Below are 55777 nucleotides of genomic sequence, written 5' to 3' on the forward strand. Positions count from 1 at the left end.
GTCCCCATCCTCTCTGTCCCCGTGGCGACGGCGCAGCCTGGCGACCGCCCGGTCACACGGTGAGCAGGTCGCGGGTGTAGGCGTCGGCGGGGGCGGTGACGACCTCGCCGACGGGCCCGGCCTCGACGACGCGCCCCCGGCGCAGGACCATCACCTGGTCGGCGAGCTCCGTGACGACTCCGAGGTCGTGGGTGACGAGGAAGTACGTGAGGTCGAGCTCGCTGCGGAGGTCGGCGAGCAGGGTGACCACCTGGGACTGCACGGTGGCGTCGAGCGCGGACACCGGTTCGTCGAGGACGAGGAGCCGGGGGCGCAGGGCGAGCGCGCGGGCGATCGCCACCCGCTGACGCTGACCGCCGGAGAGCTCGGCGGGCCGACGGTCGGCGTACGCGGCGGGCAGCGCGACGAGCTCGAGCAGCTCGTCGACCTGGCGTCGACGCGACGACCGGTCTCCCACGCGGTGGGCCTCGAGCGGCTCCGCGACGATCTGCGCGAGGGTGAGCCTCGGGTTCAGCGACTCGTACGGGCTCTGGTAGACCACCTGCATGTGCCGTCGCAGCTCGCGCCGGCCGCGCCGCGACAACGACGGGACGTCGCGACCGAACACCCGGACGGCGCCCTCGCTCGGCTGCTCGAGGCCGAGGATGATCCGCCCCGTCGTCGTCTTCCCCGACCCGGACTCGCCGACCACCGCGAGCGTCTGCCCGACGGGAAGGGTGAGGGAGACGTCATCGACGGCGAGGCTGTCGCCGAACCACTTCGACACCCCGTCGAGGCGCACAGCGGGCTCGGCGCCCGGGACGACCGGCGGCCGGGCCCTCGGGGGCTGCTGAGCGTAGGCGTCGGCGATGCTCACCACCTCGCCGCCGCGGATGCGGACCGAGGAGCCCAGGAGGGTCCGGGTGTACTCCTGCGTCGGCGCGGCGAACACCTCCGCCACGGGGCCGCTCTCCACCACCGTCCCCCGGTGGAGGACGTGGACGTGCTGGGCGTACCGGCGGGCGACCGCGAGGTCGTGGGTGATGAGCAGGACCGTGGTGCCGTGGTGCTCGCGGATCCGCTCCGTGCTGCGCAGGACCGCCCGCCCGACGAGCGCGTCGAGGGCGGAGGTGGGCTCGTCGGCGATGACGAGGTCGGGCCGCTGCGAGAACGCGATCGCGACGAGGATCCTCTGCCGCATCCCTCCGGACAGCTCGTGCGGGTACCGCTCGAGGACGTCCTCGGGGACCGCGAACCCGAGCTCGCGCAGGTCCTCGCGGATGAGCGCCTCCGCGGCGTCGTCGACCCGGCGCCCGGCGAGGCCGTAGGTCTCGCGCAGCTGGGCGCCGACGGTCCTCGTGGGGTTGAGGGAGGCGATCGGGTCCTGCGGGACGAACCCGATCCGCCGGCCGCGCAGCGGGCGGAACTCCTGCTCGCTGCGCCGGCGGACGTCCTCGCCGCCCAGCAGGACGCCGCCCGTGACGTCGGCACCGCGCGGGAGGAGGCGCACGATCGCGTGCGCGAGCGTCGACTTGCCGGACCCGGACTCGCCGACGACGGCCGTGACCCGGCCACGCGGGACGTCCAGGGAGACGGAGTCGAGGGCGAGCGTCGAGTCCCGGCCCCTCCCGTAGCGCACGGTGAGGTTCTCGATGCGGACGGCGTCGGTCATGCGTCCTCCTGGAGGAGATGGGAGATCCGGCTGAGCAGGACCGCGGTGGCGGCGAGCGCCAGCCCGGGCAGGAGGGCCACCCACCAGGAGTGCACGAGCAGGCGCTGCCCCTCCGAGATGAGGACGCCCCACTCCGGCGACGGCGGGGCCTCGCCGAACCCGAGGTAGCTGAGCGAGCCGATGGCGAGCAGCGCGAGCGCCACGTTGAGGGCGGTGTAGGCGGCGAGCGGCGGCGCGATCCGCGGGACGATGTGCCGGGTGATCACGCGCAGCGGTCCGGTACCGAGCCCGACGGCGGCCTCGACGTACGTGAGCGTGCGCGCCTGGATGACGAGGCCGCGGATCAGGCGGGCGAAGCCGGGCGCCTCCGCGATCCCGACCGCGACGCCGGCGACGAGCGCGCCGCGTCCGAAGGCGGTGATGACGGCGAGCGAGAGCAGGATGGCCGGGACGGCGAGGACGGACTCGCTGACGACGCCGAGGACGCGGTCGAGGATCCCACCGGGCCGCAGGCCCGAGAGCACGCCGACGACGAGCCCGGCCCCCAGAGCGACCCCGATGGCGACCGCGCCGGCGAGCAGCGAGATCTGCAGGCCGTGGATGATCCGCGACAGCAGGTCGCGGCCCACCTCGTCCGTCCCGAGCAGGTGGGTCGCGTCCGGCGGGGAGAGCGACGGTCCGGCCAGCTCGAGCGGGTCGTAGGGCGCGAACGCCGCGGGGAACACGGCGACGACGACGAGGAGCACGAGCACTGCGAGCAGGACGACGAGCTCGCGGGAGCGGCGCGGCGGGCGCCGTCGTCGGCCTCCCGGGCGCGTCGACGACGTGCCGGGCGCGGCGTCGGGGGTGGTCTGCGCGGTCATCGCTCCTCCTCGGTGGCGGATGTGGCAGGTGCGCCTCGACCGGCCGCGGCGCCGTCGCGCCTGCGCAGCCGGGGGTCGACGAGCGGGAAGGCGGCGTCGACGAGAGCGTTGACGACGACGTAGACGACCGCCAGCAGCACGACGACCCCGAGCACGACCGTGAGGTCGACCGAGTTGACCGAGTCGACGACGAGCCGGCCCAGGCCGTTGCGGGAGAAGACCTGCTCGACGACGACGGTCCCGCCGAGCAGCGACGCCACCCGCAGGCCGAGGACCGTGAGGAACGGCAGCAGGGCGTTGCGCAGGCAGTGCCGGAGCACGGTGTACCAGCGCGAGGCGCCCTTCGCGGGTGCGGTGACGGCGGCGTAGGTGGTGGCGACCTCGGTCCGCAGCGAGCTGATGAGGACCTGCGCGAGCTGGGCCGCCCCGAGCAGGCCGATGACGGTGGCGGGCAGCACGAGGGAGACGAACCCGTCGCTCCCCGACGAGGGGAACCAGCCGAGCCGGATCGCGAACACGTAGATGAGCAGGATGCCGACCCAGAACACGGGCAGGCTCGCCCAGGCGGCAGGAACGAGCCCGACGACGCCACGCACGACCCGGCTGCGGGGCGCCACCGCGGCGACCGCGAGGAGGACGCCCAGCACGATCGAGACGACCAGGGAGGCGCCGGCGAGGAGCGCGGTGCTCGGCAGGGCCTGCCCGATGAGGCGGGTGACCGGCTCACCGGTGACGAGGGAGTCGCCGAGGTCCCCCCGCGCGAGGCCCGCGAGGCCGCTCGCGTACTGCTCGAGCAGGGACGCCTCGAGTCCGAGCTCCTCGCGCAGCGGGGCGACGTCGACGCTCGACAGCTCGCTCGTGCCGACGGCGTCCGCGGCCCCGATCCGGGCGAGCACGGCGTCGCCCGGCAGGACGAAGAGTAGGACGAACGCCAGCGTGTAGGCCAGGAGGACGACCGCCAGGGAACGTGCCACCGTCGCCACGACGCCCCGCACCCGGCGCGTGCGCCCGACACGGGCCGCCGCGGGGACGGCCCGCGCGGTGGTCTCCTCCTCGACCTGCGGGAGCACCTCGGTGGCACTCACGGGATCACTCCTCGATCCATGCGTTGACGAGGAGCGGCTGGTGGCTCGCCTCGAACACCGGGAGCGCCAGCTCGTTGCGGTACGCGAGCGGCTGGACGAAGTCGTAGAGCGGGATGAAGTAGTCCTGCTCGAGCACGTGCCGCGCCGCCTCGGTCACGAGCGGTGCGCGCTCGTCGGCGTCGGGGGTGGCCCGGATCTGTGCGAACAGGGAGTCGAGCTCGTCGTCGTAGCCGGCGAAGTTCGAGCGCAGCGCCTCGGGGTCCGGGCGCGTGCCCGAGGCCCAGACGAACGCGTAGTCGCTGGAGGCGAGGCGCTGGTTGAGGTCCGGGACCGTGAGGCTGCCGAAGGTCAGCTCGACCCCGATGTCCGCCCACTGCGACTGGAGCACGGCGAGGTTGGGTTCGTGCGAGACTGTGGACCCGCTGTAGACGAGGTCGAAGCTGAGCCGCACCCCGTCCCGCTCCCGGACACCGTCCTCGCCGGGCACCCACCCGGCCTCGTCGAGCAGCGCCTCCGCCCGCGCGGTGTCCGTGACGATGAGGTCGGAGGCGTCCTCCCAGTACGGGTTGCTCGCGCTGAGCACGCTCGTCGCCGCGACGTCGATGGCCGAGGCGCGCTCGAGGATCGCCTCGCGGTCGGTGGCCAGGTCGAGCGCCTCGCGCACGGCGGGGTCGTCGAGACCAGGCACGTCGGTATTGGCGATGAGCCCGAGGGCACTACCTGGCAGCGGCTCGCGGCGGATCGTGACGTCCGGGTTGGCGGACAGCTCGGTCTTGTCGGCCGGCTCCGTGTTGTGGAGCAGGGTGAGGCCGCCGCTGCGCAGCTCGGACGCGGCGAGGGCGTTGTCCGTGATGTGGTGGACCTCGATCGCGTCGAGGTGGGCGGCCCCCTGGTTGGGGAACGACTCCGGGGACCAGGCGTAGTCGTCGCGGCGCTCGAGGACGTACCCCTCGTTCGGGGTGACGTCCGTGGGGACGAACGGTCCGGAGCCCACGATGCTCAGCCCCTCCTGGCGCTCCTCGTAGGTCAGCGCCGAGGTCTCGGGGGCGACGATGCCGAGCACGCTCGTCGAGGCCGCCTGGAGGAAGGACGAGTTCGGGGTCTCGAAGCGGAACTCCACCTCGTCATCACCCTCGGTGCTGATCTCCGCGAGGTCGCCGAGCCAGGAGCCGGCTGCCGCGTAGCCGGCGCCGCCGTCGACGATCGCCCGGTAGCTGGCGGCCACCGCCTCGGCGTCCAGCGGCTCGCCGTTGCTGAAGGTGACGTCGTCGCGGATCGTGAACGAGTAGACGGTGGCGTCCTCGTTGACGGTCCAGTCCGTGGCCAACCAGGGCTCGAACTCGCCCTCGGCGTCGTGGAACACGAGCGAGTCGACGATCTGCCGCAGCGGCACCGCCAGCCCGTAGCCGGTGGCGGCGGCGGGGTCGATCGAGCTCGTGCCGCCGGCGCCCGGGGCCGCCCGGTAGTGGAGCGTGCCGCCGGCGACGGGTGCGCCGTCGATGTCGGCCGGGCCGTCGCCCGACCCGCCCGCCGCGGAGGCGCAGCCCGCGAGCAGGAGGGTGGCGGCGACGGCAGCGAGCGTGCGCCGCGGGTAGCCGGTGCGCCTGTGCCGGGTGCTGCGTGCCATGGAGTGGTCCTCTCGGTGGGCGCCCGGCACCGGAGCGAGGTGCGGGCCGACTGCTGACGTGACGCGAGGAGACGTTAGAGAGGCGCATGGATCTTCTATATGAATCTTCGCCTGTCTTTCACATATTGAGATTTCAATAAGTAGCGGATAGCGATGATGACGGCTGTCCTAACGTCCTCAGCGAGCGTCCATATAGAGCGCCGCACCGACGAGCATTGGGGATCACTGATGAGCACGATCAAGATCGAGACGCACGCCGCCGTCTTCTACCTGCCGTACTTCGTCGCCCGCGACAAGGGCTACTTCACGGACGAGGGCCTCGACGTCGAGCTGGTGCCGAAGCCGGCCCCGCCCGAGGACGGTCTCGAGCTCATCGAGGACCCCGGCGCCCAGGACTCCTTCCACACCTTCACGCTCTTCGAGGCGGGCACGACCCAGCTCTACAACGCGTGCGAGTGGGGGCAGCTGCGCCGGTCGCAGGACAGCGCGCGCGGCGGACGTGTGGTCGCCCGGCGCGCGGCGGTCGCGAGCCAGGCGATCGTCGTCCGCGGCGACTCGCCCCACAACGTCCCGAGCGACCTCGCGGGCGTGCCCGTCGGCGTCAACTTCCACCACGGGTCGCACTACCTGGTCCTGCAGACCCTCGAGGGCTTCCTCCCCCGAGCCGACATCAGGCTGCTCGGGGTCAAGGGCAAGAGCCGGCTGGACGCCCTCGCCGACGGCGACCTCGAGGCCGTCGCCCTCATGGAGCCGTGGATCACGGTCGCCGAGAAGCGCGGCTACAAGGTGCTCGCCGAGGCCCACTACTTCGGTGCGGAGGTCGCGGACGACGACATCAGCCCCGAGGACTTCGACCGGATCAACCGCGCGGTGAGCCGGGCCGTCGACGACATCCGGGCCGACGTGCGGCCCTACCTGCACTACTTCGTCGAGCAGGCCGCCGGGGTGGAGGAGCTGGTGCCGGAGGACTTCCAGCTCGGCCGCCTCCGGTACATCCACCCCGGTCCGTACCCGCAGGCGGAGTACCAGCGGATCCTCGACTGGATCGCGAGCTGGGGCCTCATCGACGCGGACGCCGAGTACGAGGCGCTCGTCGACACCTCCAAGTTCGTCGACTTCCGGTGAGCGTCCGGTCGGCGGCGCCGCGCCCGTCGGCGCCGTCGACCGCGCCCGCCACCGGGCGGGACCGCGCTCTCACGCTCTTCTGCGGGTTCGCGGCCGGCATGCTGCTGCTCGACCTGCACAAGGTCTCGATCGCGGTCCCGTCCATCGACGCCGCCCTCGACCCGGGTCCGGTGCGGATCCAGCTCGTCGCTGCCGCCTACGTCGTCTGCTTCGCCGTCACGCTCGTCCCGGCCGGCCGGCTCGGGGACCACGGCCACTGCCGGACGCTCGCCCTCGTCGGCCTCCACGGCTACCTGGTCGCGAGCCTCGTGTGCACCCTCGCCCCGGACGCCGACGTCGTCATCGCCGGCCGCGCACTGCTCGGCGTCTCGGCCGGCCTGCTCATGCCGCAGCTCATGGGCATCGTCCAGCAGCGGTTCACGGGGGCGGCGCGGGCCCGCGCCTTCGGCGTCTACGGGGTCTGTGTCGCCTGCGCGACCGCGCTCGGGCCGAGCGTGGGCGGCCTGTTCCTGCTCCCCGGCCTGTTCGGCTGGCGCGGGGTCTTCGCGATGAACCTCCCGGTGGGCGCGGTTCTCGTCGTCGCGGCGCACCTCCTGCTCCGCTCCCCCGGGCGGCGACGCGCCGCGCGGGGTCGGCCCGAGCTCGACGTCGGCGGCGTCGCCCTCCTCTCGGTGGCTCTCGTCTGCCTCCTCCTGCCGGTCGTCCTCACCACCGGGCGCCCCGGAGACGAGCCCGCTCGTTGGCTCCTGCTGCTGCCCGCGGCCGCCGGCGTGACGCTTCTCGTGCGGCGCTCCCACGCCCGCGCGGCGGCCGGACGTGCGCCGCTCGTCAACCCGGCGCTGCTCGCCCTGCCCTCGTTCCGCAACGGCGTGCTCATCTCGACGACCTGGTTCGCCGCCGTCCCGGGCTTCTCCCTCGCGCTGACGGTGTACCTCCAGCAGGTCGAGGAGATCAGCCCCTTCCTCGCCGGGCTCGTCATGCTGCCTGCGGCGCTGCTCTCGGCCGTCGGTGCCGCCATCGGCGGGCGGGTCGTCCTGCGGTGGGGGCGCCGGCTGACCGCGCTCGGCATGTCGCTCGCCCTGGTGTCCATGCTCGCAACCGTCGTCCTCCTGCACGCGCCCCTCCCGTCCACCGCGCTCCTCGCCGCCGTCGGGGTCCTGCAGGCCCTCTCCGGGCTCGGCACGGGCATGGTCGTCTCACCGAACCACGCCCAGATGCTGGCCGACGTCCCGCCCGAGGAGGGCAGCGCGGCCGGCGCCGTCGGTCAGCTCGGCCAGCGGATCGCCAACAGCCTCGGCGTGGCCGCGGCCTCGGTCGCCTACTTCACCGTGATCTACGGCAGGGGCTGGAGCCTCTCGGACGCGCCGGCGGCCGACCACCGCACGGCGACCGTCCGGGCCACCGCCGTCGCGGTCTGCTTCCTCCTCGCCGCGTTCGCGGTCGCGCTGGTCGACCTGCGGCGGCAGCGCGCCGCCGACCGGCGGCGCACCGCCGACCGGCGGCGCACCGCCGACCGGTAGCGTCAGGCCGCCATCGTGGCGGCGGGAACTGCGCGGATGTCGACGTCGAGCAGGGACTCCACCGCGGGCAGGATGCGGCACCCCGCGCGGTAACGCTCGACCAGCGCCGCGGTGTCGATCTCGTCGAACCCGTCGACGACGACCTCGACGACGAGCCGCCCCGCCTTGACCCGGCCGCGGTCGTACCGCGTCGTGCGGGACCGCACCCGGACCGCGAGGTCGTCGTCGGGATCGGTACCGGGACTAGCCCCGGCACGCAGGGTGTTGATGAGGTTGACGGTGAGCGCGGAGACGAGGAGGTCGAGCGGCCCGGGCGCACGCCCGGGCCCGCCGGTCGCGACGGAGCCGTCGGCCAGGAGCTCGAAGCCCGGGCCGCGGACGGTGAAGCGGCCGCGCACGTCGGTCGTACACGCGACGACGGAGCTGGAGTAGTCGGTGTCGGACATCGGTGCTCCTCACGTTCGCGTCGGGTCGTGGGAGCAGTGTGCGCCGACGGCCGGGCGACCGGACCCGCACCACCCCCGTCGGTCCGGATGGCGGGCGGGTCGCGGGTCAGCGCCTCGCGATCTCGGCGGCGAAGATCGCCGACGCCCGCTTGAGGACCTCGACCTCCTCGCGGGCGTGCGCGAGCTGGTCCTCCAGCTCGGCGATGCGCGCGAGCAGCTGCTCCTTCGGGGCCGAGCGCAGGCTCGCGGCCGGCGTGGCGTCAAACATGCCGTCGTCGAGCCGCTTCGCCCACAGGCGCAGCGACTGCTCCCCCACCTCGAACTCCTCCGCCACCTCGCGGAAGATCGAGCGGTTGCCGGGCTCGGCCTCACGCCGCTCGACGACGCGCCGCACGGCGGCGTCACGCAGCTCGTCGCTGTACTTCTTCTCGAACGGCATGGGGACCCTTCACGCGTGCAGACCGGTGGCCACCCATTGTGGCGGACGGCGGGCGGAGGTCCGCCCGTCCGCCGACGGTCAGCCGATGCGGTCGACGAGCATCGTCGCGAGCTCGGACAGGCCGTCCTTCACCTCGCCGGCGGGGAGCACGGCGAGCTCGGCCACCGCGTCGTCGGCCCAGCGCCGCGCGACCTCCCGGGACTCCTCGAGCACCTCGTGGTCGCGCAGGGCCGACACGGCCGCGGCCAGCTCGGCGTCCCCGGACAGGTCGCCCTCGAGGAGGGTGAGCGCCCGCTCCCCCGCCTCGTCGAGCGTGCCGGCTGCGCGGCGGGCCCGCAGCAGGAGCACGGGCATCGTGGCCACGCCCTCGCGCAGGTCGGTGCCGGGCACCTTGCCGGACTCCTCGGGGTCGGAGGCGACGTCGATGACGTCGTCGGCGAGCTGGAACGCCACCCCGACCTTCTCCCCGAAGGCGGCGACGGCGTCGGCCTGGGCCTGGTCCGCGCCGGAGAACCGGGCGCCGTAGTAGGCGGCCGAGGAGATGAGCGAGCCCGTCTTGTCGGCGAGGACCCGCAGGTAGTGCTCGATCGCGTCGTCGCCCTCGACCGGTCCCACCGTCTCGTGGAGCTGGCCCAGGCACAGGCGCTCGAAGGTGGCCGCATGGAGCTGGACGGCCTCGGCGCCGAGGGACGCCACGAGCGAGGAGGCCCGGGCGAACAGGAGGTCGCCGGTGAGGATGGCGACGTTGTTGCCCCACACGACGTGCGCGGCCGGCACCCCGCGGCGCACCTCGGCCGAGTCCATGATGTCGTCGTGGTACAGCGTGGCCAGGTGGGTGAGCTCGACGGCCACGGCGGCGCGGACGACCTCGTCGCCGGCCCCGGACCCGAGCTGGGACGTCACCACGGTGAGCAGGGGACGCAGGCGCTTGCCGCCGGCGTCCGACAGGTGCGCGGCGGGCTCCTCCGTCAGCCGGTCGGCGCCGCGCACGGCCGCCGCCAGGCGTTCCTCCACCTCGGCGAGAGCGGGGTCGACCTGCTCCAGCCGGGCGGAGATGAGCTCGAGCCTGCTCACAGGACGAAGACCGCGGCGTCGGTGAGGAGCTCGAGCACGGGACCAGGGTAGACGCCCAGGGCGACGGTCGCGACGGCGCAGACCACGACGGCGACGATCGTCAGGCCCTCGGAGGACACGACGGTCACGCCCTCGTCCTTCGGCTCCTCGAAGAACATGAGCACGACGAGGCGGAAGTAGAAGAACGCGGTCGCGGCGGAGGCGAGGACGGCGAGCACGACGAGGACCGCGTCGCCCCCCGCGATGCCGGCGCTGAACACGGCGAACTTGCCGACGAACCCGGCGGTGAGCGGGATGCCCGCGAAGGACAGCAGGAAGACGAGCATCGACACCGCGATCGCCGGGCGGCGCCGACCGATGCCGGCCCACTGGTCGATGCGCGTGGCCTCGCCGGTGACCGAGCCCGCGGCGTCCGTCTCGCGCACCAGGGTGACGAGGCCGAACGCGCCGACCGTGGCCACGCCGTAGGCCAGCAGGTAGAAGATGACCGACCCGATGCCCGCCGAGGTCAGCGAGAAGACGCCGATGAGCACGAAGCCCGCGTGGGCGATCGAGCTGTAGGCGAGCATCCGCTTGATGTCCGTCTGGATGATGCCCATGACGGTGCCGACGAGCATCGTGAGGATGACGATCGTCCACACGACCGGCTCGAGGTCCCAGCCCAGGCCCGGCGCGACGACGTAGACGAACCGCAGCATCGCGCCGAAGGCGGCGATCTTCGTGGCGGCGGCCATGAAGCCGGTGACCGGGGTCGGGGCGCCGGTGTAGACGTCCGGGGTCCACGCGTGGAACGGCACGGCGCCGACCTTGAAGAGCAGGCCGACGAGGACGAGCACGACCCCGGGCAGGAGCAGCGAGTCCAGCCCCGGCGTCGAGGGCACGGCGGCCGCGATGTCGGTCAGCCGCAGCGAGCCGGCGAACCCGTAGAGCAGCGCGATGCCCATGAGGAAGAACGCCGAGGCGAACGCGCCGAGGATGAAGTACTTGATCGCGGCCTCCTGCGAGAGGAGGCGGCGGCGCCGCGCGGTGGCGGCCAGCACGTACAGCGGCAGCGAGAGGACCTCGAGCGCGACGAAGAGCGTGATGAGGTCGCCCGCCGCGGGGAAGACCATCATGCCGGTGAGCGAGAAGAGCGTGAGCGGGAAGATCTCCGACTGCGTGAGGCCGGCGCGGGCGGCGGCCTCGCTCTCGGCCGAGCCCGGGCGGGCGGCGGCCTGGGGCGCGAACGCCCCCTCGCGGGTCTCCGTGCGGTCCGCCATGACGAGCACGGCGAGCAGGGCGCTGACGAGCAGGACCGCCTGGATCGCGAGGGACGGCAGGTCCTCGACGTACGCGCCGCCGGTGACGACCTCGGTGGGCGCCTCGGCGCCGTGGACGGTCGCCAGGCGCCAGACGACGGCGACGAGGCCGGCGGCGATCGCGAGGAGGGCGAAGGGCACCTGGACGCCCCGGCGCGCGGTACGCGGGAGGAACGCCTCGAGCAGGACGCCGACGACGGCCGCCCCGCCGACGATGAGCACCGGGACGAGCGGCGCCCAGGCGATGGTCGGTGCGACGAAGGCGGTCGCGCTCAGGGCGGCGGTCACAGGGCGCTCCCCACGGTCGAGATCGGGCTGGACTGGGCGGCGTCAGCGGCAGCGGCGTCCGCGCCGTCGGCGAGGACGACCACCTGCTCGGCCACGGGCTGGATCAGCTCGACGACCGGCGCCGGGAAGAGGCCGAGCGCGAGCACGCCCGCGACGAGCAGCCCCATGACGGTGCGCTCCGTCCCGGTCAGGTCACGCAGGGCGTCGGCGCGCCGGCGGGGTTCGCCGTCGGGCCGTGACTCGCCGTCCGTGACGCCCGCGCCCACGGGTGCCGGGCCGGTGAAGATCTGCTGGTACGGCATGAGGACGTAGAGGGCGGCGAGGACGACGCCGACGACGGCGAACGCCGCCGCGATCCAGCTGACCTCGAACGTGCCGAGCAGGACCATGTACTCGCCCCAGAAGCCGGACAGGCCGGGCAGGGCGATCGAGGCCAGGCCCATGACGAGCCACGTGCCGGCGAGCACCGGGACGACGCGCTGGTAGCCGCCGAAGGAGGCGATCCGCTGCGTGCCGCCGCGTCGCACGAGGTACTCGGAGCCGAGGAACATGCCGGCGGTCGACAGGCCGTGGGCGACCATGTAGAACATCGCGCCGGTCAGGGCCACCTCGGAGCCGACGAAGACGCCGAGCACGATGAACCCGAAGTGGGACACCGAGGTGAAGGCGACGAGCCGCATGACGTCCTGCTGGCCGAGCGCGAGGAGCGCCCCGTAGAGGATCGAGATGACCGCGAGGACGATCATCGCGGGCGCGGCCCACGCGACCTGCTCGGGGAAGATCGTCAGCAGCAGCGTGATCATGCCGAAGGTGCCGACCTTGTCCATGACGCCGACGAGCAGCGTGGAGACGCCGCCCGGGGACTGCTCGGCGGTGTCGGGCAGCCACGTGTGGACGGGCACCATCGGCGCCTTGATGGCGAACGCGACGAGGAACGCGAGGAAGATGAGGCGCGCCGTCGTGTCGGACGTCCCGGCCATCGCGCCCGCGAGGTTGTCGACGAGGAAGCCCTCGGGGCCGCCGGGGCCCTGGAGGTAGAGGGCGACGACGCCGGCGAGCATGATGAGCCCGCCCGCGAGCGAGTAGAGCAGGAACTTGATCGCGGCCGCGCGGCGCCGGGCCCCGCCGTACATCCCGACGAGCAGGAAGATCGGCAGCAGCATCGCCTCGAAGAGGACGTAGAACAGGAAGACGTCCCGGGCCGCGAAGACGGCGACGAGGATGCCCTCGAGGATGAGGACGAGCGCGACGTAGGTGGCGGTGCGCCGCTCGGTCGTCGCGTCGTCGTCGCCGGCGCGCACGGGGACGCCCGAGATCAGGACGACGACGACGAGGAACGCGGTGAGCAGCAGCATCGCCACACCGAGGCCGTCGACGCCGAGCGCGTAGGACACGCCCAGCTGCGGGATCCAGGCGACCTGCTCGGTCAGCTGATGCTCACCGGCGGCGCCGAGGTCGAAGTCGGTGGCCACGGCGGCGATCGTGCCCGCGAGGACGAGCAGGGACACGCCGAGGCCGACGGGCCGGGCGACGCGGCGCAGCCCGGGGACGAGGAGCAGCGCGCCGGCGACCACCGGGACGGCGATCAGCAGCGTGAGCCACGGGAGGGTAGCGGTGTTCACAGGTTCGGTTCCTCTTCCCTCGGCCTAGAGACGCCAGGCCAGGACGGCGAGCAGGGCGAGCACGGTGCCGGCCGTCATCAGTGCGGCGTAGCTGCGGACGAATCCGTTCTGGAGCCTGCCCAGGAGGCGGCCCAGACCGGCGGTGGCCGAGGCGGTGCCCATGACGGCGCCGTCGACGACTCCCCGGTCGGCCTCGACGAGGCCGCGCGTGAGCTGCTGGCCCGGGCGCATGAAGATGCCCTCGTTGACGGCGTCCTGGTACAGGTCGTTGCGGGCGGCGGTGACGAGCACGTTGCCGGCGGGGGCCACGGCGGGCACCTCGCGGCGCGCGTACATCGCCCAGGCGATGACGGCGCCGAGCAGGACGATCGCGATCGTGGCGCCCATGATGACCGGGACCGCGAGGACCGGGTCGGCGTGCTCGTGGTGGCCGGTCACCGGCTCGAGCCAGGTGACGAACCCGCCGCCGAGCTGGAGCGCGAAGCCCAGGCCCACCGAGCCGATCGCGAGGACGATCATCGGGACGGTCATCAGCCACGGCGACTCGTGCGGGTGGACCTCGGAGCCCTCCTCAGCGGTGGTCCAGCGGCGCTTCCCGTGGAAGGTCATGAAGAACAGCCGGGACATGTAGAAGGCCGTGATGCCGGCACCGATCAGCGTGACCATGCCGAAGACCCACGGCTCCCAGCCGGCGTGGCCGTCCTGGGGCACGAACGCGGTCTCGATGATCTTGTCCTTCGACCAGAAGCCGGAGAACGGCGGGATGCCGAGGATCGCGAGCCAACCCAGGCCGAACGTGATCCACGTGATCGGCATGACCTTCGACAGGCCGCCGAACCGGCGCATGTCGACCTGGTCGTTCATCCCGTGCATGACCGAGCCGGCCCCGAGGAACATGCCGGCCTTGAAGAAGCCGTGCGTGACGAGGTGGAAGATCGCGAACGCGTAGCCGATCGGGCCGAGCCCCGCGGCGAGGATCATGTACCCGATCTGGGACATCGTCGAGGCGGCGAGGACCTTCTTGAGGTCGTCCTTCGCGCAGCCGACGATCGCGCCGAACAGCAGCGTGATCGCGCCGACGACCGCGACGACCATCCGCGCGTCCGGCGTGAGGTCGAAGATCGGGCCGGAGCGCACCACGAGGTAGACGCCGGCGGTGACCATCGTCGCCGCGTGGATGAGCGCCGAGACCGGGGTGGGGCCGGCCATCGCGTCGCCGAGCCAGGCCTGGAGCGGGAACTGCGCCGACTTGCCGCACGCGGCGAGCAGGAGGAGCAGCCCGATGACGGTGAGCAGGCCGGTCGACGCGGCGGGCGCGGTCTCGGCCACGCCGGCGAAGCTGACGGTGTCCAGGCCGGCGAACATCGCGGCCATCGCCATGAGCAGGCCCATGTCGCCGACGCGGTTCATGACGAACGCCTTCTTCGCCGCGACCGCGTACTCGGGCACGTGGTTCCAGAACCCGATGAGCAGGTACGAGGCGAGGCCCACGCCCTCCCAGCCGACGAACAGCACGAGGTAGCTGTTGCCGAGGACGAGCAGGAGCATCGCCGCGACGAAGAGGTTGAGGTAGGCGAAGAACCGGCGCCGGTCGCGGTCGTGCTCCATGTACGCCACGGCGTAGATGTGGATGAGCGTGCCGACGAGCGTGACGAGCAGGACGAACGTCATCGACAGCGGGTCGATCCGCATCCCGAGGGAGACGTCGAGCGTGCCGGCGGGCAGCAGGTCGTACAGGTGGAGGTCCATGACACGGTCCCCCGCGTCGCGACCGAGCATGTCGACCGTGATCCAGGCGGCGACGACGAAGGTCGCGGCGGAGGCGAGGACGCCGAGCCAGTGGCCCCAGGCGTTCGCGGCGCGGCCGGACAGCAGCAGGACCGCTGCGCCGACGAGCGGCACGGCGACGAGCAGCCAGGCCAGGCTCGCGGGGCCGTCGGCGGCCACGGGCGCGGCGACCTCGGTGACGGCGTGAAGGGTGGCGGTGGTCATCGTGCTCCCTTCAGCTCTTCATGAGGTTGACGTCGTCGACCGAGGCGGACCGACGGGTGCGGAACACGGACACGATGATCGCCAGGCCGACCACGACCTCGGCCGCGGCGACGACCATGACGAAGAACGCGGCCACCTGCCCGGTGAGGTCGCCGTGCACGCGCGAGAACGTCACGAGCACGAGGTTGGCCGAGTTGAGCATGAGCTCGACGCCCATGAGCTGGACGATCGCGTTGCGGCGCACGAGCACCGCCGTGGCGCCGACGGCGAAGAGGATGCCGGCGAGCACCACGTAGTTCATCGGGTTCATCGGTCGTCCCCTGCGGTGGTCTCGGAGCTCTGCTCGGCCGCGGTGCGGGCGGCCTCGGCGCGCGCGGCGCGGCGCCGGGCGACGACCTCGCGACCGGGCGAGCCGGGCACGAGCGGTATCGGGGCGGGCTCGCCGGGCATGGCGGGCAAGCCGGCGCGACCCACGCTGCGCGTCGCGTCGCGGCCGTGCAGGCCGCGGGCCGGCTCGGTGCGCGACCGGGCGACGGCGGCCACGGTCTCGGGGCTGACCTCGCCGATCGTGCGCTCCTGCCCGCGGATGCGCAGCACCCGGGGCACGGACTCGACGATCGGCTCGCCCGCGGCGGACAGGGCCGGCAGGTCGGCGGCGTTGGACCGGGCGTAGACGCCGGGCGTCGGCAGCTGGCCGATCCGGGCGCCGTCCTCCTTGAACGCCCGCATCTTGGCGGCCTCGACCTCGACCTGCGTGGTCCTCGGCGTGAGCCGCTCGCGGTGGGTGAGGACGACCGCGCCGAGGGCGGCGGTGATGAGCAGGGCGCCCGTGAGCTCCATCGTGAGGACGAAGTCGCCGAACAGGACGAGCGCCACCCCGACCGGGTTCGAGTCGGCGTTCGCGGCCGCGAGACCCGCCGAGTCGGGCAGACCGACGGCCTGGGCCCCGACGCCGACGAGCACGGCGAGCAGGCCGACTCCCCCGACGACCGCGACCCAGCGCTGGTTGCGGATCGTCTCGTGCAGCGAGTCGGCGGCGTCGACGCCGACGAGCATGAGGACGAAGAGGAAGAGCATCATGATCGCGCCGGTGTAGACGACCACCTGGACGACCCCGAGGAAGGGGGCGCCCTGGGCCACGTACATCACGGCGAGGCAGAGCATGACGAGGATGAGCGACACGGCGGCGTAGACCGCGCGGCGGGCGAACAGCAGCCCGCTCGAGGCGATGACCATGACGGCCGCGAGGACCCAGAACAGCGCGGTCTCGCCGCCGCCGATCTCGCCGGGCACCGTCATGACGGGGGTGGGGGTCATCGCGCGGTCCCCTTCGCACCTGCGGCCACGGCCTCGCGGGCGGAGGCGAGCGTCTCGTCGTCGGGCCGGTGGGTCTCGACCCACTCGACCTGCTCGGCGGTGGGGCCGGTGACCTCGCCGCGGTAGTAGTCGGCGTCGGTCGCTCCGGCCACCATCGGGTGGGGGGCGGCGAGCATGCCGTCGGCCATCGGCGCGAGCAGGTCGCCCTTCTCGTAGATGAGGCCCTCGCGGGTGGGTCCGGCCAGCTCGAAGTCGTTGGACATCGTCAGGGCGCGGGTCGGGCAGGCCTCGATGCAGTACCCGCAGAAGATGCAGCGCAGGTAGTTGATCTGGTAGACGCGGCCGTAGCGCTCGCCGGGCGAGTACTGACCGTCGGGGCCGTTCGGGCCCGCCTCGACGTAGATGGCGTCCGCGGGGCACGCCCACGCGCACAGCTCGCAGCCGATGCACTTCTCGAGCCCGTCGGCGTACCGGTTGAGCAGGTGACGGCCGTGGTAGCGCGGCTGCGTCGGGGGCTTCTCGAACGGGTACTGGACCGTGCGGGAGGGCCGGAACATCGACGTGATCGTCACGCCGAACCCGGCGACGGGCGCGAGGAGCGACCCCACGGGCCCGGGGACGTCCGGAGCGAGGCGGATCTCCTCGTCACCGTTGCGCACGACCACGTCGTCCGCGGTGATGCGGCGGCTCAGCTCGGAGCCCTTCTCGTCAGCCATGTCAGGCCTCCTCGGTGGTGGCGTCGGTGGCGGTGCCCCGCTCGGCGGCGCTCGCCCGGGCGCTGCTGGCGACGACCGGCTCGGCGGCGTCGGCCCGGCGTCGGCCCGCGCGGGGCGACGGGGGCAGGGTCTGGCCGGGCAGCGGCGGGACGGGGAAGCCGCCGGCGAAGGCGTCGAACGGTTCGGGATCGCGCTCCTCGTCGTCGGGCTCCTTCTTCTCCGGGAGGAGGAAGGTGACGATCATGACGACGACGAGCAGCCCGGCGATGACCGCGAGCAGCTGCCACAGCTCGAAGTCGCTGAACTGGCGCACCCCCTGGATGATCGCGACCGCGACCAGCCAGACGAGCGCGGCCGGGATGAGGATCTTCCAGCCGAGGTTCATCAGCTGGTCGTAGCGTACGCGCAGGAGGGTGCCGCGCATCCAGATCATGACGAACATGCAGGCCCAGACCTTGAGCCAGAAGACGAGGAACCCGACGATCGGCGCGGCCCACCACACGATGTGGTCCGAGAGGAACGGGATCCGCCAGCCGCCGAGGAACAGCGTGGTCGCGACGGCCGAGACGTTGAACATGTTGACGTACTCGGCGAGGTAGAACCACGCGAACTTCATCGAGGAGAACTCGATGGAGTGCCCCGCCACGAGCTCGCCCTCGGCCTCGGGCAGGTCGAAGGGCAGCCGGTTGACCTCGGCGACCATCGAGACCACGTAGATGACGAACGCCGGCAGCAGCGAGATCGCCCACCACACGTTGGTCTGCGCGTCGACGATCTGGGACGTCGCCATCGAGCCGGACACGAGGAAGACCGAGACGAGCGCGAGGCCCATCGACAGCTCGTAGGAGATGACCTGCGCGGAGGAGCGCACGGCGCCGAGCAGCGGGTAGGTCGAGTTCGACGACCAGCCGCCCAGCACGATGCCGTACACGCCGAGCGCGGTGATCGCGAGGATGTAGAGCACGGAGACCGGGACGTCGGTCAGCTGCATCGGCGTCCACCACGTCGGGTCGGCGCCGTTGGTGATGTCCGGACCCATCGGGATGACGGCGAGCACCATGAACGCGCAGAACGCGGCGATGCCGGGCGCGAGCATGTAGAGGACCCGGTCCGCGCCCTTGAGCTGGATGTCCTCCTTGAGGACGAGCTTGAGGGCGTCGGCGACCGCCTGGAACAGGCCCCACGGGCCGAGCACGTTGGGTCCCTCGCGGGTCTGCATCTTGCCGAGCCCGCGCCGCTCGACCCACAGCGCCATGAGGACGCCGGTGAGCAGGAGGACGACGATGACGACGGCCTTGATGAGGGAGATCCACCAGGTGTCGTGGCTGAAGTCCGCCGTCGGCAGCGCCGAGGCGGTGGACATGACCGGGGTGATCACTGCTGGGCCTCCGCGGTGGTGACGGTGACGACGCTGCCGGCGCCGGCCCCGGTCTGGGCGCGCACGGCGCTGCCCGGGGAGTTCTCGGGCACCCACACCACACCGTCGGCCATCCGCGTGACGGTCAGCGGCAGGGTGAGCGAGCCGGTCGGTCCGGTGAGGCGGACGCGGCCGCCGTCGACGGCGCCGACCGCGCGGGCCGTGGCCGGCGAGAGGCGGAGCACCGGGCGGTGCGCGGTCCCCGCGAGGTGCGGTTCGCCGTCCTGGCCGCGGCCGGCGTCGAGCTGCAGCTTCCACGTGGCGAGGACCGCCTGGCCGGCGCCGGGCTGCTGGCGCGCCGCGGGCGCCCCCGCGGTGTCGTCGCTCGTGACGACCGGGCCGTCCCACGGGTCGAGCTCGGCGAGCTCGGCGTGCAGCTCGGCGAGGGTCCCGAGGCCGAGGTCGCGACCCATCTCGCGCGCGATGTCGGCGAGCACGAGGCGGTCGGACTGCGCGTGGGACGCGAGGACCTGCCCGAAGGGACGCACGCGCCCCTCCCAGCTGACGAACGAGCCGGCCTTCTCGACCGGCGGGGCCACGGGCAGGACGACGTCGGCGAGCTCGGAGATCGCGTTGCGGCGCACCTCGAGCTGGACGAGCACGTCGACCTGGCCGATCGCCCGCAGCGCGGCCGCGGGGTCCATCATGTCGAGCGTCTCGACGCCGCCGATCAGGAGGCCGGTCAGCTCGCCGGAGGCGGCGGCCCGCAGGATCTCGCGGTGGGCGCGGCCGGGACGGTCGGGCAGGGAGTCGATGCCCCACACGGCGCCGGCGTCGGCGCGCGCGGCCGGGTCGGCCACGGGGCGGCCGCCGGGCAGGAGGGTCGGCAGCAGGCCGGCGTCGACGGCGCCGCGCTCCCCCGCGCGCCGCGGCACCCACGCGAGGCGGGCCCCGGTGCGCTCGGCGAGGCGGGCGACGGCGGTGAGCGTGCCGGGCAGGGCCGCCGCGCGCTCGCCGACGAGGATGACGGCGCCGGGAGCGGACAGCTCGGAGAGCAGCTCGTCGCCCAGGGCGTCCAGCGCGGCGGGCTCGCCGCCGGGGACGACCTCGACGAGGTCGGCGCGCATCTTCGTGGTCCCGCGGGTGGCCATCGGCGCGAGGGTGGTGACCCGTGCCGTGCCGGCGAGGACGCCCTTGCGCAGGCGGAGGAAGATCGTGCCGCACTCCTCCTCGGGCTCGAGCGCGACGAGGAGCACGCGGCCGGCGCGCTCGAGGTCGCGGTAGGTCACCCCGAGGCCGGTCGCCGCCACGTGGGAGGCGAGGAAGTCGGCCTCCTCGGCGCTGTGCGGGCGCGCGCGGTGGTCGACGTCGTTCGTGCGGAGCACCGTGCGGGCGAACTTCGACCACGCGTAGGCGTCCTCGAGGGTGAGGCGCCCGCCGGGGAGCACGCCGACGCCGCCGGCAGCGGCGGCGCGGGCCAGCTCGGAGCCGGCGACCGAGAGGGCCTCGGACCAGCTGGTCTCGTGCATCTCCCCGGTGGCCTGGTCGCGCACGAGGGGCATCCGCAGGCGGTCCGGCGCGTCCTGCCAGTGGTAGGCGAACCGGTCCTTGTCGGTGATCCACTCCTCGTTGACCTCGGGGTCGTTGCCTGCGAGGCGGCGGACGACGGCGCCGCGGCGGTGGTCGACCCGGATGGCCGACCCGCCGGCGTCGTGCTCGGCGACCGACGGGGTGGAGACGAGGTCGAAGGGCCGCGAGCGGAACCGGTACATCGCCGACGTCAGCGCGCCGACGGGGCAGATCTGGATCGTGTTGCCCGAGAAGTAGGAGGTGAACGGCCGGCCGGAGGTGTCGGCCTCGGCCGCACCCATCGGGGCGGTCGCGTGGCCGGAGGACATGCCGGGCACGCCGTCGGGGCCGGCGAACGGGACGCCCGTGGCGTCGGGGAGCCCGGCATCGTCGAACCCGAGGACGTCGGCGTCGAAGCCACCGACCTGCGAGCCGTTGAGGGCGTGCACCTCGCGGCCGGGGGTGCCGCCGCCACGGCCCTGGAGCGCGATGAAGGCGTCGCCGGCGATCTCGGAGGAGAACCGGGTGCAGCGCTGGCACAGGATGCAGCGGTCACGGTCGAGGAGGATCTGCGTGGAGATCGCGATCGGCTTGGGGAACGTCCGCTTGACGTCGACGAACCGACTCTCGGCGCGGCCGTTGCTCATCGCCTGGTTCTGCAGGGGGCACTCGCCGCCCTTGTCGCACACCGGGCAGTCGAGCGGGTGGTTGATGAGGAGGAACTCCATGATGCCGTGCTGCGCCTTGTCGGCCACCTCGGAGGTGTGCTGGGTGGCCACGACCATGCCCGGCGTCACCTCCATCGTGCAGGAGGCCTGCGGCTTGGGCATCTTCTTGAGGTTGCCCTCGCGGTCCGGGCTGGCCACGTCCACGAGGCACTGCCGGCACGCACCGGCGGGCTTGAGGAGGGGGTGGTCGCAGAACCGGGGCACCTGGATGCCGACCTGCTCGGCGGCCCGGATGATGAGCGTGCCCTTGGGCACGGACACCTCGCGGCCGTCGATCGTGGCCGTGACGAGCTCGGGGGCCGCCGGCGCGGCCTGCTCCTGGGTCTGGGTCATCGCACACCTGCCTCGTGGAAGATCGCCGACGCCTCGTAGGGGAAGAGCTCCCGTGCGGGCGTGTGGCAGCCGGCCTCGAACTCGTCGCGGAAGTGCGCGATGCCGGACTGGATGGGGGTGGCCGACGCGTCGCCGAGCGCGCAGAACGAGCGGCCGGCGATGTTGGCGGAGACCTCGAGGAGGAGGTCGACGTCCGAGGGCAGCCCGCGGCCGTCCTCGAGCCGGTGCATGACCTGCTTCATCCAGAAGGTCCCCTCGCGGCAGGGCGTGCACTTGCCGCAGGACTCGTGCTGGTAGAAGTCCGTCCACTTCGAGATCACCCGGACGACGGACACGGTCTCGTCGAAGACCATGAGCGCGCGGGTGGCGAGCATGGACCCGGCGGCGCCGACCGACTCGTAGTCGAGCGGCACGTCGAGGTGCTCGTCGGTGAGGATCGGGGTCGAGGAGCCGCCCGGGGTCCAGAACTTGAGCCGGTGCCCGGCGCGGACGCCGCCGGCCATCTCGATGAGCTCGCGCATGGTGATGCCGAACGGCGCCTCGAACTGGCCGGGGTTGGTCACGTGGCCGGAGACCGAGAACAGGCCGTGGCCCGCGGACTTCTCCGTGCCCATCGAGGTGAACCAGTCCTGGCCGCGGGAGAGGATCCCGGGGACCGAGGCGATCGACTCGACGTTGTTGACGACCGTGGGCCGCGCGTAGAGGCCGGCGACGGCGGGGAACGGCGGCTTGAGCCGCGGCTGCCCGCGCAGTCCCTCGAGCGAGTCGAGCAGCGCCGTCTCCTCGCCGCAGATGTAGGCCCCGGCACCGGCGTGGACGGTGATCTCGAGGTGGTAGTCGCCGTCCGGCCCCAGCCCGGTGCCGATGAGCCCGGCCTCGCGGGCCTCGCGCACGGCGGCGAGCAGGCGGCGGTAGACGTGGACCGTCTCGCCCCGCAGGTAGATGAAGGCGTGGTGGCCGCCGATGGCGTAGCTGGTGATCGCCATGCCCTCGATGAGGGAGTGCGGGTTCGCCATGAGCAGCGGGATGTCCTTGCACGTGCCCGGCTCGGACTCGTCGGCGTTGACGACCAGGTAGCGCGGCCCTCCGTCGGCCGGCGGGAGGAAGGACCACTTGAGACCGGTGGGGAAGCCGGCGCCGCCGCGGCCGCGCAGGCCGGAGCCCTTGACGAGGTCGACGACCTCGCCGGGGGGCATCGTCAGAGCCTTGTCCCACCCCTGGTAGCCGCCGTGGTCGCGGTAGGTGTCGAGGGTCCAGGAGCGCGGGGCGTCCCAGATGTCGGAGAGGACCGGCGTGAGGGTGCCGGGGCTGGTGAGTGTCACTTCTCCTCCTCGGAGACCGTGCGGCCGGCCGTCCCGGGGTCGGCCTCGCCCGCGGTGGGCACCTGGTGGTCGGCGCTCGAGCCGGTGTCGCCCACGGGCGCGGCGCCCGCGACCTCGGCGGCGAGGTGGCGGTCGTCCGCGCCGTGGTCCTCGTGCGGAGAGGTCCAGCCGTTGGCCCGGGCGATGCGCAGGCCGAGCAGGGAGGCCTCGCCGGCACCGGGCCCCTCGTCGGCGCGGCCGTCCTCGAAGCCCGCGAGCACGCGGGAGATCTCCTTGAACGTGCCCACCGTGGTGGCGCCGCGCGTGGGGTGGACGGGGCGGCCGGCGGCGATCTCGTCGACCAGCGCCGTGGCCGAGGCCGGGGTCTGGTTGTCGAAGAACTCCCAGTTGACCATGACGACCGGGGCGTAGTCGCAGGCCGCGTTGCACTCGAGCTGCTCGAGGGTGATCCGGCCGTCGGGCGTGGTCTCGTCGTGTCCGACCCCGAGGTGGTCGGAGACCGCCTCGAAGATCTGGTCGCCGCCCATGACCGCGCACAGGGCGTTCGTGCAGACGCCCACGTTGTACTCGCCGTTGGGGTGGCGCTTGTACTGGCTGTAGAACGTCGCGACGGCGGAGACCTCGGCCCGCGTGATCGACAGGGCCTCGGCGCACAGCGCGATGCCGCGGGCGGAGACGTAGCCGTCGACGGACTGCACGAGGTGGAGCATCGGCAGCAGCGCCGAGCGCGGCGAGGGGTAGCGGGCGACGATCGCCGCGATGTCGGCGGTCAGCGACTCGGCGACGTCCGGCGCGTAGGTCTGCTCGGTCATCGGTCCACTCCTCCGAGGACGGGGTCGAGCGAGGCGAGGATGACGACGACGTCGGCCAGCTGGCCGCCCTCGCTCATCAGCGACATCGACTGCAGGTTGGAGAACGACGGGTCGCGGAAGTGCGCCCGGTAGGGGCGCGTCCCGCCGTCGGAGACGAGGTGGACGCCCATGACGCCCTTCGCGTGCTCGATCGCCACGTGCGCCTGGCCCGGCGGGACCCGGAAGCCCTCCGTGACGAGCTTGAAGTGGTGGATGAGCGACTCCATCGACTCGCCCATGATGTGGCGGATGTGGTCGAGGCTGTTGCCCTGGCCGTCGGTGCCCACCGAGAGCTGCGCCGGCCAGGCGATCTTCTTGTCCTCGACCATCGTGGGCCGACCCGCGGACGCCTCGAGGCGGTCGAGCACCTGGAGGACGATCCGCAGCGACTCGAAGCACTCCTCGAAGCGCGCCTGGACGCGGTTGAAGGCGTCCGAGCGCTCCTTGGTGACGACGTTGAACTCGTAGGTCTCGTAGCCGCAGTACGGGTCGGTCTTGCGCAGGTCCGCCGGGAGGCCGGTGGCGCGCAGGCAGGGCCCGGTCAGGCCGAGGGCGAGGGCGCCGGACAGCGAGATGACGCCGACGTCGACGTGCCGCAGCTTGAACAGCGGGTTCTCCATCGTCAGCTTCATCATCTCGACGACGGACAGCCGGATGTCCGCGAGCCGCTCGCGGACGAACTCCACCGTGCCTGGCGGCAGGTCCTGGGCCACGCCGCCGGGCCGGATGTAGGCGTGGTTCATGCGCAGGCCGGAGACGCGCTCGAAGATGTCGAGGATGTTCTCCCGGCCGCGGAAGCCGAGGGTCATCATCGTCGTGGCGCCGAGCTCGTTGCCGGCCGTGCCGACGGCGATGAGGTGGGAGCTGATCCGGTTGAGCTCCATGAGCAGGACCCGGATCTGGCTGGCCCGCTCGGGGATCTGGTCGGTGATGCCGAGGAGCTTCTCGACCCCGAGGCAGTAGGCGACCTCCTGGAAGAACGGCGCCACGTAGTCCATGCGCGTGCAGAAGGTCACGCCCTGGGTCCAGGTGCGGTACTCCATGTTCTTCTCGATGCCTGTGTGCAGGTAGCCGAGGCCGACCCGCACCTCGTGCACCGTCTCGCCGTCGATCTCGAGGATGAGCCGGAGCACGCCGTGCGTCGAGGGGTGGACGGGACCCATGTTGACGACGATGCGCTCCTCGCCGAGGCGCTCGGCCTCGGCGGCGATGTCGGACCAGTCGCCGCCGTCGGCGATGAAGTCCGGCTCCTCCTCGCCGAGGGCGGGGCCGGGTGCGCTGGGCATGGTGGGGGCGGACATCAGCTGTACGACCTCCGGGTGTCGGGCGGCGGGACGGTGGCACCCTTGTACTCCACCGGGATGCCGCCGAGCGGGTAGTCCTTGCGCTGCGGGTGCCCGACCCAGTCGTCGGGCATGAGGATGCGCGCGAGAGCGGGGTGGCCGTCGAACACGATGCCGAACAGGTCGAACGTCTCGCGCTCGTGCCAGTCGTTGCCCGGGTAGATCGCGACCAGCGAGGGGATGTGCGGGTGCGCGTCGGGGCAGGTGACCTCGAGGGCGATCGAGCGCCCGTGCGTGATCGACATGAGGTGGTAGGCGGCGTGCAGCTCGCGGCCCGCGTGCTGGGGGAAGTGCACGCCGGAGACGCCGAGGCACAGCTCGAAGCGCAGGTCCTGGTCGTCGCGCAGCGCGCGTGCCACCGCCACGAGGTGCTCGGCGGCGATGTGCAGGGTGAGGTCGCCGTGGTCGACGACCACGCGCTCGATCGCGGCGTCGGGGTCGATCCCCTGCTCGCCGAGGACCTCGCGCAGGACGTCGACGACCTCGTCGAACCAGCCGCCGTAGGGGCGCTGCGCGGCCTCGGGCTCGGTGACGGCCACGACGAGCCCGCCGAAGCCCGAGGTGTCGCCGGAGCCGTGGACGCCGAACTGGCCGCGACGCACGGCCACGACGTCGAGCTCGGTGCGCCCGTCCGGTCCGGGGGCGGCGGCGATGTCACCGCCGGCGTCGGTGCCGCTCACGCGAGGAGCCCCTTCATCTCGTGGGTCGGCGTGGCGCCGAGGGCGGCACGCTCGGCTGCGCGGGCGGCCTCGACCCGGTTGACGCCGAGCGGCGCCTTCTTGACCTGCTCCCGCAGCTCGAGGATGGCGTTGATGAGCATCTCGGGCCGCGGCGGGCAGCCGGGCAGGTAGATGTCGACCGGCACGATGTGGTCGCACCCCTGGACGATCGCGTAGTTGTTGAACATGCCGCCCGAGGAGGCGCACACGCCCATGGAGATCACCCACTTGGGGTCCGACATCTGGTCGTAGACGTTGCGGACGACCGGGGCCATCTTGTGGCTCACGCGGCCCGACACGATCATCACGTCGGCGTGCCGGGGCGAGGCGCGGAAGACCTCGAGGCCGAACCGGGCCATGTCGAAGCGCGGGGTGCCGGCGGCCATCATCTCGATGGCGCAGCACGCGAGGCCCATGGTGACCGGCCACTGCGAGTTCGACCGGGCGAAACCGGCGACGGCCTCGACGGTGGTGAGACCGAACCCTGCGGGGAGCTTCTCCTCGATACCCATGTGGGGTCCTTTCGGGTGGTGCGTGGCGGGGCGGGTGGGGGCGGTCGGTCAGCGGTGGGTCAGTCCCACTCGAGGCCCCCGCGGCGCCACTCGTAGATGTAGGGCACGGTGATGAGCGCGATGAAGACGAGCATCGCGACGAGACCGAAGGCGGCGAGCTCGGTGAATGCGACCGCCCACGGGTAGAGGAAGACGACCTCGATGTCGAAGATGATGAAGGTCATCGCGATGAGGTAGTACTTCACCGGGAACCGGCCGGCCGAGGGCGCCCGGGGCGTCGGGTCGACGCCGCACTCGTAGTTGGCGACCTTGACGCGGTTGTACTTCTTCGGGCCGATGATCGCGCTCGCACCGAGTCCGCCGAGGGCCAGGGCCGCCGCGACCACCATCATGATGAGCAGCGGCACGTAGGGGTTGGTCATGCGTCCTCCGTCGACGTCAACGGTCCGGCGATCCTGCCGGGCTGCGGTGTCCAGGTCCGCGCCCGCCGGTCCCGTCCTCCAGGGTAGACGTTCGCCGGGACGGACCCGGCACGTTCGGTACGGGTCGTCATGACACCGGCGCCGCCTTGGCGAGCGCCGCGATGACGCGGTCCATCCAGTCCCCGCCGCGCGGGTCGTACCCGTCGGCGAGGAGCTTCATGACGAACTCCATGAGCACGGGCCGCGGGAGCCCGTACCGCACGCACGCCCGCATGATCCGCGGGTGGGAGATGAGGTGGGCGAAGCCCCGGCCGAGCGTGAAGTAGCCGCCGAGCTCGTCGGCCATGATGCGCGGGTAGGTGCGCAGCGCCTTGACCCGCTCGTAGTCCGAGCTGCGCGCGAGCGCCTGGCCCATGACGTCGGCGGCGATGCGACCGGACTGCAGCGCGTAGGCGATGCCCTCGCCGTTGAACGGGGAGACCATGCCGCCGGCGTCGCCGACCAGGAGGAGCCCGTTGGCGTAGTGCGGCTTGCGGTTGAAGGCCATGGGCAGGGCGGCGCTGCGCAGCTCGCCGACCTGGTTCTCGGGCGTGAAGCCCCACTCCTCGGGGACGTTCTGCATCCACGTGGCGAACAGGCCCTTGTAGTCGAGCCGGGTCGGCGTGGCGGTCGGCGAGAGGGTGCCGAGGCCGACGTTCGCGGTGCCGTCTCCGAGCGCGAAGATCCAGCCGTAGCCGGGCTGGAGGTTCGACTCGCCCGGCTTCCCGTCCCACAGCTCGAGGAACGACTCCATCATCGGGTCGTCGTGACGCGGGGTGCGGAAGTAGGTGCGGATCGCGACGCCCATGGGGCGGCCGGCGTCCTTCTCGATCCCCACGGAGGTGGCCAGCCGTGCGGACACTCCCCCGGCGTCGACGACGAGCGGCGCGCGGTAGGTGACCTCGTCGCCCGCGCGACGGCCCTTCTCGTCCACCGGGCGAGCGGTGACGCCGACGACCCGGCCGGTGCGCTCGTGCCGCACGGCCCCGGTCACGCTCACGCCCTCGCGCAGGTCGGCGCCGGACGCCTCGGCGTGGCGGGCGAGCGTCTCGTCGAGGCTCGTGCGGGCGCGCGCGAGCCCGTAGGACGGCATCGAGGACAGCTCGGGCCACGGGATCTCGATGCGGTGGCCGGCCCCGGAGGTGCGCAGCCCGTGGTTGCGGATCCAGCCGTCCTCCTCGCGCGTGGGCACGCCCATGCGGATGAGCTCGGCGACCGCGCGGGGCGTAAGTCCGTCCCCGCAGACCTTGTCCCGCGGGAACCTCGACTTCTCGAGGACGATCACGCGGTGACCCTGCTGGGCGAGGTAGTGGGAGACGCTCGCGCCCGCCGGTCCGGCACCGACGACGAGGACGTCCGCCTCGTCGGCCACAGGTGCGGCAGGCACGGTCGAGCTCCTTCGTTCGCTGGTCGGGGGGTCCGCCCGAAGAATCGTAAGCCCGCCCACAGGCCGGTTCGGCACCCCCGACGTGATCCTCGTCGCCCCCACGGAATCCGCGGAATTCCGGGACATTCACCGCACGTAATACCCGGGACCAGGGTCCCTGGCGGCGCTCCCGGGGTCACCCCCGGGCTACTCCGGGCGGCGGGCCCGGTGGACGGCGACGATGCCGCCCGAGAGGTTCCTGTGCTGCACGTCGGTCCACCCGGCGGCACGCACGACGTCGGACACCCCGGCCTGGTCCGGCCAGTCCTCGATCGACTCGGCGAGGTAGCCGTACGCGGGGTTGTTCGACGAGCTGAGCCGGGCGAGCCGCGGCAGCACCCCGGTGAGGAAGAGTCGGTACGCCGCCCGCCAGGGCGCCCAGGTCGGGGTCGAGAACTCGGTGACGACGAGGCGTCCGCCCGGTCGTGTCACCCGCAGCATCTCGCGCAGCGCGGCGGCGTGGTCGACCACGTTGCGCAGGCCGTAGGAGATCGTCACCGCGTCGAACGACTCGTCCGCGAACGGCAGGGCGGTCGCGTCCCCGGCGACGAACGCGAGGTCGGGCCGGCGCCGCTTGCCGACCGAGAGCATCCCGGTGGAGAAGTCGCAGGACACGACGTCGACACCCCGGTCGGCCAGCTCAGAGGAGGACGTGCCGGTACCGGCGGCGAGGTCGAGCACCCGGTCCCCGGGGCCGGCGTCGAGCGCGCGCCGCGAGGCCGCGCGCCAGATGCGCACCTGACCGGCGCTGAGCACGTCGTTGGTGAGGTCGTAGCGCTGGGCGACGTCGTCGAACATCCCCGCGACCTCACGGGGGTCCTTGTCCAGCTCGGCTCGGTTCACGCCCGCCAGTGTCGCAGGTGCCCGGGCGCGGGCGGGCGGTCGGTCACCCGTCGGAGGCGGGGGACGCCACGAGCGTCACGCCGACGTCGGACTCCTCCTCGTCGCGGACGACCGCGAGGACGACCTCGTCGCCGCCCACGTGCTCCCTCACGGCGGCGGTGAGCGCGGCCGCCGAGCCGACGGCGGCGTCGTCGAGGGCGGTGACGACGTCCCCCTCGCGCAGGCCGGCCTCGTCCGCGGGGCTGCCGGGCTCGACGGCCCGGACGACGGCGCCGGCGCGCACCTCGCCGCCGGCGGCCGCCTCGCCGTCGTCGAGCGCGACGCCGAGGAACGCGTGCTCGGCGGTGCCGTCCTCGATGAGCTCGCCGGCCACGCGCGAGGCGAGGTCGACGGGGATCGCGAACCCGACCCCGATGCTGCCGCCCTGCCCGCCGGAGCCGGACATCGTGGCGATCGAGCTCGTGATGCCGACGACCCTCCCCTGCGCGTCGAACAGCGGTCCGCCCGAGTTGCCGGGGTTGACCGCGGCATCGACCTGGACGGCGGCGGTGACGACGGGGCCCTCGCCGCTCGCGTCGGTGGTGGTCACCGGGCGGTCGAGGGCCGAGACGATGCCGGTGGTGGCGGTCCCGCGCAGCCCGAGCGGGTTGCCGACGGCGAGGACGGAGTCGCCGACGGCGAGGTCCGCGTCGGAGCCCAGGGTGGCGGGGACGAGGTCGTCCGGCGCCTCGGCGAGCGCGAGCACGGCGAGGTCGGAGGACTCGTCGGTGCCGACGACCTCGGCCTCGAGCAGCCGCCCGTCGTCGAGGGTGACGGTCACCTCCTCGGCGCCCGACACGACGTGGGCGTTGGTGAGGACGTGCCCCGCCTCGTCGAGGACGACCCCGGAGCCGGACCCCTCGCCCTGGCCGGTGCGCACGGACACGGCGACGACGGACGGCGTGACCTCTGCGACGACCTCGCTCCAGCCGTCCTCGCCCGCGGCGCTCGCCGGGACGGCGGTACCCGTCGCGTCGCCGCCGGCGCCCTCGACCGCTGCGGGGCCCGCTGTGCCGTCGCCGGACGCGGCGCCCGCCTCCTGCTGGGCGGCGAGCGCCTGGACGGTCTCCGCGAGGCCGCCGCCGGCCCCCGCGTCGTCCGTGGCGCGCGTGAGCGCGACGGTGGTCCCGGACGCGAGGACCGCGGCGAGCAGGGCGGCGAGGACGACGTGGCGCGAGCCGGTCGCGCGCGGGGCGGACGGCGCCGCCGGGGTCACGCTCGTCGTCGCCGGGTCGCCGGCCGGGGGCGAGGTCGGGGACGGGGTCCACCGGCCGCCGTCGTCGCCGCGCTGGGGGTGCTGCTCGCTCATCTCGTTCTCCTCGTGCTCTTCCGTGGGGACGAGGACGACACAACACGGCGCTCCTCCGAATCCGCCGGGGAGAACCTGCCCGGCCGCTGGACGAGGAGCCACGAGCCTGGGAACGCGCTGGGAGCAGCGGACGAACCGCTCAGCCGGCGAGGTCGGCGGCCGCGGCGGCGAGCGCCTCGCGGACGGGCCGCAGCTTGCTCTCGGTCTCGGCGAGCTCGGCGTCGGGGTCGGCGCCGGCGACGATGCCGCCGCCGGCGTGCAGCCGGATCGAGGCGCCCTCGACCTGCCCGCAGCGCAGGGCGAGGCCGATCTCGCCGTCGCCGGCGGAGTCGAGCCAGCCGACGGGGCCGGCGTAGCGCCCCCGGTCGTGGCGCTCGCGGCGGGCGATGATAGCCATCGCCGCCGCGCGCGGGGTCCCGGCCACCGCGGCCGTCGGGTGGATCGCGTCGACGACGTCGAGCAGACCGGCCCCCTCAGCGAGGCGGCCCGCGACGTCGGTGGCGAGGTGGTGGATGTTCGGCAGCGTGAGGACGTACGGCTCGGGCTGCTCGTCGTCGAGCGCGGCCACCGCGCGCAGCGGGTCGAGGACGGACCGGGCGGCGTGCTCGTGCTCGGAGCGCATCCGCGGGTCGGCGAGGAGCTCGGCGACGAGCTCGTCGTCGGGCCGCTCCCCGCGGGGCAGCGAGCCGGCGAGGACGCGGGAGGCGATCCGGTCGCCGCGGCGGGCGGCGAGCATCTCGGGCGAGGCGCCGACGAGGCCGCCGACGGCGTAGGTCCAGGCGTCCGGGTAGGCCTGCGCGAGCCGGGCGGGCAGCTGGTCGAGGACCTGCGGAGCGGCGGCGATGCGGACCTGGCGCGCGGTGACGACCTTGGCCACCGTGCCCGACTCGATGTCGCCGAGGACGTCGCGCACGAGGGACGTGTACGCGGCGGCATCGCCGTCGTCATCGTCAGCCGCAGCCCCACTGCCGCCGGGGACCCGCGGGCCGACGACGTCCGCGGTCTCGGCCACGCGCGCTCCGTGCGAGGCCCCCGCGAGTGCCGCGTCGGCGTCGAGCGCCGCCCGGAGCGAGGCCGGGTCCACCGCCTGCGCCCACCGCTCGGGCCGTGCGTCGTCGCCGGTACCGACCCGCACGAGCTCGGCCGGCACGTGGAGGAGCGACGGGCTCGGCGAGTCGTCGTCGAAGGTCGAGGAGACGAGGGCGACCGCGGCGCCGGCGGTCCCGACCACCCCCACGTCGACCAGGCGCCAGAGGCCGGCCAGGCGCTGCAGCCGGCGCGGCCCGGTCAGCGCGAGCACGGTCCCGCCGCGCCCGGCGACGCCCCGCCCGCCGCGCGTCCACAGCGCGAGCTCACCGACCGGTGCGGCGAGGAGCTCGGCGAGGCACGGTCCCTCGGCCGCCACTAGATGAGCGACCTGGCGCGCGAGGTCTCGGCCCGGCGCTCGCCGACCCGGACGTGGACGACCGACCGGCCGACGATCGGCTCGCCGAGGATCGTCCGGAGCTCGTCGAGGGTGGCCGGCGCCCGGTAGGCGGCGCCGTAGCCGCGGGCGAGGGCCCCGAGGTCGGCGCGCTGGGGCGTGGTGAACAGGCGGGCGAACCCGTCCGGGGAGGCGTCGGCGTGGCCGAGGAGGGCGAAGATCGCGCCGCCGGAGTCGTCGGCGACGACCACCTGGACGTCGACGTCCTCCTCGAGGGCGCCGAGCAGCAGGCCGCCGGCGTCGTGGAGGAACGTGAGGTCGCCGAGAAGGACCCGGACGGGGCCGCCGCTGCCACGAGCAAGACCCACGGCGGTCGAGATCGTGCCGTCGATGCCGGCGAGCCCACGGTTGGACAGCACGTGCGGGAGCGGGTCCATCCACGGCTGGCCGACGAGGTCGACGTCCCGGACCACGCGCGAGGCGCCGAGCAGCAGGGTCCCGGAGCGGCGCGCGACCCCGGCGACGGTGGCCGCGGCCCCGAGGGCGTCGATCGTCCCGTCGTCGGGCGGCCCGGCGGCGGGGTGGGACAGGCGCGCGACGACGGACCGCCCCGCGTCGAGCCAGAGGTCGAGCCAGGCGTTCTCGTCGGGACCCGGCTCGCCCTCGACCGTGCACCCCTGCGCCACCACGGACGCGGTGCCGGCGGCGTCCGGCCACCGCCCGGTCGGTGCGACGACGACGATCTCCGGCTCCGCCCACCCGAGCAGGCGGGTGACGGGGCGGGAGAGCGTGGGATGACCGGCGACGACGACGCGCTCGATCCGCCCGCCGAGCTGGGGCAGGTCGAGCAGCTCGCGGTAGGCGCTGACGGCGCACCGGCCGCCGCGGGCGCCGGACGTGGGCTCGGCCAGCAGCGGCCAGCCGCCGCACTCGGCGAGCCTCCGGGCCGCCGCCCCCGCGCCGTCCCCGGCGACGACGACCGTGCGCGGCCCGCGCTCGAGGGGGTGCAGCGAGAGCGACGCGGCGGGGGCCGCGACGGGCCGGACCTCGGGCGCCTCCCCCGGCTCCCACGGGGTCTCCGGCGCGAGCGGCTCGCGGAACGCGAGGTTGAGCTGGACCGGCCCGGGGTCCCGCGTGCGGGCGCCGGTGGCGGCGGCCAGGGCGCGCGCGACGTGCTGGGTGAGCGCGGGCCCGTCCGGGGCGCCTGCGGGCACGTCGACGAGGTGTCGCAGCGCCGGGCCGAAGAGGCCGACCTGGTCGGTGGTCTGGTTGGCGCCGGTGCCGCGCAGCTCGTGGGGCCGGTCGGCGGTGAGCAGGACCAGGGGGACGCCGGCGGCGTCGGCCTCGAGGACGGCCGGGTGGAGGTTGGCCACGGCGGTGCCGGAGGTGGTGACGACGGCGACGGGCCGGCGGGCGAGCGCCGGGGGGAGCTCCGGGTTCGCGGTCAGCTCGCCGGCACGGGACAGGCCGAGGGCGACGAACGCGGCGACCCGCTCGTCGATGCGCACGGACAGCCGGAGCCAGCCGGCCCGCTCGGCGGCGTGCAGGGCGTGGGCGAGCGGGGCGGAGCGCGATCCGGGTGCGAGGACGACGTCGCGCACTCCCCCGGCGACGAGGGCGCGGACGACGTCGCGAGCGACGAGGTGGGCGGTCATCGGAGCGCCGCCACGGACTCGAGGCGGGCGAGCCACCGCGCGCGGGTCTCGTCGTCGGCGGCGGGGACCGCGTCGGGCTCGACCGGGCGGACGGGGAGGTGGCCGCCCGCGGGCAGGAGCGGGTCGCTCGTCACGTCGTCCTCGAGCAGGTGCCCGGTGGCGAGGCCGGCGGCCAGCGGCACGCCGTCGAGCGTGTGCTCCGGCAGTGCGGCGGCGAGCGCCACGCCGGCGGCGAGCCCCACGGAGGACTCGAGCGCGGAGGACACGACGACCGGCAGGCCGGCCTCCTCGGCGATCCGCAGGCAGGCGCGCACGCCGCCGAGCGGCTGGACCTTGAGCACGAGGACGTCGGCGGCCCCGGCGCGCGCGACCCGCAGGGGGTCCTCGGCTCGGCGCACGGACTCGTCGGCGGCGATCCGCACGCCCGAGCGGCGGCGGACCTCGGCGAGGTCCTCGACGCCCGCGACCGGCTGCTCGGCGTACTGCAGCCCGCCGGCGGCTCGGTCGAGCTCGGCCAGACGCGAGATCGCGGTGTCGACGTCCCAGGCGGCGTTGGCGTCGACCCGGACATGGCCGCCCGGGCCGAGCGCCTCCCGGACGGCCGCGACCCGCTCGACCTCGTCGGCGAGCGTCTGGCCGGGCTCGGCGACCTTGATCTTCGCCGTCGTGCACCCGCCGGAGGCGCGGACGATCTCGGCGGCCCGCTCCGGGCCGACGGCGGGGACGGTGACGTTGACGGGGACGCGGGGCCGCAGGGCGGCGGGGTACCCGGTCTCGGCCGCCTCGCGGGCGGCGGCGAGCCAGGGGACGGAGACGGCGTCGTCGTAGTCCCAGAAGGGCGAGAACTCGCCCCAGCCGGCGTCGCCGCGCAGGAGGACCCCGTCGCGGCGGTCGAGGCCCCGGAAGCGGGTCCTCAGCGCGGTGGAGTACACGACGGGGTGGGGCACCGCGTCAGGGTAACCGCGCGGCGCCCCGTCGGCCGGGCGACGCCGCCGCACGCCGGGCTACCGTGGCCCGGTGAGCGAGATCCCCGCCCAGGTGTCCGAGACGTTCGACCCGCAGGTCTGGCGGGAGGTCGAGGGCTGGTCGGCCTCCGACGTCACCTACCACCGGGGCGTCGACCGCTCCGGGGGCGCCGAGCGGGACCTGCCGGTCGTCCGCATCGCGTTCGACCGGCCCGAGCTGCGCAACGCCTTCCGGCCCCGCACCGTCGACGAGCTCTACCGGGCGCTCGACCACGCGCGGCTGACGACCGACGTCGGGACCGTGATCCTCACGGGCAACGGGCCGTCGGCGAAGGACGGCGGGTGGGCGTTCTGCTCGGGCGGCGACCAGCGCATCCGCGGCGCGGACGGCTACCGGTACGAGGTCGACGAGGCGGACGACCGCGCGGAGGCGTCCGCGCGCCGCGAGCAGGTCGACCCGGCGCGCGCCGGCCGGCTGCACATCCTCGAGGTCCAGCGGCTCATGCGGACGATGCCGAAGGTGATCGTCGCGGCGATCCCGGGCTGGGCCGCGGGCGGCGGGCACTCGCTGGTCATGGTGAGCGACCTGGCGATCGCCTCGCGCGAGCACGCGCGGTTCAAGCAGACCGACGCGGACGTCGGCAGCTTCGACGCCGGCTACGGCTCGACGCTGCTGGCCCGCCAGGTCGGCGACAAGCGGGCGCGCGAGATCTTCTTCCTCGCCCGCGAGTACTCCGCCGAGGACGCGGAGCGGTGGGGCGTGGTCAACGAGACCGTCCCCCACGCCGAGCTCGAGGCCACGGCCCTGGAGTACGCGGCGATCATCGCGACGAAGTCCCCGCAGGCGATCCGGATGCTCAAGTTCGCCTTCAACCTCGCCGACGACGGCCTGGCCGGCCAGCAGGTCTTCGCGGGCGAGGCGACACGCCTGGCCTACGGCACGGCGGAGGCCCAGGAGGGGCGGAACGCGTTCGTCGAGAAGCGGGACCCGGACTGGTCCGGCTTCCCCTACCCGGTGTGATGGAGCGCGTCGAGGTGCTGCCCGGCGGCACGCGGCCGGGCGACGTCGCCGCCCTGCACGAGGCACTCGCGCTCCGCCTCGGCGGCGCCGACCTCCCCCCGCTCCTGCCGGTCGCGCCGGGCACGGACCCCGACCAGGCGCGCGACGACCTCGCCGACTCCCTCGAGCGGCCCGTCCCGGACGGCACGGCCGCGCTCCTGCGCACCTCCGGGTCGACGACGGGGACCGGCCACGTCGTGGCGCTGTCCGCCGACGCGCTCACCGCCTCGGCCCGCGCCACCCACGCGCGCCTCGGCGGCCCGGGTCGCTGGGTCCTCGCCGTACCCGCGCACCACGTGGCGGGCCTGCAGATCCTCACCCGCTCCGCCGTGGCCGGCCACGACCCGCTCGTGCTCGACACCACCGGCGGCTTCGACCCGGCCGCGCTGGCCGAGGTGGTGAGGATGGCCGACGGGACCGGCGAGCCCGCGCCCGCCTATCTCTCCCTCGTGCCGACCCAGCTCGTGCGCGCGCTCGCGGCCGGGCCGGACGTCACCGGGGCGCTGGCCGGCCTCGGCGCGGTCCTCGTGGGCGGCGCCGCGCTCGCCCCCTCGACGCTGCGCGCGGCGGCGGACGCCGGCATCCGGGTGGTGCGCACGTACGGGATGACGGAGACCGGGGGCGGCTGCGTGTACGACGGCCGGCCCCTCGACGGGGTCGGGATCGAGGTCGACGACGAGAGCCGGATCTGGCTCTCCGGCCCCGTCCTCGCCCACGGCTACCTCGACGACGCGGCCGCCGACGCGTCGACGTTCGTCGGCGGCCGGCTCCGGACCACCGACGCGGGTCGGATCACGGACACCGGCGCGCTCGAGGTGCTCGGCCGCCTCGACGACGCCGTGACGTCCGGCGGCGTGACCGTCGCCCCGGTCGCGGTCGAGCGCCGCCTGACGGGGATGGCGGACGTCGCGGAGTGCGCCGTCGTCGGCGTCCCGGACCCCGAGTGGGGCGAGATCGTCGTCGCCGTCGTCGTGCTCACCCCGGGCCGCCCGCCCGGCCCGACGAGCGTGCCGGAGCTCCTCGCCGTCGCCCGCGCGCAGACCGGCGACCTCTCCCCCGCCCACGCGCCGCGGGCGCTGGTCGTGGTCGACCGGCTCCCGCTGCGCGGCCCCGGCAAGGTCGACCGGCGGGCCGTGACGACGGTGGCGTCGCGGGCGCTCGGGGTCGGCACGGGCGACCACTCCGGCGACCGGCGCACGGCCCGTGCCGGGGACGGCGACCGGGTGACGGTGGCGGGCGTCGCCCGGTACAAGTCGCGGCCGGCGCTGGGCTAACCTCGCTTGCGCCCGAGCCGCGGGCACGGGCGAAGGAGGTGTCATGGCGAGCGTCGCCGACTGGATCGAGGGCGCCCGTCCGCGGACCCTCCCGGCGGCCGTCGCGCCGGTGCTGCTGGGGACCGGGGCCGCCGCGCAGGTCGGCTCCGCCTCGGTGCCGCGGGCCCTGCTCGCCGCCGGCGTCGCGCTCGCCCTCCAGGTCGGCGTCAACTACGCCAACGACTACTCCGACGGCGTGCGCGGCACCGACGAGTTCCGCACCGGCCCGCAGCGCCTGACCGGGGGCGGCCTCGCCGCACCGGGGAAGGTCAAGGCCGCCGCGCTCGCGAGCCTCGGGGTCGGCGCGCTGCTCGGCCTCGTGCTCGTCGCGGTGAGCGGGCAGTGGTGGATGCTCGCCGTCGGGGCCGTATGCCTCCTCGCCGCCTGGGGCTACACGGGCGGCTCGCGCCCCTACGGGTACATGGGGCTCGGCGAGGTCTTCGTGTTCGTCTTCTTCGGGCTCGTCGCCACGCTGGGGACCACGTGGACGCAGGCCGGGGAGCTGCCCTGGACCGCGTGGGCGGCGGCCGTCGGCGTGGGCCTCGTGGCGTGCGCGCTGCTCATGGTCAACAACATCCGCGACATCCCCACCGACGTCCCCGCCGGGAAGCGCACGGTGGCCGTCCGGCTCGGCGACCGGCTCGCGCGCCGCACCTACGTGGCGATGCTCGCGGTTCCGGTCCTGCTCGGACTGGCCTGCGCGATCGTGGCGCCGTGGTCGCTGCTCGTGCTTCTCCTGCTGCCGCTCGCGTGGCGCTGCTGCGCGCCGGTGCTGCGCGGCGCCGCGGGGCGCGACCTCATCGGCGTCCTGCGGGACACCGGGTTCCTCGAGCTGGGCTACGGCCTCACGCTCAGCCTCGGGCTCGCGCTGGGCTGAGGACTACCGCTCGCGGGCGTCCTCGCGCGCCTCGGAGTCGGTGTGCGTGGGGGCGTCGGCCACCGCGTCCGGCACGCGCTCGAGCGACGAGCTGCCGTCCGCCTCCTCCGCCGCGGCGTCCGCGGTCACCGACCCGTCCGCCGAGGCTCCCTGGGCCGTCGCCTCGGGCTCGGCCGGGGCGTGCTCGACGAAGGTCTCGCCGTCGATCGTCCCGTCCCCGTCCCCGTCGAAGCCGCCGTCCTCGCTGTCGCTGTCGCTGTCGAGCATCGCGTCCTCCTCGTCGGCGTCGTGGTCCACCCGCGTGCGCCGGTCGTCCTGCCGTGCGAGCGAGCCGGCCGCCTCGTTCCGGATCCCGGGCAGCGCCACGTAGGACACCATCGCCGCGAGCAGCAGGGCGCCCAGCCACATGAGCCACGACCGGGCGCCGGCCAGGTAGAGCACGCCGGCCACGGCGAGCAGCACGACGATCCGCGCGAACGCGTACTTGAGGATGGCCACCCGCCCAGGTTACGTCGCGGCGGACGGGCCGCGACGAAGCGGTGACCACCGACGCACTGCCCGGCGGCCCCCGCCGACCTACCCTGGAGGGGTGACTCGTCTCGTCCCCCTCGTCGTCGCCGTCGGCGTCATCGCCTTCGCGCTCATCGACTGCGCCCGCTCCGACGCCGAGAAGATGCCCGCCCGCATCCCCAAGGGGATCTGGATCGTCCTCATCCTCGTCCTGCCGGTGGTCGGCGCGGTGGGGTGGCTCCTGCTGTCCCGGATGCAGGCGGGGCGCGCGGGCGGTCCGGGCGGTCCCGGCGGCTCGGGCGGTTCCCGGCCCCCGCGCGGCGGGCCGTCCCGGCCGAGCCGCGGCCCGGTCGCGCCCGACGACGACCCGGAGTTCCTCGCCCGCCTCGAGGCCGATCGCCGGCGCCGGGAGCGCGAGCGCCGGCAGCGCGAGCGCGACGCCGAGCGCGAGGGGCGCGGGACGACGAACGGATCCACGCCCGACGACGAACGGCCCACCGACGACCCTGGTCCCGGCGCGGGCGGCGGGGTCTCCGCCGACCCCCACGAGAACCCGGGCTCGCCGGCCTGAGACCGGCCCCGGCTCTAGCCGATGCCCGAGTAGGCGTGGCGCGAGTTGAGGAACAGGTTGACGATGAAGTAGTTGCCGAGGATGAGCCCGAACCCGGTGAGCGAGAGGTAGGCCGCCCGGCGCCCCTCCCAGCCGCGCGTGAGGCGGGCGTGCAGGTAGGCGGCGTAGACGATCCAGATCAGCAGCGTCCACACCTCCTTGACGTCCCAGCCCCAGGGCCGGCCCCAGGCGTGCTCGGCCCAGATGGCGCCGGCGATGAGCGTGAAGGTCCACAGCACGAACCCGATGGCGATGAGCTGGAACGCCATCCGCTCGAGCTCGGCGGAGCTCGGCAGGCGCTCGGAGAGCCGGTCGCGGAACCCCGCGAGGCCGGTGCGCGGCGAGTCTACGGAGCCGGCCCCGCCGTCGTCGGACCCCACCTCACCCCTACCCGCGGCGCCCTCGGCCGACCGCGTGGACGTCTGCGCCGCGCGCCCGTCGGCGGTGACGAGGGCGGCCGGGTCGGCGGTGGCACGCGCCTCGGCCCGGCGCGCACGGCCGATCTCGGCACGCTCCTGCAGCAGCTGGACGAGGGAGAGGATCGCGGAGACCGCGAGGACGCCGACGGCGAGCGTGGCGACGAAGACGTGGATGATCAGCCAGTAGCTGTCGAGCGCCGGCGGGATGCCGTCCGCACGGACGTAGAGCACCGAGACCGCGAGCCCCAGGGACAGGACCACGAGCCCGGCGACGCCCGCACCCAGGACGCGCAGGTCGCGCGACCGGTTGAGGAGCAGGAAGATCCCGACGGCGATGAGCGTGAACACGATCGAGAACTCGTACATGTTGGCCCACGGGACGCGTTCGGTCGCGATCGCCCGCGTGAGCACCCCGACGACGTGGATGGCGAAGCCGGCAACCATCGCGGACACGCCGATCCGCGCGAAGCGGCGCCCCTTGTCCGAGCTGTCCATGAATCTCGCCAGGTCGACGGCGAACGCCAGCAGCGAGATGACGTAGGCCCCCATCGCGCCGTAGATGGCCAACGTGCAGATCTGAGCCAGCGTGGACTCGGGCATGCGTGGTCCTTCGTCGTCGGGGCGCGCTGCGGGCGCTCGATGGATGTGTGTCATTGTGCCCCACCCTCTTTCGGGCGCGGGGCGCGGTCGCTGGCGCTAGTCCGGCCCGCGGGACGGCGCGGCGGCGCCGTCCTCGGAGGTCGTCCCCGCGGGCGCCGGAGCGGCGTCCGAGGAGTCCTCCTCGAGGTCGAGCGCGGCGAGCAGGCGCTCGATCTCGCGCTCGGTGCCGGGGTCGTCCCCCCGCGCGAGCGCGGCGGTCTCGAGCCGCGTGCCGTCGCCGTCGGAGGTCAGTCGCACCCACACCCGTCGGCGGGGGACGAACAGCGAGCCGAACAGGCCGAGCATCGCCGCGATCGAGGCCGCCAGGAGGTAGGGCAGCGTGGGGTCGTTGCGCAGGTCCAGGGCGACGAACCTCGGCAGCTCCTCCTCGAACGTGATCGAGCCGAGCCCCTCGGGCAGCTCGACCGTGTCGCCGGGGCCGAGGTAGATCGTCAGCGGCACCTGCCCACCCTCGGCGGACCCGGCCGAGCCGTCGGCCGCGGGCTCGTAGACCTGCCGCATCCGGTCGGTGTCGAGGACGTAGACGTTCTGGGGCTCGCCCTCGTCGAGCCCGAGGTCGCCCACCCACAGCGTGAGCACGAGCAGGGGATCCTCCGGCTGCGGATGGATCGAGACGGGCGTGCCGGCGGTGTCGACGATCGCGGTGGGCAGGAAGGTCCCGGTGAGGCCGAGCTGCTCCTGGTCGCCCGAGACGTCCGGGACCTTGACGACGCCTCTCGAGGTGTAGACCCCGTCCTCGGGCAGGAACGGCACCGGCTGGGAGAACGCGACCTCGCCCGCGCCGTCGTGCACGGTCAGGCGGGGTGCGTAGCCGTTGCCGGAGAGGTAGATGTTCGTGCCATCGACGTTGAGCGGATGGTTGACGGCGATGTCGCCGGCCTCCGCGGTGCCGTCGGCGCGCGTCACCGACACCTCGGCGAGGAAGTCGCGGGCCTGGGCGTCGAGCGTGAACTCGGAGCTGAACTCGTCCAGGCGGACGACGAACGGGTCGAGGGAGCCCGTGCGCACGAGCGAGCCGGCGGTGAAGGAGTCGTAGTCGACCACGGAGTTCGCGAAGCTCTCCCCCTCGACGACGATGGCCTGGCCGCGGTAGGAGATCATCTGCCCGAGCCCGAAGGCGACGAGGACGGCGAGCAGGGCGAGGTGGAAGACGATGTTCCCGGTCTCGCGCAGGTAGCCGCGCTCGGCGGCGACCTCGACCGTGCCGTCGTCCTTGGCGGAGACCACCGCACGGAACCTGCGGCGCAGCGCGACGCGTGCCGCCTCGCCGAGCTCGGCGGGCGTACGGGTGGGGTCGCGACGGACGCTGTGCCCGGCGAACCGGGTCAGCCGGCCGGGAACCTTCGGCGGCGCGGCCCGCAGCGACCGCACGTGCACGCCGATGCGCGGGACGATGCAGCCGATCAGGGAGACGAACAGCAGCACGTAGACGGTCTGGAACCAGATGGACCCGTACATGTCGAACAGGTCGAGCCGGTCGAGCCAGCCGGACAGCTCGGGACGCTCGGCCCGGAACTGCGACACGGCCGCGGGGTCGGAGGCCTGCTGGGGGATGAACGCGCCCGGGAGCGCGGCGACGGCGAGCAGGAGGAGCAGGAGGATCGCCGTGCGCATCGACGTCAGCTGGCGCCACGCCCACCGCAACCAGCCCACGAGGGACAGGGACGGTCCGGTGGCGCGGCTGCCGTCACCCGCTGCCGCGTCGTCGTCGGGGCCCGCCCGGCCCTGGCCGGACTTGGAGGAGAGGTTGGTGGGGTCCGCGGTCACAGCGGCGTCACCCACCCGGCGACGAGGCCCTGCAGGCGTCCCACGATCCACTCCCAGGCACCGGTGACGAGCAGGATCCCCAGAGCGATGAGGACGACGCCGCCGACGACCTGGATCGTGCGGGCGTGACGCCCGAGGGCGGACAGGGCGCGCGCCGAGCGGGCGACGGCCACGGCGGCGACGACGAACGGGACCCCGAGCCCGAGGCAGTACACGACCGTGAGCAGGAGGCCGCGCGCCACGGACTGCTCGGACAGGGCCAGGGTGAGCACGGCGGCCAGGGTCGGGCCGATGCACGGTGCCCAGCCGAGCCCGAACACGGCGCCGAGCACGGGCGCGCCGGCGAGGCCGGCGCGGGGGGCGACGTCGAGGCGTCGCTCGGCCTGGAGGAACGGGATCCGGCCGACGAACGCGAGCCCGAGCAGGATGACGACGACGCCCGCCACGCGCAGGACGGTCGGCAGCACCGGGGCGAGGGCGATCCCCAGCGAGGCCACGGCCACGCCGGCCACCACCCACACCGCGGAGAAGCCGGAGACGAAGAGGATCGCGCCGAGCGCGACCCGGCGGCCGGACGCGCGACCCGTCGCCGCCGCCTGGGCCTCGCGCCGTGCGATCGCCGCACCTGCGCCGACCGGGCCCGCACCAGCGCCTGCCGGGCTCCCGCCTGCGCCGGACGCGGGGACGGCGGTCGCCTCCCGGTAGCGCTCCGTCGTCGAGCCCGCCATCCCTCCGAGCAGGCCGACGTAGCCGGGCAGCAGCGGCAGGACGCACGGGGAGAAGAAGGAGATCAGCCCGGCGAGCAGGGCGAGCGGGACCGCGAGCAGGAGCGATCCCGAGGTGACGACCTCCCCCACGGAGGCGACGGCGTCCACGGCTCAGGCCTCGGCGAGGACGTCGTCGACGAGCCCGCGCAGGATCGTCGGGTCGGCCTGGCCGAGGATGCGGGCGGCGACCCGACCCTCCTGGTCGAGCACGACGGTGGTCGGCATGGCGGACAGCGGGACCAGGCCCTCGAACGCGGCGACGGCCCGCGCCTCGGAGTCGTGCACGGACGGGTAGGGGATCTCGAACGTGTTCTCGAAGGCCTGGGCGGTGGCGGTGTCGTCGCGCGGGTTGACCCCGAGCATGACGACCTCGCCCTCGTAGTCCGCGGCCATCTCCGCGAGGTCGGGGGCCTCGACCCGGCACGGCGGGCAGGCGGCGTACCAGAAGTTGACGACGGCGACACCCCCGCGGGCGTCGGCGAGGTCGACCGGCTGCTCGTCGTAGGAGGTGCCGGTCAGCTCGATCGCGTCGCCGCGCTCGTCCGGGTCCCACGTGGTGAACGAGCCGTCGCCGGCCTCGTAGCCCGCGCCGACGTCGCCGCCGTCCGGCGAGGACCCCGACGGCGCACAGGCGGCCAGGGACCCCGCGAGGGCGAGCGCCCCGAGGGCGGCCGGGACCGTGCGGGAGCGGGTGCGGGAGGTGCGGGGCGTCACGCGCGGACCTGCTCGCCGGCGTCCGCGGCGGAGTCGGCCGTCTCGGGCGTGGGGACGGTGCGCGGGAGCGGCGGTGAGGTCTTCGTCCCGGAGCGCGCGGAGCGCCGGCCGGACCCGGTGTTGACGGCCGCCCGGGACGTGCCGGGGGTGACGTCGATCGCGTCGGCCACGAGTGCGGCGGCCGGCTCGTCGTACGTGATGCCGACGAGCCGACGGTCGTCGAAGTGCAGCGAGGTGAGGGACGCGAGGGCGGCCTCGCGGCGGCGCGGGTCGTGCGCGAGCGGGCGACGCTCGACGACGAGGCGGGTGACCCAGATCGGCAGCTGGTGGGAGACGAGGACGACCTCGCCGCCCTCGGAGCGGATGAGGACGGCGCGCACGGCGTCGGTCATCCGGTCGGCGATCGCGCGGTGCGCCTCGCCCCAGCTCGGCCGCAGGGGGTCGACGTACAGCGGCCAGTAGCGCGGGTGCGCGAGCGCGAGCGGGTTCGCCCGGATCGTGAGCCCCTCGAAGGCGTTCCCGCCCTCGATCAGCCGCTCGTCGGTCTCGACCTCGAGACCGAACGCCTCGGCCACGGGCCGGCCGGTCTCCTGGGCCCGCTCGAGCGGGGAAGCGACCACCCGGCGCACGTCGTGGCCGGTCTCGCGCAGGTGGGCCGCCACCGACCGGGCCATGGCGCGCCCGCGCTCGGAGAGGTGGAACCCGGGCAGGCGGCCGTAGAGCACGCCGGAGGGGTTGTGGACCTCGCCGTGACGCAGGAGATGGACGACTGTGTGGGGCATGGGACCAGTGTCGCAAACTGTGCGGCCCGCGCGGTCAGCGGGTCCGCCGCTCACCGTCCGCGGTCCGCCCCGGCGCCGGTGCCGGCGGACGGTCGCGCGCGACCTCGCGGTCGATCTCGTCGTCGTCGAGGAGTGCGGCCATGATGCGGCCGAGCTCGGACATCTGCTCGGTCGTCAGTCGGTCGACGAGCCGGCCGCGGACCGCCTCGACGTGCCCGGGCGCCGCCTCCTCGAGCCGGGCGTACCCGGCGTCGGTCAGGCGCGCGTTCACCCCGCGGCGGTCCTCGCAGTCGTTGCGGCGCTCGACGTAGCCGGCCTCCTCGAGCCGGCGCACCGTGTGCGTGAGCCGGGACCGGGAGTGGACGAGGTCCTCGGCGAGGGAGGACATCCGGCGCACCCGGTCCGGGGCCTCCGAGAGGCGCACGAGCACCTCGTACTCCGGCAGCGAGAGGCGCGCACTCACGGTGAGGTCGTGGTTGACGTCCTCGAGGACCTGGGCCGAGGCTCGCAGGAAGAGGCGCCACGACCTCTGCTGGTCGAGGCTGAGCCATCGCGTGTTCATCCCGGTCCTCCATCCTGACCCCGCACCGCCGCGGGGTCCCCCGGGCGGGGGGCTTGCGTCGACGTCCAGAATTAGTTTACAGTTCAATCGTTCACGCTTCAACCACTTCGTCGGCGAGAGTCGGCGCGATCCACGCTGGAGGCAGTATGTCGACCATCCCCGCCGGTACCTACACCATCGAGCCCTCGCACTCCGAGGTCGGCTTCACCGTCCGCCACGCGGGCATCTCGAAGGTCCGCGGCCAGTTCACCGACTTCGCGGGCGAGCTCGTCATCGCCGAGGACTTCGCCCAGTCCTCCGCGAACGTCACGATCCAGTCCGCCTCGGTCGACACCAAGGACGCCAACCGCGACGGCCACCTGCGCTCGGCCGACTTCTGGGACGCCGAGAACAACCCGGAGTGGACCTTCGTCTCCACCTCGGTCGACGGCGACGCCCCCGAGTTCACTCTCAACGGCGACCTCACGCTCAACGGCGTGACCAAGCCCGTCGCCCTCGCGGTCGAGTTCAACGGTGCGGCGACCGACCCGTTCGGCCAGGCCCGCATCGGCTTCTCCGCCACGACGACGATCTCCCGCAAGGAGTTCGACCTCACGTGGAACGCCGCCCTCGAGACCGGTGGCGTCCTCGTCTCCGACAAGGTCACCATCACCATCGAGGTCGAGGCCGTCCCGCGGGCCGCCCAGGCCTGAGCCTGAGCGCCTGACCGACTGACGCGGCGAGGGCCGGTCCCCCATCGGGGGACCGGCCCTCGCCACGTCGAGACTGCGGTTCGTCGTCGTCGAGAGTGCGGCTTGTTCACACCAAGGCTGCTGTTTGTTCCTCCCGAGACTGCCGTTCGTGCACGTCGAGCGCGCGGCTCAGCGCGCGGCGAGCGCCCGCTCGACCGCGGCGACGTCGACCATCAACCGGTCGACCTCCACGCCGTCGAGCCGGACGACGGGCACGTGGTCCGACAGCTCCGCGAGCGCCGGGTCCGCGTCGACGTCGACGAGGACGAGCGAGGCGCCGTACCGCTCGGCGACCGGCTCCAGCTGCGCGGCGGTCCGCTCGCACAGGTGGCAGCCGGCCCGGGAGACGACCTCGAGGCGGGCGGGAGACTGCGCCGCACCGGCCGCACCCCCGCCGAGCCAGGCCTCGGGCGAGCCGGCCACGGTCGACGACGCCGGCGCCGTGTCACCCCCGGAACGCGACGAACCCGGCACCCCTGCGGGGCCCGGGCTCGATCGACGACGGAAGCGAAAGATCACTTCTTGTTGCGGCGCTGGTGTCGCGTGCGACGCAGCAGCTTGCGGTGCTTCTTCTTCGACATGCGCTTGCGGCGCTTCTTGACGACAGATCCCACGGGTCCACCTCAGTCCGATCGGGTACGTAACGCGTGCGCGTCCGGGAAACCCGGCAAGTCTAGCGGGTGAGCAGCGGGTGCGGGTCGCCTGGTGCGTCAGACCCGCCACACGGTCACGAGCCGGTGCCCTCGGCCGTGTCCCAGCCCTGCAGGCCCTCCGAGATCAGCTGGTCGACGGCGGCGTTCGGCACCCGGAACGACCGGCCGACGCGGACGGCGGGCAGCTCGCCCGAGTGCACCATGCGGTACACCGTCATCTTGGACACGCGAAGCGACTCGGCCACCTCGGCCACCGTGAGGAAAGGGCTGCTCCCCTGACTCTCGACCATTGCTCCCCGCTCCTGACCACGCCCCGGCCGCGCACGTGACTCGTGGGGCTCCTGTGCACCGAAGATAGCGGTGTCGGCGGTGCCTCGGCCAATCGCCGCGCGTGTCGCGGGCCTCGGCGCGTCGGTCGGCGCCCCCGGCCCGCGGCCCTCCCTACGCCGTCAGCGGGTCGAGGCCGTGCTCGGGAAAGGTCGCGCGACGGGTGGCGAGGATCGCGCGGTCGACCGGGTCCTCGGGGTCGTAGCCCTCGGCGAACCGTCCGGCGGGTTCACCGGTCGGGCCGTCCGCCGCCCTGCCGTTCGCCGTCGTGCCCTCGTGGGTACGCGCTCCCGGGACGGTGAACGGACCGGCGTCGGACATCGTCGTGGCGATCGCGCCCTCGGCGAGGTCATGGACGAGGGCGCGCCACTCCTCGGGGACCGGCGTGCCCGGGTCCAGCGGCCGGCCCGCGACGACGCCGAGCACGTGGCACCACGCGCGCGGCACGACGTTGACGACCTCGTAACCGCCGCCGCCCGTGGCGACCCAGCGACCGCATGCGTACCGCTCGGCGAGGTCGGCGAGCAGCAGCGCCGCGCCGCGCTGGGCGTCGACGGACACCGCGAGGTTCGTCAGGGGGTCGCGCCCGTGGGAGTCCGAGCCGTGCTGGGTGACGAGGACGTCCGGGCGGACCGCCTCGACGATCGGGGCCGCCACCGCCTCGAGCGCGCGGAGCCACTGCGCGTCGGACGTCCCTGCCGGCAGGGCGACGTTGACGGCGGAGCCCCTGGCCTCGGGTCCGCCGACGTCCTGCGGGTAGCCGGTGCCGGGGAACAGGGTCGAGGGGTGCTCGTGGATCGACACGGTCACCACGTCCGGGTCGTCCCAGAACACGCGCTCGACGCCGTCGCCGTGATGGGCGTCGACATCGACGTAGACGATCCGCCCGGCGCCCGACTCCTTGAGGTGGCGGATCGCGACGGCGACGTCGTTGTAGACGCAGAATCCCGAGGCGTGCCCCGGCATCGCGTGGTGCATGCCGCCCGCCATCGAGAACGCACGCCGCACGCGGCCGTCCCACACGGCGCGCGCGGCGGCCACCGTCGAGCCGACGAGGCGCGCCGAGGCCGTGTGCATCGCGCCGAACACCGGGTTGTCGTCGCCGCCGATCCCGCGCCGGGCGTCGGCCGTGCCGTCGGCCTCCGCGGCCCGGACCGCGGCGACGTACCCGGCCTCGTGGACGCGGGCGAGCAGTTCCTCGTCGCACGGCTCGGGCTCGACGATCTCGACGGCGCCGTCGTCGAGCTGCCCGAGCGCGCGGGCGAGCTCGTGGGTGAGGTGGAGCCGCAGCGGGGTCATCGGGTGCCCGACCCCGAAGTTGTAGCCGACGAGGTCCGGGGACCACACGAGAGCTCCTTCGGCCATGGGGGCAACCTACCCCCGCCTGTGGCAAGGTTCCGTCTGCTGCGCGCACGCCCGGTCGCGGGCCCGCAGCCCGGGGCGGCCGACCGCCCCGGCCGACGGCGCGGGAGGTCAGGTGGCACGCTCCGCCCTCGGCCGCGTCCTCGCGCTGGGCAGGGACCGGGTCGACGACCTCGCCCATCGCTCCCCCGCCCGGCTCGCGCTGCTCGTGTTCGCCTCGATCGTCGTGGTGATGACCGGCCTGCTCTCCCTGCCCGTCGCGACGACCGACGGCGTGCGCGCCCCGTTCGTCGACGCACTGTTCACCGCCGTCTCCGCGGTGTGCGTGACGGGGCTGACCACCGTGGAGACGGCGACCTACTGGTCCGGGTTCGGCCAGGCGGTCATCCTCGTCAGCATCAAGGTGGGCGGGCTCGGCGTGATGACGCTGGCCTCGATCCTCGGCCTCGCGGTCTCCCGCCGCATCGGGCTCACCCAGCGGATGCTCACCGCCTCGGAGACGGGGACGACGCGGCTCGGCGAGGTCGGCTCGCTCGTCCGTGCCGTCATCGTGGCCTCCGTCGTCATCGAGCTCACCCTCGCGGCCACGCTCGTCCCGCGGTTCCTCGAGTACGGCGAGTCCGTCCCGGCCGCGCTGTGGCACGGCTTCTTCATGGCGCTGTCGATCTTCAACAACGCCGGGTTCGTCGTCCTCGACGGCGGTCTCGTGCCGTTCGTCGGCGACTGGTGGCTCGGGCTCGTCGTCGTCGTCGGCACGTTCCTCGGCGCGGTCGGCTTCCCGGTCCTCCTCGACCTGTGGCGCCACCGCCGCCGGCCCGGCCGCATCTCGCTGCACGCCAGGCTCACGCTCGCGACCTTCGGCGTCCTGTTCCTCGTCACCGTCGTCGCGTTCGTCCTGTTCGAGTGGTCCAACCCGGACACCCTCGGCGGCCTGCCCGCCGCCGACCGCGTCATCGCCACTCTCGTGCACTCGATCACGCCGCGCTCGTCGGGCCTCGCGACCCTCGACGTCTCCGAGATGCAGCAGTCGACCCTGTTCGCCACGGACGCGATGATGTTCGTCGGCGGCGGGTCGGCGTCGACGGCGGGCGGCATCAAGGTGACGACCTTCGCCGTCCTCGTCCTCGCGATCGTCGCGGAGGCGCGGGGCGACCGGGACATCGAGGCGTTCGGCCGCCGCATCCCCACCGAGACGGTCCGCCTCGCCGTGGCCGTCGCCTTCCTCGGCGCCACGATGGTCGGGCTGTCCACCCTCGTGCTCCTCTCGGTCACCGACTTCACGCTCGACCAGGTGCTCTTCGAGGTGATCTCGGCGTTCGCCACGGTGGGCCTGTCGACCGGCATCACCCCGCACCTGCCGGACAGCGCCACCTACGTCCTCGCGGTCCTCATGTTCGCGGGCCGCATCGGCACGATGACCCTCGCCGCCGCCCTCGCGATCCGCTCGCGGCGCCGGGTCATCCGCATGCCGGAGGAACGCCCGGTCATCGGCTGACCCGCGACAATGGCCCCACCGCCACCCCACCGCACGCCCGACGAAAGGACCCACATGCCGAAGCAGGCCCGGGACTCCGCCGTCCTCGTCATCGGCCTCGGGCGCTTCGGCGCGGCCCTGGCGGCGACCCTGGAGTCCCTCGACCGCGAGGTCCTCGCCGTCGAGAAGGACCCCGACCTCGTCCAGACGTGGTCGAGCCGGCTCCCCCTCGTCGAGGCCGACGCCACCTCGGCCGACGCGCTCGAGCAGCTCGGCGCCGCGGACTTCCCCGTCGCCGTCGTGGGCGTGGGCTCCTACCTCGAGGCGTCGGTGCTCATCACGGGGAACCTCGTCGACCTCGGGATGCCGCAGATCTGGGCGAAGGCCGTGTCCGGTGAGCACGGGCGCATCCTCAAGCGCATCGGGGCGCACCACGTGGTCTACCCCGAGTACGACGCCGGCCAGCGCGTGGCCCACATGGTCTCCGGCCGGATGCTCGACTACATCGAGATGGAGGACGGCTTCGCGGTGGTGAAGATGCGTCCCCCCAGCGAGACGCACGGGTTCACCATCGGCGAGCTCTCGCTGCGCTCGCGCTACGGGATCACGGTCATCGGCAGGAAGTCGCCCGGCGAGCCGTTCGAGTACACGACCCTCGAGACCCGGATCGACGCCGAGGACACCCTCATCGTCTCGGGCGACACCGAGCTGCTCGAGGTGTTCGCGCACCGGCCGTGAGCGGTCAGGCGAGGTCCTCCCACACGAAGGGGGTCGTCGTCCCGGACTCCCAGTCGCGCCTGAGGATCGCGTAGGCGACCGAGGCGACGGGCTCCCCGCCGTCGACCGGCCAGCCCTCGCGGTAGTGGGCCTCCTTGAGGAAACCGCAGCGCAGGAAGGTGCGACGCATCGCCACGTTGTCCTCCCGGGTCTGCCCCTCGAACCTCCGGGCGGCGGGGAACCGTCGGAACACGAGGTCGGTCGCCGCGCGCACGACCTCCGAGGCGAGACCGCGGCCGCGGAACTCCTCGGCGAGCCGGAGGTCGAACATCGGCGTGTCGTCCTCGAGGTCCTCCAGGCGGAGGAAGCCGATCCGACCGAGACCGGCGTGGTCGACCCAGTACGAGTCGTTCTCGTCGTCCCGGAACGCCCCCTCGCCCACCAGGCGCTCGACCCGCGCGCGGTCGGGGCGCGGCACCATGTGGAACGGGAAGGCGTTCTGGGTCATGAAGACGACCAGCTCCTCGCGGTCGTCACCTGCCGGATCGAGGCGCGTGAGGGTCACGGCGGACGGCGCGCCGATCGTCGGGGAGTGCACGCGCGGCACGCTATCGGGGCGGCCACCACCCGCGCGACGGAATACCTGTGCCCGCGATCGCCGCCCGACCTGCCAGGATGGATCCCATGATCTCCTCGGGCATCGTCGTCATGGGTGACGGCCACGCAATCCCCCAGATCGGTTTCGGCACCTACAAGATCCCCGACGCCGACGCGGCGCCGCTGGTCGCCACCGCGATCGAGGTGGGCTACCGGCACGTCGACACCGCGCAGATGTACGGGAACGAGGTGGGCGTCGGCCGCGGCATCGCGGACAGCGGCGTCGCCCGCGACGAGCTGTTCGTCACGAGCAAGCTCGACAACCCGAACCACGCGCCCGGCACGGCGAGGGCCAGCATCGAGCGCTCGCTCGAGGACCTCGGGCTCGACCGGCTCGACCTCTTCCTCATCCACTGGCCCTACCCGGCCGACTCGACCACCCCGCTCGCCGAGACCTGGCAGGTCCTCGTCGACGCCCGGGCCGCCGGCCTCGTGACCTCGATCGGCATGTCGAACGGCCAGCCGGAGCACCTGCGCGAGATCCAGGACGCGGGCCTCCCCCTGCCGGCCCTCGACCAGGCCGAGATCCACCCGTACCTGCAGAACCAGGAGGTCGTCGACTTCTGCCGCGCCGAGGGCATCACGGTGCAGGCGTGGTCGCCGATCGCCCGCGGGCGCGTCCTCACCGATCCCGTGGTCGAGGCGGTCGCCGCCGAGGTCGGCGCGTCGCCCGCGCAGGTGGTGCTCGCCTGGCACGTCGGGCGCGACCACGTCATCATCCCCAAGGCGAGCTCGCGGAAGCGGATCGAGGAGAACCTCGGCGCGCTCCAGGTCGAGCTCACCGCCGAGCAGGCGGCGCGCATCGACGCGCTCGACCAGGGTGAGGCCGGGCGCACCGGCATGCACCCCTCGACGATGAAGCGGTACGGCGAGGAGTAGCCGCTCAGCCCGCCGGCGGCGGGACCGGGCCGAGCAGCGCGTTCGCCCAGGCGGCGTGGACGGACTCGTCGTCGGAGGGGTGGAAGAGGCCGGCGACGACGTCGCGGTACAGGCGCGAGAGCTCGGCGCGCGTGTAGAAGCTCGACCCGCCGGACGCCCGTACGGCCTTCTCGACGACGCGCAGCGCCGTCTCGGTCGCGCGTGACTTGAGCGCGGAGAGCTGTGGCATCCACAGCGGGCGGTCCGCCCCGGCGTCGACGTCCCGGGCGAGGGCGACGAGCTGGGGCTCGATCGCGTCGAGCTCGATGGCGGCGTCGGCGAGCCGCCGCCGGATGTCGGGGTCGTGCGCGTACGGGGCCTGGTTCTTCAGGCTCATCCTCTTGCCCACGGTCGCGACGGCGACGTCGAGCGCGCGCTGCGCGACGCCCTGGTAGACGGCCGCGAGCAGGATCTCGAAGTTGGCGAAGATCCCGAAGACGAAGGGGTCCATGGTCGGCCCGGGCGGGACACGCCGGACGATGCGGTGCGCGGGTGCGTGCGCGCCGTCGAGCACGGTCGTGTACGACTGGGTCGCCCGCATGCCGAGGGTGTCCCAGTCCTCCTTGATCTCGATGCCGCCGCCGTCGCGCTCGACGAAGCCCCACACGTTGACCGGGTTGTCGGGGTCCGTGCGGTCGGTGCCGAACGTGCCGAGCAGGGTCCACACCGGTCCCAGGGTCGTGAAGATCTTCGTGCCGTTGAACGCGTAGCCGCCCTCGCCGTCGGGCGTGGCGTCGGAGGCGGAGCCGAAGAGGACGAGGTCGTTGCCGGCCTCGGACACGCCGAAGGCGATGATCGCGCCGTCCATCACGCGCGCGAGGATCTCGTCCATGTCGGACTGGCCGGCGGCCCGGACCGTGCGGGCCACGCCCACCCAGATCTGGTGCATGTTGACGGCGAGCGCCGTGGCGGGCGAGGCGCCGGCGAGGCGCGCCTGCTCGCGGGCCATCTCCTCCAGGCTCAGCCCGCCGCCGCCGAGCTCGGCGGGCACGAACGCGGTGAGGTAGCCGGCCGCGCGCAGGTCGGCGAGGTCGTCGTGGGGGAAGGTGTTGTCGCGGTCGTGGCCGGCGGCGCGCGAGCGGATCGTCTCGAGCAGCTCGTCGGTGAGGACCTGACGGCGGGGGGCGGCTTCGCTGGTCATGGATGCATTGTCCTCCCCGTCCGGGGTGCCCGGCCAGGGCGTCGCCCCTCGATAGCCTGGTCAGATGCCGGCCCAGCTCCTCGCCGACGTCCTCCTCCTCGTCCACGACGACGAGACGGGCGCGTGCCTCGTCGATACCGACACCCTGCGCCGGCTCGCGGTCGAGTCGGCGGCGGAGCAGGTGCTCGCGGGCGGGACGCTGCGCATCCACGAGAAGCGGAAGTGGCGGCCCGGCCCCGGCGGCGGCATGACCAGGCGGGAGATCATCCAGACCTACGTCCCGGTCGAGGGCGGCCCCACGCCGCCGCCCGGCTACGACGCGATCGCGGCGTGGCTGGTCGGCCAGGACCCGCGCGGCCGTGCGGGCGGGAGCCGCGGGGTCGGGGCGGTCGCGGGCGCCGCCGACCACCTCGTCGCCACCACGCTCGACCAGCTCGTCGCGGCCGGCACCCTCGTGCGCGGGCACAGCACCGCCCTCGGCGATCGTCGAGGCACGACCTACCAGGAGGCGGCGCCCGAGCGCGAGGACCGGCTCCGCGAGCGGATCCGGTGCTCGATGGGGCAGGCCCCGACCGACGGCCGTACCGCCGCGGTCCTGCCCGTCCTCCACCGCTCCGACGTCGGCGAGCACGCGGTCGAGGGCGCGGGCGGGAAGGAGCTGGACTCCGTGAACGGCCACTTCTACCTGCGCGAGAAGGTCTCCCGGGACACGGGCCGGTGGTGGGTCGCCGTCCTGCTGTTCGTCCTGCTCGTGCCGGCCATCGCCTGGGCGCTCATGCAGTTCGGCCGGATCCCCGTCTGACGCGCGCGGTGGGGAGGGCGCCCGCGGCTGTCGGCGCCGCCGCCTACCGTGGACCCGTGCCGACGACCTCCACCAAGCGACCCCGCGCCGAGCTGCGCTGCACCGAGTGCGGCTGGACCACCCCGAAGTGGGTCGGCCGCTGCGGCGAGTGCCAGGCCTGGGGCACGATCGAGGAGGCCGGCGCCGCGCCCGCCCGCGCGTCGGTCGGTGCGCTCGCCCCGGCCACGCCCGCGGCGTCGATCCTCGACGTCGACGTCGAGACCGCGCGCGCCCGGCCCACCGGGGTCGGGGAGCTCGACCGCGTCCTGGGCGGCGGCCTCGTGCCCGGCGCCGTCGTGCTCCTCGCGGGCGAGCCCGGCGTCGGGAAGTCGACCCTCCTCCTCGACGTCGCGGCCCGGGCGGCGTCTGCGGTCGAGGGGCGCGTGCTGTACGTGACCGGCGAGGAGTCGGCGAGCCAGGTCCGCCTGCGCGCCGAGCGGATCGGGGCCCTGCACGAGGATCTCCTGCTCACGGCCGAGACCGACCTCGCCACCGTGCTCGGCCACATCGAGGCGATGGACCCGGCGCTGCTCGTCGTCGACTCGGTCCAGACCGTCGCCGACTCCGCCGTGGACGGGTCCGCGGGCGGCGTCTCCCAGGTCCGGGCGGTCGCGGCCACCCTCATCCGTGCGGCGAAGGCCCGCGCGATGCCCGCGATGCTCGTGGGGCACGTGACGAAGGACGGCTCGATCGCGGGGCCGCGGGTGCTCGAGCACCTCGTCGACGTCGTGTGCCAGGTCGAGGGCGAGCGCCACTCGCGCCTGCGTCTCGTGCGCGCGGTGAAGAACCGGTTCGGCGCCACGGACGAGGTCGGCTGCTTCGACCTGCGCGAGGACGGCATCATCGGCCTGCCCGACCCGTCCGGGCTCTTCCTCTCCGCCGCCCCCGAACCCGTGGCCGGCACCTGCGTGACGGTGACGCTCGAGGGCCGCCGCCCGATGCCGGTCGAGGTCCAGTCGCTGCTCACCGAGCCGGCCGGGCCACCGCGTCGCACGGTCTCCGGCGTCGACGGCGCGCGGGTCGCCATGATGCTCGCCGTGCTCGCCGCGCGGCTCGAGGTGGGGACCGCGGGTAAGGACGTCTACGTCTCCACGGTCGGCGGCGCGCGGGCGAGCGAGCCCGCCGCGGACCTCGCCCTCGGCCTCGCGCTGCTGTCCGCGTCCCTCGGGAGGCCCGTGCGCCCCGGTGTCGTCGCGTTCGGCGAGGTGGGCCTCACGGGCGAGCTGCGCGCGACGACGGGCGTGGGCCGCCGCCTCGCCGAGGCCGCACGGCTCGGGTTCACCACCGCGGTCGTCCCCTCGGCCGGCGAGGCGCCCGCGAACGTGGCCGGGATCCGTGTGGTCCGGGCGGCGAACCTCGCCGAGGCGGCGCGCGAGTGCGGCCTGGGGCCGAGCGGCAGCGGCGCTGACCGGTAGCGACCTACGATGAGCCCGGCGGGGCCGTTCCGCCGGGAACGGGGAGGCATGGGCACCGACGACGAGGCGACGATGCGCACCATGCTGCACGAGATCGCGCCGGGCACCGTCCTGCGCGACGGGATCGACCGCATCCTGCGCGGCCGCACCGGCGCCATCATCGTCCTCGGCTTCGACGACGATGTCGAGGCGATCTCCTCGGGCGGATTCGACCTCGACGTCGAGATGTCCGCGACCCGGTTGCGCGAGCTGTCGAAGATGGACGGCGCCGTCGTCGTCGACCGGTCCGCCGGGCGGATCCGCCGCGCGAACGTCCAGCTCATGCCCGGCTCCCACATCGACACGGTCGAGTCCGGGATGCGGCACCGCACGGCCCAGCGCACGGCCCGGCAGACGGGGCACCCGGTGATCTCGGTCAGCCAGTCGATGCGGACCGTCGCCCTGTACGTCGGCGAGCTGCGGCACGTCGTCGTCGAGAGCGCGGAGGTCCTCGCGAAGGGCGAGCTCGCGCTGTCCGCCCTCGAGCGCTACCGCGCCCGGCTCGACCAGCTCCTCGGCACGTTCACGGCGCTCGAGGTCGAGGACGTCGTCACGGTGCGCGACGTCGTGACGATCGTCCAGCGCATGGAGATGATCCGCAGGATCTCCTCCGACGTCGAGTCGGCCACCGTCCAGGCCGGCACCGACGGCCACCTCCTGCGGCTCCAGCACGACGACCTCATGGTCGGCCTCGCGTTCGAGCGCCGCTCGCTCGTGCGGGACTACGTGCCCACGGGCGCGTCGTCGGGGGTCCGGGAGGCGCTCGGGGCGCTCTCGTCCTCCGACCTCGTCGACCTCGCGGGGATCGCCCGGACCATGCGCCTGGGCGGGCCCGGCGGAGCCGACCTCGACACCCCGGCCTCGCCGCGCGGGCACCGGCTCATCGGCAAGATCCCGCGCCTGCCGCAGGCGGTCGCCAACGCGATCGTCAGCCACTACGACTCGCTGCAGGCCCTCCTCGCCGCGACCACGGACGACCTGCAGGAGGTCGAGGGCGTGGGCCGCGCGCGGGCGTTCGCCGTGCGCGAGGGGCTCGGGCGGGTCGCGGAGACGTCGCTGGTCTGAGACGGGGTGGCTGGTTCTCAGCCCTCGCTCGGCGCCTCGGACGCAGTCTCGCCCTCGGTGGGCGCCTCGCCGTCCGTCGGTGCCTCGGCCGGGGCCTCGTCCAGGGTGAACACGGTGTCGGTGCCGCCGATCTCGGCGCCCTCGCGCACGAGGACGGCCCGGTAGGTCCCCGGGCTGACGGCGGGCGGGTCCTCGGGGCAGTCCGCGCTCGACCGGGTCCCGGGCCAGGTGACGAGCGCGTCGGACGTGGTGTCCGGTCCGAGCAGGAGCATCCGTGACTCCTCGGCCGGGCAGTGCGCCGAGGACCAGACCGGGTCGTTGCCCGAGGTGACCTCGACGACGAGGGCCGCGTTGCCCGCGTCGACGAGGCAGTCGCCCCGGCCGGAGTTCGTCAGCTCGATCGCGAAGTCGACCGGGCTGCCGGCGTGGCGACCCGTGGCCGTCATCGTCAGCCCGAGCTGGTCGTCGGTGCAGGCCA

The 55777-nt window shown here is 74.0% G+C and carries 54 protein-coding genes (1 of these 54 cut by a window edge); 13 read left to right on the top strand and 41 right to left on the bottom strand.

Features of this window, described 5'->3' with window-relative positions; genetic code table 11:
• Window positions 1-52: 52 nt before the first annotated feature.
• The 4 genes from ACPYO6_RS04165 to ACPYO6_RS04180 are packed head-to-tail and all read right to left on the bottom strand — an operon-like array spanning window position 53 to window position 5226.
• Window positions 53-1651: a dipeptide ABC transporter ATP-binding protein gene (locus ACPYO6_RS04165; protein ID WP_425713630.1), complete on the bottom strand. Its 1599-nt coding sequence runs from the start codon at window positions 1649-1651 to the stop codon at window positions 53-55.
• The gene (locus ACPYO6_RS04170) at window positions 1648-2514 is read right to left on the bottom strand and encodes an ABC transporter permease (protein ID WP_425713631.1); all 867 of its coding nucleotides are present in this window, start codon (window positions 2512-2514) and stop codon (window positions 1648-1650) included. The genes ACPYO6_RS04165 and ACPYO6_RS04170 overlap by 4 nt, the downstream gene beginning before the upstream one ends.
• A complete protein-coding gene (locus tag ACPYO6_RS04175; RefSeq protein ID WP_425713632.1) occupies window positions 2511-3599 on the bottom strand; it encodes an ABC transporter permease in 1089 nt (362 codons plus the stop codon). The genes ACPYO6_RS04170 and ACPYO6_RS04175 overlap by 4 nt, the downstream gene beginning before the upstream one ends.
• 4 nt (window positions 3600-3603) lie before the next feature.
• On the bottom strand, window positions 3604-5226 hold the full coding sequence (locus ACPYO6_RS04180; RefSeq protein WP_425713633.1) for an ABC transporter substrate-binding protein: 1623 nt from the start codon (window positions 5224-5226) through the stop codon (window positions 3604-3606).
• 228 nt (window positions 5227-5454) lie between these two features.
• On the opposite strand from ACPYO6_RS04180, the gene ACPYO6_RS04185 reads away from it, so the two are divergent.
• Both ACPYO6_RS04185 and ACPYO6_RS04190 read left to right on the top strand, forming a co-directional pair.
• The gene (locus ACPYO6_RS04185) at window positions 5455-6351 is read left to right on the top strand and encodes an ABC transporter substrate-binding protein (protein WP_425713634.1); all 897 of its coding nucleotides are present in this window, start codon (window positions 5455-5457) and stop codon (window positions 6349-6351) included.
• On the top strand, window positions 6348-7871 hold the full coding sequence (locus ACPYO6_RS04190; RefSeq protein WP_425713635.1) for an MFS transporter: 1524 nt from the start codon (window positions 6348-6350) through the stop codon (window positions 7869-7871). The genes ACPYO6_RS04185 and ACPYO6_RS04190 overlap by 4 nt, the downstream gene beginning before the upstream one ends.
• 2 nt (window positions 7872-7873) lie before the next feature.
• Here the strand turns inward: ACPYO6_RS04190 and ACPYO6_RS04195 are convergent, their stop codons facing one another.
• The 23 genes from ACPYO6_RS04195 to ACPYO6_RS04305 form a co-directional block, all read right to left on the bottom strand.
• A complete protein-coding gene (locus ACPYO6_RS04195; protein WP_425713636.1) occupies window positions 7874-8317 on the bottom strand; it encodes an OsmC family protein in 444 nt (147 codons plus the stop codon).
• Between the two features lie 106 nt (window positions 8318-8423).
• Window positions 8424-8756, bottom strand: coding sequence for a transposase (locus ACPYO6_RS04200; RefSeq protein WP_425713637.1), 333 nt, complete (start codon window positions 8754-8756; stop codon window positions 8424-8426).
• Window positions 8757-8834: 78 nt separating this feature from the next.
• On the bottom strand, window positions 8835-9830 hold the full coding sequence (locus ACPYO6_RS04205; RefSeq protein ID WP_425713638.1) for a polyprenyl synthetase family protein: 996 nt from the start codon (window positions 9828-9830) through the stop codon (window positions 8835-8837).
• Window positions 9827-11416, bottom strand: a complete 1590-nt coding sequence (gene nuoN, locus ACPYO6_RS04210) for an NADH-quinone oxidoreductase subunit NuoN (RefSeq protein WP_425713639.1) — start codon at window positions 11414-11416, stop codon at window positions 9827-9829. The genes ACPYO6_RS04205 and nuoN overlap by 4 nt, the downstream gene beginning before the upstream one ends.
• Window positions 11413-13038 carry a complex I subunit 4 family protein gene (locus tag ACPYO6_RS04215; protein ID WP_425713640.1) on the bottom strand — a complete coding sequence of 542 codons (1626 nt, stop codon included), beginning with the start codon at window positions 13036-13038 and terminating at the stop codon, window positions 11413-11415. The genes nuoN and ACPYO6_RS04215 overlap by 4 nt, the downstream gene beginning before the upstream one ends.
• Before the next feature lie 24 nt (window positions 13039-13062).
• Window positions 13063-15030 carry an NADH-quinone oxidoreductase subunit L gene (nuoL, locus tag ACPYO6_RS04220; protein ID WP_425713641.1) on the bottom strand — a complete coding sequence of 656 codons (1968 nt, stop codon included), beginning with the start codon at window positions 15028-15030 and terminating at the stop codon, window positions 13063-13065.
• A gap of 10 nt (window positions 15031-15040) precedes the next feature.
• A complete protein-coding gene (gene nuoK, locus ACPYO6_RS04225) occupies window positions 15041-15340 on the bottom strand; it encodes an NADH-quinone oxidoreductase subunit NuoK (RefSeq protein ID WP_425713642.1) in 300 nt (99 codons plus the stop codon).
• The gene (locus ACPYO6_RS04230) at window positions 15337-16347 is read right to left on the bottom strand and encodes an NADH-quinone oxidoreductase subunit J (protein WP_425713643.1); all 1011 of its coding nucleotides are present in this window, start codon (window positions 16345-16347) and stop codon (window positions 15337-15339) included. The genes nuoK and ACPYO6_RS04230 overlap by 4 nt, the downstream gene beginning before the upstream one ends.
• On the bottom strand, window positions 16344-17063 hold the full coding sequence (gene nuoI / locus ACPYO6_RS04235) for an NADH-quinone oxidoreductase subunit NuoI (RefSeq protein ID WP_425713644.1): 720 nt from the start codon (window positions 17061-17063) through the stop codon (window positions 16344-16346). Before nuoI ends, ACPYO6_RS04230 begins: the two co-directional genes overlap by 4 nt.
• Window position 17064: 1 nt before the next feature.
• The gene (gene nuoH, locus ACPYO6_RS04240) at window positions 17065-18426 is read right to left on the bottom strand and encodes an NADH-quinone oxidoreductase subunit NuoH (RefSeq protein ID WP_425713645.1); all 1362 of its coding nucleotides are present in this window, start codon (window positions 18424-18426) and stop codon (window positions 17065-17067) included.
• Between the two features lie 11 nt (window positions 18427-18437).
• Window positions 18438-21050, bottom strand: coding sequence for an NADH-quinone oxidoreductase subunit G (locus tag ACPYO6_RS04245; protein WP_425713646.1), 2613 nt, complete (start codon window positions 21048-21050; stop codon window positions 18438-18440).
• Window positions 21047-22372, bottom strand: coding sequence for an NADH-quinone oxidoreductase subunit NuoF (gene nuoF, locus ACPYO6_RS04250; protein ID WP_425713647.1), 1326 nt, complete (start codon window positions 22370-22372; stop codon window positions 21047-21049). Before nuoF ends, ACPYO6_RS04245 begins: the two co-directional genes overlap by 4 nt.
• Complete coding sequence (gene nuoE, locus ACPYO6_RS04255) at window positions 22369-23184, bottom strand: NADH-quinone oxidoreductase subunit NuoE (RefSeq protein ID WP_425713648.1); 816 nt, start codon at window positions 23182-23184, stop codon at window positions 22369-22371. The genes nuoF and nuoE overlap by 4 nt, the downstream gene beginning before the upstream one ends.
• The gene (locus ACPYO6_RS04260) at window positions 23181-24524 is read right to left on the bottom strand and encodes an NADH-quinone oxidoreductase subunit D (protein ID WP_425713649.1); all 1344 of its coding nucleotides are present in this window, start codon (window positions 24522-24524) and stop codon (window positions 23181-23183) included. The genes nuoE and ACPYO6_RS04260 overlap by 4 nt, the downstream gene beginning before the upstream one ends.
• The gene (locus ACPYO6_RS04265) at window positions 24524-25246 is read right to left on the bottom strand and encodes an NADH-quinone oxidoreductase subunit C (RefSeq protein ID WP_425713650.1); all 723 of its coding nucleotides are present in this window, start codon (window positions 25244-25246) and stop codon (window positions 24524-24526) included. The genes ACPYO6_RS04260 and ACPYO6_RS04265 overlap by 1 nt, the downstream gene beginning before the upstream one ends.
• A complete protein-coding gene (locus tag ACPYO6_RS04270; protein ID WP_425713651.1) occupies window positions 25243-25797 on the bottom strand; it encodes a NuoB/complex I 20 kDa subunit family protein in 555 nt (184 codons plus the stop codon). Before ACPYO6_RS04270 ends, ACPYO6_RS04265 begins: the two co-directional genes overlap by 4 nt.
• A gap of 59 nt (window positions 25798-25856) precedes the next feature.
• Entirely contained in the window at window positions 25857-26219 is a 363-nt protein-coding gene (locus ACPYO6_RS04275) for an NADH-quinone oxidoreductase subunit A (RefSeq protein ID WP_425713652.1), read from the bottom strand.
• A gap of 127 nt (window positions 26220-26346) precedes the next feature.
• The gene (locus tag ACPYO6_RS04280; RefSeq protein ID WP_425713653.1) at window positions 26347-27645 is read right to left on the bottom strand and encodes a geranylgeranyl reductase family protein; all 1299 of its coding nucleotides are present in this window, start codon (window positions 27643-27645) and stop codon (window positions 26347-26349) included.
• Window positions 27646-27831: 186 nt separating this feature from the next.
• Complete coding sequence (locus ACPYO6_RS04285) at window positions 27832-28527, bottom strand: demethylmenaquinone methyltransferase (protein ID WP_425713654.1); 696 nt, start codon at window positions 28525-28527, stop codon at window positions 27832-27834.
• A 43-nt stretch (window positions 28528-28570) separates the two neighbouring features.
• Entirely contained in the window at window positions 28571-29875 is a 1305-nt protein-coding gene (locus ACPYO6_RS04290; protein ID WP_425713655.1) for a S1C family serine protease, read from the bottom strand.
• 139 nt (window positions 29876-30014) lie between these two features.
• A complete protein-coding gene (locus ACPYO6_RS04295; RefSeq protein WP_425713656.1) occupies window positions 30015-31280 on the bottom strand; it encodes an isochorismate synthase in 1266 nt (421 codons plus the stop codon).
• Window positions 31280-32953 carry a 2-succinyl-5-enolpyruvyl-6-hydroxy-3-cyclohexene-1-carboxylic-acid synthase gene (gene menD / locus ACPYO6_RS04300; protein WP_425713657.1) on the bottom strand — a complete coding sequence of 558 codons (1674 nt, stop codon included), beginning with the start codon at window positions 32951-32953 and terminating at the stop codon, window positions 31280-31282. The genes ACPYO6_RS04295 and menD overlap by 1 nt, the downstream gene beginning before the upstream one ends.
• A complete protein-coding gene (locus tag ACPYO6_RS04305) occupies window positions 32950-33900 on the bottom strand; it encodes an o-succinylbenzoate synthase (protein ID WP_425713658.1) in 951 nt (316 codons plus the stop codon). The genes menD and ACPYO6_RS04305 overlap by 4 nt, the downstream gene beginning before the upstream one ends.
• Before the next feature lie 70 nt (window positions 33901-33970).
• On the opposite strand from ACPYO6_RS04305, the gene ACPYO6_RS04310 reads away from it, so the two are divergent.
• Genes ACPYO6_RS04310 through ACPYO6_RS04320 form a run of 3 tightly spaced genes read left to right on the top strand, consistent with a single transcriptional unit; the run spans window position 33971 to window position 37168 of the window.
• Complete coding sequence (locus tag ACPYO6_RS04310) at window positions 33971-34939, top strand: 1,4-dihydroxy-2-naphthoyl-CoA synthase (protein ID WP_425713659.1); 969 nt, start codon at window positions 33971-33973, stop codon at window positions 34937-34939.
• Window positions 34939-36252: an AMP-binding protein gene (locus ACPYO6_RS04315; RefSeq protein ID WP_425713784.1), complete on the top strand. Its 1314-nt coding sequence runs from the start codon at window positions 34939-34941 to the stop codon at window positions 36250-36252. The genes ACPYO6_RS04310 and ACPYO6_RS04315 overlap by 1 nt, the downstream gene beginning before the upstream one ends.
• Before the next feature lie 43 nt (window positions 36253-36295).
• Window positions 36296-37168, top strand: a complete 873-nt coding sequence (locus ACPYO6_RS04320; protein WP_425713660.1) for a 1,4-dihydroxy-2-naphthoate polyprenyltransferase — start codon at window positions 36296-36298, stop codon at window positions 37166-37168.
• A gap of 3 nt (window positions 37169-37171) precedes the next feature.
• Here the strand turns inward: ACPYO6_RS04320 and ACPYO6_RS04325 are convergent, their stop codons facing one another.
• Complete coding sequence (locus tag ACPYO6_RS04325; RefSeq protein WP_425713661.1) at window positions 37172-37666, bottom strand: DUF4229 domain-containing protein; 495 nt, start codon at window positions 37664-37666, stop codon at window positions 37172-37174.
• A gap of 91 nt (window positions 37667-37757) precedes the next feature.
• On the opposite strand from ACPYO6_RS04325, the gene ACPYO6_RS04330 reads away from it, so the two are divergent.
• Entirely contained in the window at window positions 37758-38249 is a 492-nt protein-coding gene (locus ACPYO6_RS04330) for a PLD nuclease N-terminal domain-containing protein (RefSeq protein WP_425713662.1), read from the top strand.
• A 14-nt stretch (window positions 38250-38263) separates the two neighbouring features.
• Here the strand turns inward: ACPYO6_RS04330 and ccsB are convergent, their stop codons facing one another.
• From ccsB to ACPYO6_RS04360, 6 genes are all read right to left on the bottom strand, one after another.
• Window positions 38264-39307, bottom strand: coding sequence for a c-type cytochrome biogenesis protein CcsB (gene ccsB, locus ACPYO6_RS04335; RefSeq protein WP_425713663.1), 1044 nt, complete (start codon window positions 39305-39307; stop codon window positions 38264-38266).
• A gap of 96 nt (window positions 39308-39403) precedes the next feature.
• Window positions 39404-41134 (bottom strand): cytochrome c biogenesis protein ResB, encoded by a 1731-nt coding sequence (gene resB / locus ACPYO6_RS04340; RefSeq protein WP_425713664.1) that lies wholly within the window; start codon window positions 41132-41134, stop codon window positions 39404-39406.
• Window positions 41131-42009: a cytochrome c biogenesis CcdA family protein gene (locus ACPYO6_RS04345; protein ID WP_425713665.1), complete on the bottom strand. Its 879-nt coding sequence runs from the start codon at window positions 42007-42009 to the stop codon at window positions 41131-41133. Before ACPYO6_RS04345 ends, resB begins: the two co-directional genes overlap by 4 nt.
• A gap of 3 nt (window positions 42010-42012) precedes the next feature.
• Window positions 42013-42615, bottom strand: a complete 603-nt coding sequence (locus ACPYO6_RS04350; RefSeq protein ID WP_425713666.1) for a TlpA family protein disulfide reductase — start codon at window positions 42613-42615, stop codon at window positions 42013-42015.
• The gene (locus ACPYO6_RS04355; protein ID WP_425713667.1) at window positions 42612-43397 is read right to left on the bottom strand and encodes a histidine phosphatase family protein; all 786 of its coding nucleotides are present in this window, start codon (window positions 43395-43397) and stop codon (window positions 42612-42614) included. The genes ACPYO6_RS04350 and ACPYO6_RS04355 overlap by 4 nt, the downstream gene beginning before the upstream one ends.
• 34 nt (window positions 43398-43431) lie before the next feature.
• A complete protein-coding gene (locus ACPYO6_RS04360) occupies window positions 43432-43959 on the bottom strand; it encodes a MarR family winged helix-turn-helix transcriptional regulator (RefSeq protein WP_425713668.1) in 528 nt (175 codons plus the stop codon).
• 146 nt (window positions 43960-44105) lie between these two features.
• Between ACPYO6_RS04360 and ACPYO6_RS04365 the strand changes: the two genes are divergently transcribed.
• On the top strand, window positions 44106-44651 hold the full coding sequence (locus tag ACPYO6_RS04365; RefSeq protein ID WP_425713669.1) for a YceI family protein: 546 nt from the start codon (window positions 44106-44108) through the stop codon (window positions 44649-44651).
• 168 nt (window positions 44652-44819) lie between these two features.
• Here ACPYO6_RS04365 and ACPYO6_RS04370 read toward each other — a convergent pair whose 3' ends face one another.
• From ACPYO6_RS04370 to ACPYO6_RS04385, 4 genes are all read right to left on the bottom strand, one after another.
• Window positions 44820-45113 carry a glutaredoxin family protein gene (locus ACPYO6_RS04370; RefSeq protein ID WP_425713670.1) on the bottom strand — a complete coding sequence of 98 codons (294 nt, stop codon included), beginning with the start codon at window positions 45111-45113 and terminating at the stop codon, window positions 44820-44822.
• Window positions 45114-45205: 92 nt separating this feature from the next.
• Window positions 45206-45304 carry a 30S ribosomal protein bS22 gene (locus ACPYO6_RS04375; RefSeq protein ID WP_076808172.1) on the bottom strand — a complete coding sequence of 33 codons (99 nt, stop codon included), beginning with the start codon at window positions 45302-45304 and terminating at the stop codon, window positions 45206-45208.
• Window positions 45305-45417: 113 nt separating this feature from the next.
• Window positions 45418-45633: a helix-turn-helix domain-containing protein gene (locus ACPYO6_RS04380; protein ID WP_425713671.1), complete on the bottom strand. Its 216-nt coding sequence runs from the start codon at window positions 45631-45633 to the stop codon at window positions 45418-45420.
• Window positions 45634-45784: 151 nt separating this feature from the next.
• A complete protein-coding gene (locus ACPYO6_RS04385) occupies window positions 45785-47035 on the bottom strand; it encodes an acetoin utilization protein AcuC (protein WP_425713672.1) in 1251 nt (416 codons plus the stop codon).
• A gap of 112 nt (window positions 47036-47147) precedes the next feature.
• Here ACPYO6_RS04385 and ACPYO6_RS04390 point away from each other — a divergent pair, with 112 nt between their 5' ends.
• Together ACPYO6_RS04390 and ACPYO6_RS04395 are read left to right on the top strand one after the other, a co-directional pair.
• On the top strand, window positions 47148-48527 hold the full coding sequence (locus ACPYO6_RS04390; RefSeq protein WP_425713673.1) for a TrkH family potassium uptake protein: 1380 nt from the start codon (window positions 47148-47150) through the stop codon (window positions 48525-48527).
• A gap of 54 nt (window positions 48528-48581) precedes the next feature.
• Complete coding sequence (locus tag ACPYO6_RS04395) at window positions 48582-49244, top strand: potassium channel family protein (RefSeq protein ID WP_425713674.1); 663 nt, start codon at window positions 48582-48584, stop codon at window positions 49242-49244.
• Between the two features lie 4 nt (window positions 49245-49248).
• On the opposite strand, the gene ACPYO6_RS04400 is transcribed toward ACPYO6_RS04395, so the two are convergent.
• Entirely contained in the window at window positions 49249-49821 is a 573-nt protein-coding gene (locus ACPYO6_RS04400; protein WP_425713675.1) for a GNAT family N-acetyltransferase, read from the bottom strand.
• A gap of 86 nt (window positions 49822-49907) precedes the next feature.
• On the opposite strand from ACPYO6_RS04400, the gene ACPYO6_RS04405 reads away from it, so the two are divergent.
• Window positions 49908-50759: an aldo/keto reductase gene (locus ACPYO6_RS04405; RefSeq protein WP_425713676.1), complete on the top strand. Its 852-nt coding sequence runs from the start codon at window positions 49908-49910 to the stop codon at window positions 50757-50759.
• Window positions 50760-50763: 4 nt separating this feature from the next.
• On the opposite strand, the gene ACPYO6_RS04410 is transcribed toward ACPYO6_RS04405, so the two are convergent.
• Window positions 50764-51939: an acyl-CoA dehydrogenase family protein gene (locus ACPYO6_RS04410; RefSeq protein ID WP_425713677.1), complete on the bottom strand. Its 1176-nt coding sequence runs from the start codon at window positions 51937-51939 to the stop codon at window positions 50764-50766.
• A 64-nt stretch (window positions 51940-52003) separates the two neighbouring features.
• Here ACPYO6_RS04410 and ACPYO6_RS04415 point away from each other — a divergent pair, with 64 nt between their 5' ends.
• Genes ACPYO6_RS04415 through disA form a run of 3 tightly spaced genes read left to right on the top strand, consistent with a single transcriptional unit; the run spans window position 52004 to window position 55299 of the window.
• On the top strand, window positions 52004-52741 hold the full coding sequence (locus ACPYO6_RS04415) for a GPP34 family phosphoprotein (protein WP_425713678.1): 738 nt from the start codon (window positions 52004-52006) through the stop codon (window positions 52739-52741).
• 56 nt (window positions 52742-52797) lie between these two features.
• The gene (radA, locus tag ACPYO6_RS04420; protein ID WP_425713679.1) at window positions 52798-54195 is read left to right on the top strand and encodes a DNA repair protein RadA; all 1398 of its coding nucleotides are present in this window, start codon (window positions 52798-52800) and stop codon (window positions 54193-54195) included.
• A gap of 48 nt (window positions 54196-54243) precedes the next feature.
• Window positions 54244-55299, top strand: coding sequence for a DNA integrity scanning diadenylate cyclase DisA (disA, locus tag ACPYO6_RS04425; protein WP_425713680.1), 1056 nt, complete (start codon window positions 54244-54246; stop codon window positions 55297-55299).
• A 17-nt stretch (window positions 55300-55316) separates the two neighbouring features.
• On the opposite strand, the gene ACPYO6_RS04430 is transcribed toward disA, so the two are convergent.
• A protein-coding gene (locus ACPYO6_RS04430) for a hypothetical protein (RefSeq protein ID WP_425713681.1) crosses the window boundary here: on the bottom strand, window positions 55317-55777 show its 3' portion. 253 nt of this gene lie beyond the right edge of the window; the window shows 461 of its 714 coding nt (coding positions 254-714); its start codon lies beyond the right edge, outside the window; its stop codon occupies window positions 55317-55319.

The sequence above is a fragment of the Georgenia sp. Z1344 genome, from assembly GCF_049856295.1.
Lineage (GTDB): Bacteria > Actinomycetota > Actinomycetes > Actinomycetales > Actinomycetaceae > JB111.

What these genes read in the sequence shown, in the direction of transcription:
- ACPYO6_RS04165 (WP_425713630.1), bottom strand. Translation starts at nt 1,651, where the DNA reads ATGACCGACGCCGTCCGCATCGAGAACCTCACCGTGCGCTACGGGAGG.
- ACPYO6_RS04170 (WP_425713631.1), bottom strand. Translation starts at nt 2,514, where the DNA reads ATGACCGCGCAGACCACCCCCGACGCCGCGCCCGGCACGTCGTCGACG.
- ACPYO6_RS04180 (WP_425713633.1), bottom strand. Translation starts at nt 5,226, where the DNA reads ATGGCACGCAGCACCCGGCACAGGCGCACCGGCTACCCGCGGCGCACG.
- ACPYO6_RS04185 (WP_425713634.1), top strand. Translation starts at nt 5,455, where the DNA reads ATGAGCACGATCAAGATCGAGACGCACGCCGCCGTCTTCTACCTGCCG.
- ACPYO6_RS04195 (WP_425713636.1), bottom strand. Translation starts at nt 8,317, where the DNA reads ATGTCCGACACCGACTACTCCAGCTCCGTCGTCGCGTGTACGACCGAC.
- ACPYO6_RS04200 (WP_425713637.1), bottom strand. Translation starts at nt 8,756, where the DNA reads ATGCCGTTCGAGAAGAAGTACAGCGACGAGCTGCGTGACGCCGCCGTG.
- nuoL (WP_425713641.1), bottom strand. Translation starts at nt 15,030, where the DNA reads ATGACCACCGCCACCCTTCACGCCGTCACCGAGGTCGCCGCGCCCGTG.
- nuoK (WP_425713642.1), bottom strand. Translation starts at nt 15,340, where the DNA reads ATGAACCCGATGAACTACGTGGTGCTCGCCGGCATCCTCTTCGCCGTC.
- ACPYO6_RS04230 (WP_425713643.1), bottom strand. Translation starts at nt 16,347, where the DNA reads ATGACCCCCACCCCCGTCATGACGGTGCCCGGCGAGATCGGCGGCGGC.
- nuoI (WP_425713644.1), bottom strand. Translation starts at nt 17,063, where the DNA reads ATGGCTGACGAGAAGGGCTCCGAGCTGAGCCGCCGCATCACCGCGGAC.
- nuoH (WP_425713645.1), bottom strand. Translation starts at nt 18,426, where the DNA reads ATGTCCACCGCCTCGGCGCTGCCGACGGCGGACTTCAGCCACGACACC.
- ACPYO6_RS04245 (WP_425713646.1), bottom strand. Translation starts at nt 21,050, where the DNA reads ATGACCCAGACCCAGGAGCAGGCCGCGCCGGCGGCCCCCGAGCTCGTC.
- nuoE (WP_425713648.1), bottom strand. Translation starts at nt 23,184, where the DNA reads ATGACCGAGCAGACCTACGCGCCGGACGTCGCCGAGTCGCTGACCGCC.
- ACPYO6_RS04260 (WP_425713649.1), bottom strand. Translation starts at nt 24,524, where the DNA reads ATGTCCGCCCCCACCATGCCCAGCGCACCCGGCCCCGCCCTCGGCGAG.
- ACPYO6_RS04270 (WP_425713651.1), bottom strand. Translation starts at nt 25,797, where the DNA reads ATGGGTATCGAGGAGAAGCTCCCCGCAGGGTTCGGTCTCACCACCGTC.
- ACPYO6_RS04275 (WP_425713652.1), bottom strand. Translation starts at nt 26,219, where the DNA reads ATGACCAACCCCTACGTGCCGCTGCTCATCATGATGGTGGTCGCGGCG.
- ACPYO6_RS04290 (WP_425713655.1), bottom strand. Translation starts at nt 29,875, where the DNA reads ATGAGCGAGCAGCACCCCCAGCGCGGCGACGACGGCGGCCGGTGGACC.
- menD (WP_425713657.1), bottom strand. Translation starts at nt 32,953, where the DNA reads ATGACCGCCCACCTCGTCGCTCGCGACGTCGTCCGCGCCCTCGTCGCC.
- ACPYO6_RS04315 (WP_425713784.1), top strand. Translation starts at nt 34,939, where the DNA reads ATGGAGCGCGTCGAGGTGCTGCCCGGCGGCACGCGGCCGGGCGACGTC.
- ACPYO6_RS04320 (WP_425713660.1), top strand. Translation starts at nt 36,296, where the DNA reads ATGGCGAGCGTCGCCGACTGGATCGAGGGCGCCCGTCCGCGGACCCTC.
- ccsB (WP_425713663.1), bottom strand. Translation starts at nt 39,307, where the DNA reads ATGCCCGAGTCCACGCTGGCTCAGATCTGCACGTTGGCCATCTACGGC.
- ACPYO6_RS04355 (WP_425713667.1), bottom strand. Translation starts at nt 43,397, where the DNA reads ATGCCCCACACAGTCGTCCATCTCCTGCGTCACGGCGAGGTCCACAAC.
- ACPYO6_RS04360 (WP_425713668.1), bottom strand. Translation starts at nt 43,959, where the DNA reads ATGAACACGCGATGGCTCAGCCTCGACCAGCAGAGGTCGTGGCGCCTC.
- ACPYO6_RS04365 (WP_425713669.1), top strand. Translation starts at nt 44,106, where the DNA reads ATGTCGACCATCCCCGCCGGTACCTACACCATCGAGCCCTCGCACTCC.
- ACPYO6_RS04380 (WP_425713671.1), bottom strand. Translation starts at nt 45,633, where the DNA reads ATGGTCGAGAGTCAGGGGAGCAGCCCTTTCCTCACGGTGGCCGAGGTG.
- ACPYO6_RS04385 (WP_425713672.1), bottom strand. Translation starts at nt 47,035, where the DNA reads ATGGCCGAAGGAGCTCTCGTGTGGTCCCCGGACCTCGTCGGCTACAAC.
- ACPYO6_RS04395 (WP_425713674.1), top strand. Translation starts at nt 48,582, where the DNA reads ATGCCGAAGCAGGCCCGGGACTCCGCCGTCCTCGTCATCGGCCTCGGG.
- ACPYO6_RS04405 (WP_425713676.1), top strand. Translation starts at nt 49,908, where the DNA reads ATGATCTCCTCGGGCATCGTCGTCATGGGTGACGGCCACGCAATCCCC.
- ACPYO6_RS04410 (WP_425713677.1), bottom strand. Translation starts at nt 51,939, where the DNA reads ATGACCAGCGAAGCCGCCCCCCGCCGTCAGGTCCTCACCGACGAGCTG.
- ACPYO6_RS04415 (WP_425713678.1), top strand. Translation starts at nt 52,004, where the DNA reads ATGCCGGCCCAGCTCCTCGCCGACGTCCTCCTCCTCGTCCACGACGAC.
- disA (WP_425713680.1), top strand. Translation starts at nt 54,244, where the DNA reads ATGGGCACCGACGACGAGGCGACGATGCGCACCATGCTGCACGAGATC.